Here is a 41143-nt window from a genome sequence, read left to right as displayed (position 1 = left end):
GGCTCGGCGGCGGTTTCTTTGCGGGCGTAGGCCGCTTGCAGGTCGGCCATGATGCGCGGGTCGCGCTGGGCGATGGCCCACAGGCGGGCGTCGGCGCGGCGCTGCGCGCGTGCGCGGGCCCATTCGTCGAGCAGTTCGGTCAGGCGCTGCGCGAAGCGCCGCACGGTGCCGCCCAGCAGCACGATGGCGGCAAAGCCGAGTGCCCACAGGCCCGCCCAGGCGAGCAACAAATGGCCGTCAGACCAGGTTTCGATGATCTGATCGGCGACGACCAGCATGGCGGACACGATGGCCGCGAGCAGCAGCGCAGCCAGCGCCCGAGCGGTCGTGCGGCTTGCGGGCAGCGGTTCGCGACTTTCGGGCAGGTCAGCGGTCGAGCGCAGGGTCAGCGCGGTGTCGGGAGAGGGACTCATGATCTTGATCCTTGAAAAGCCCGGTAGGGCTGGAGGCGAAGATTAGGGTTTCCACGGGTGTTTTTCTACTTTATATTGATGATGTTGAACATTCAGCATCGTGATGATGTAATGGCGTGATGAGCCCTGCCGACAGCACCGTCAACTTCCGCACTTTCGACTTGAACCTGCTGCGGGTCTTTGACGAAGTCATGGCCGAGCGCAGCCTCACGCGCGCCGCGCGCAACCTGGCGTTGACGCAGCCGGCGGTCAGCAATGCCTTGCGGCGGCTGCGCGATGCCTTGGGGGACGACCTCGTACGGCGCAGCGGGGCGGGGGTCGAGCCCACGCCGCGCGCGCTCGCCCTCTGGCCCGGCGTGCGTGAGGCGCTGCAGAGCCTGGAGCAGACGCTCGCCCCGAGCCGCTTCGACCCGGCGGCGGCGCGGGACCAATTCGTGCTGGCCATGGCCGACGCGACCGCTGCAACGCTCGCGCCCGAACTGGAGCGGCTCGCCTCGGTCGAGGCGCCGGGCGTGACCCTGCGCATCGTGCCCTTGACCACCCGCGATCCGCGGCGCTGGCTTGAGGAAGGTCAGGTCGATCTGGCGGTGGGCTATTTCCCCGCGGTACTGGCCGACCTGACGGCGCGCACCCAGGCGGCCGAGGCGGTGGCATACGCGCACCAGCGGCTCTATACCGGCAGCTATGTCTGCGTCATGCGCCGCGGGCATCCGCTGGCGAAAGGGCCGCTCACCTTGTCGCGCTATTGCGCGGCGCGCCATTTGCTCGTGAGCTTTTCGGGCCGACCCTGGGGCTTCATCGACGAGGCGCTGGCCGCGCTGGGGCGCAGTCGGCGGGTGGTGCTGACCGTGAACCAGTTCTTCACCGCTGGCCGGGTCGTGGTTCAGTCGGACCTACTCACCGTACTGCCGCGGCATTTCGTGCCCCAAACCGGCATGGCCGATGAACTCGTGATGCGCCCTCTGCCCTTCGAGGTGCCGCCGGTCCATGTCGAAGCGCTCTGGGCGCGTCGCAGGGACCGCGATGCGGCGCACCAATGGCTGCGCAGCAGCGTGCTGCGCGCGGCCGAGGCCGTACAAGAGTTCAAAAATGAGAGCGATTGAGCGCCATTTCCTGCCGGCAAGCGCCCACTTTTTTAAAAATGATCCGGATTTGGGTTGAAGCGGGCCCGCCATCCACCCAGCCCCGATGAAGATCCAGCTGCTCTCCGACCTTCACCTCGAGGCCGACCCGGGCTTTCAGCCGCAGCCCTCTCCCGGCGCCGACGTGCTGGTCCTGGCCGGCGACATCGGCTCGTACCAGCGCGCAGCGGGCGCGGTCAAGTGGAACCGGTGCCCAAAGGTGAGCGCCCGATGCTCGCCCAAATCGGTAGACTCCGTGTCAGCTCAACCCCATGTGGAGACGCGCGATGAAGATCCTGCTGGCCGTCGATGGCAGTCCGTTTACCAAGAAGATGCTGGCCTACCTGGTCACGCACGATGAAATCTTCAACGCCAGTGCGCAGTACACCGTGCTGACGGTGCAGCCGCCACTGCCGCCGCGGGCGCGGGCAGCGGTCGGCAAGGACGTGGTCAACGCCTATTACGCCGAGGGGGCGGAAAAGGTGCTCGCGCCGGTGCGCAAATTCCTCGAGCGCCACGGCGTGACGGCTCAGGCGACCTGGAAGGTTGGCCCGGCGGGCGAAACCATCGCCAAGTTCGCCGAAGACGGCCAGTTCGACCTCATCGTCATGGGCTCACACGGCCACGGCGCGCTGGCGAGCCTGGTGCTCGGGTCGGTGGCCACCCAGGTTCTCGCGCACTGCAAAGTGCCCGTGCTGCTGGTGCGCTGAGCTCGTCGCGCGCACCGCTCAGCGCGCTTCGAGCCCTTCGAAGCAGGTGCTCATCACCAGTTCGACGATCTGCGCGTCGCTGAACTGGCCCGAGGCTTTGAGGAACTCCAGCACCGGGTCGCAGGCGCGCGCATAGAGCGTGTAGAGCACGGCCAGCGGCGGCAGCGCGGGGTTGATGCTGCCTTCGCTCTGGGCCGCTTCGATCCAGCGGCCCAGGCGGTCGCTGATCTCAATGAGGCCGTTCATGTAGTCGGCGCTGTTCATCAGCGTTGCGCGCAGGCTGGAGTTTTGGCTCGGCAGCGAGGGCATCTCACCGGCGAGCTGCAGTTCCATGGTCCAGCGCGCCACCGCTTTGATCTGCTCGAGCGGCCGGCCATCTGCGGGCAAAGACGCCAAGAAAGCCTGGGCGCGGCGCATCACACGCACCATCGCGGCGCAGGCCAGATCCTCCTTGCTGGGGAAGTGCTTGTAGAGGCTGGCCTTGGCGATGCCGACCTCGGCGGCGACTTCGTCCACCGTCATGGCGTCGAAGCCTTTTTCGGCCAACAGCCGGTTCACGGCGGCGATGATGGCGTCCTCGCGCGCCTGCAGCATCTGTGCCTTGAACGAGGGTTTGGTGCGCACGGGCGCAAGAGCGGTTTCGGTCATGATGACCTCATTCTAGAACCGCGCGTATAACCTTTGTTTGATCCGGCCAAAACGCGACCCATCAGTCACCCGCTGGGGCCAGCACTCGAGAAGCGGCGTCGACGATGGCCTTCGTGAGCGCGTCCAGCACCTCGGAGGCAAGGTTCCAGCAATGCCAATACAGCTGCACCGGCAGGCTCCGGCCCGGCAGCAGATCCACCAGTTCCCCCGCGGCGAGCGCCTCACGCACCAGCAGTTCCGGCACCACGCTCGCGCCCCAGCCCGAGCGCACCGCGCGCACCTGGCCTTGCGAGCTGGGCACGAAGCTGCGTCCCACGGCCACGCGTGAGAGACCGAAGGCCTGCTGCACGAATTCGGCCGGGATGTCGTCCTTGCGGTTGAAGGCGACGAAGGGCAGGCGGCTGAAGTTGTGCGGCGTGAGCCCTTGTGGGGCGTGGGTGCGCGCGTAGTCGCGCGACGCCACGGCCACGTAATGCATGGCCCCGAGCGGCACGAGCTTGCAGCCGCGCAAGGGCTGCGCGAGCGTCGTGACGCACCCGAGCACCTGGCCCGAGCGCAGCCACTCATGGGTGAAGTCCTGGTCGTCGGTGATGATCTCCAGCGCCAGGCCCTCGCGCACGAGCGGCCCCAGGGGATCGAGCGCCCAGGTCGCGATGCTGTCGGCGTTGATGGCGATGGCCACGCGCTCGTGCTCGCGGGCGCCGGCGCGGTTGCCGGGCGCGAGTTCGCGCAGGTCGCGCTCCAGATCGGCGCGCAGCAGTCGCATCTGCTGCGCATGTTTGAGCAGCAATCGCCCCGCCGGCGTCGGCTTGAGCGGCCGGCTGCGCACGATCAGCACCGTGCCCACCTGGGCTTCGAGCGCGCGCAGTCGCTGCGACACCGCGGATTGGGTGATGTGCAACCGCTGCGCCGCGCGGTCGAAGCCGCCTTCCTCCACGATGGCGGCGAGGCATTCGAGCGCGTCGGTGTCCATGCGTCGATCATCCTAAATCCGGCAGTTGACCGCTTTTCGCTGAATGCAAGGTGTTGGCGTCTCAACTATTTTCGGTGCGCAGGCCGTTCACCGTTTGGGTGAGCGCTGCGCACCCGTTCGAGCCGCCCTCGGGCGCGGGGGCGGCGTTGCAAATCCTCGCCATGGCACCCGCCATGTCTGCGGTTTGCGCCTTGCCCACGCGCCCGATGACGACCCGCCCAGGCGCGCCCAACTGCCGGATTTAGGATTATCAGCCAATCTAATCCGCCTGCAGATACTTGAATCCCGCTTTTCAAAGGCGAGGTCGAGGCCGACACTGTGGCCCATCGCATTTCGCTTTTCTTGGGAGCAGAGTCATGAAGGTCCTCATCCTCGGCGCGGGCATCATTGGCGTGAGTACCGCCTGGCATTTGCTCGAGCGCGGGCACGAGGTCATCGTCGTCGACCGCCAGCCCGACGCGGCGCTGGAGACGAGCTTTGCCAACGCTGGCCAGATCTCGGTCAGCTACTGCGAGCCCTGGGCCAACCGCGAGGCGCCGCTCAAGGCGCTCCGATGGATGTTCAGCAAGGAGGCGCCACTGCTGTTCCGCCCCACGCTGGACCCCGCGCAATGGGCCTGGGGCCTGCGCTTCCTCGCCGAATGCAACGACGCGGCCTTCGAGCGCAATGTGCGCCAGCTCGTCGCGCTCGGCGCTTACAGCCACGCGGCGCTCAAAGATCTGGTGCGCCGCACCGGCATCGAATACCACCGGCTCGAACGTGGCATCGCGCACTACTACACCGATGCCCGCGCCTTCGAAGCCGCGGCACGCGCCGCGGAGCTGATGCAGCGCTACGGCGTCGCGCGCCGGGTGGTGGGCCGCGAGGAACTGCTCGCCATCGAGCCCGCGCTGGCGTACAGCCAGGAACCGATCGTCGGCGGCACGTACACGCCCAGCGACGAATCCGGCGACGCGCGGCTGTTCACCCAGGCGCTGGCGCGCCGCTGCGCCGAGCGTGGCGCGCAGTTCCTGTGGCAGCACGCGGTCGAGCGCCTCGAGACCGAGGGCGGCGCGCTGGCCCGCGTGCATCTGCGCGACACGCTCGGCGGCGGGCGCCGCACGCTGCAGGCCGACGCCACGGTGGTGGCTTGCGGCAGCTTCAGCGCCCCGCTGCTGCGCCAGGTGGGCGTGCGCCTGCCGATCTACCCGGGCAAGGGCTACAGCGCCACCTTCCGCTTGAAGCGGCCCGAGGCGGCACCCACCGTGAGCCTGCTCGACGACAGCGTCAAGTGCGCGATGAGCCGGCTCGGCGATACGCTGCGCATCGCCGGCACCATCGAGGTCGGTGGCTGGGATGCTTCGATCGACAGTCCCTTGTCGCAGGCGCGCTGCGCGATGCTTGCGCGCCGGGTCGAGCAGATCTTCCCCGGCGTCTGCGACCTCTCGGAACCGAACTACTGGGCCGGCCTGCGCCCGGCCACCCCGACCAACATTCCGTTCATCGGCCGCACGCGCGTGGAGCGGTTGTGGGTCAACGCCGGCCACGGCACGCTGGGCTGGACGCACGGCGCAGGCTCGGGCAAGGCCCTGGCCGAACTGATCAGCGGCGAGCGGCCGGCGCTGGATTTTGGCTTTCTGGGCGAGGCGGCTTCCACCGCTGCCGCAGTCACCCCGCGGCCCTTGACCTCCTGAGCAGTCGTCGACCGGCCTGCGCCGCTCACTTGCCGATGCAAAAGCGGCTGAAGATGACCCCCAGCAAGTCGTCGGCGCCGAAGGCGCCGGTGATTTCGTTGAGTGCGTTTTGGGCCAAGCGCAGCTCCTCGGCCAGCAGTTCGAGGCTGGGCATGGGGGCTTGCAGCAGGGCACGGGCGTGGTCGAGCTGGGCTTGGACCTGCCGCAGGGCTTGCACGTGGCGCTCGCGCGCGAGGTAGAGGCCCTCCTGGCCGCTTTGCCAGCCCGCGACTTGGAGCAACCGCTCGCGCAGGCGCTGCAGCCCCTCGCCGGTGCGCGCGGAGAGCACGAGCGCATCGCGCGCGTCGGCGGGGCCCGGCAGCGCGTGGGTGTCGGGCCAGGCGTCGCGCTTGTTCCAGACATCGATCACAGGCACGTTTGGACCGAGTTTTTGGCTCAGCGCCCGCGTGATCCGGTCTTCTTCCGCTGCATATTCAGGAGCGCCGAGGCGCGTGAGGTCGTGCAGGAACAGCACCGCGTCGGCGTTTTCGATGTGGCTCCATGCGCGCTCGATGCCGATGCGTTCGACCTCGTCCTCGCTGTCTCGCAAGCCAGCGGTGTCGAGGACATGGAGCGGTACGCCTTCGATCTGGATCGTCTGCTGCACCACGTCGCGGGTCGTCCCGGCCACGGGCGTCACGATGGCGAGCTCGGCCCCGGCCAGCGCGTTGAGCAGGGAGCTTTTGCCGGCATTGGGCTGTCCGGCAATGACGACCTTGATGCCTTCGCGCAGCAGAGCGCCCTGGCGCGCGCTGCGCAGCACCGCGTCGACACCGGCCTGCAGCGCTTCGAGCTGCCCGGCGGCATCGGCTTGTTCGAGGAAGTCGACCTCCTCTTCCGGAAAGTCGAGCGTGGCCTCGACCAGCATGCGCAGTTGCACCAGCGCTTCGCGCAAGCGCTCGATCTCGGCCGAAAACACGCCGGCGAGCGAGCGCGCCGCCGAACGCGCAGCCGCCTCGGTGCTGGCGTCGATCAGGTCTGCGACCGCCTCCGCCTGCGCGAGGTCGAGCTTGTCATTGAGAAACGCGCGTTGGGTGAATTCGCCCGGCCGCGCGAGCCGCAGCCGAGGCAAGCGCGGCGCGCCCGTGGCGGGGTCGATCTCGGCGGCGGCTTCGAGGCAACGCGCCAACAGCAACTGCAGCACCACCGGCCCCCCATGTGCTTGCAGTTCGAGCACGTCTTCGCCGGTGTAGGAGTGCGGCGCTGCGAAGTACAGCGCGAGCCCCTGGTCGATGATGCCGCCCGCGGCGTCGCGAAACGCGGTGTAGGTTGCCACGCGCGGCTCGAGGGGGCGGCCGCAGAGCCGTTCGGCCAGGCCAGCCAGCGCCGGGCCCGAAACCCGAACGATGCCGACCGCGCCGCGTCCCGGGGCGGTGGCGATCGCCACGATCGGATCGGCCGCGAGGGACCCACGCCCCTGCGAGGCCGACAGCGGCTCCACGCTCACGCCGGCTTACGTGCGACCACGATCAGCGCGTCCACCACCTGCAGCGCGCGCTCCAGACTGCCCGCCAGCGTTCCGTCCGTGTAGTAGCGCCCGCCGACGCCGAACGCGGGCACGCCTTCGACACGGTAGGCGTCGGTGAGCTGCGTGGCGCGGCGCAGCTTGCCCGCGATCGAGAACGACTTGGCGATTTCGCTGTACTTGGCTGTGTCCACGCCCTGCTTGGCGAGCCAGTCCAGGGTCGCCTTCTCGCCCGAGAGGTTGATGCGCTGCCGGTGGATCGCGTCGAACACCTTGCCATGCAGCTCACCGAGCTTGCCCATGGCTTCGAGCGTGTAATACAGGCGCTGCTTGACCTCGGCATCGCCGATGAACGGCACCGGAACGCGGCGCAGCACGGCGTCTGCCGGCAGTTTCTTGGACCAGGCCTCGAGGCTCGGCTCGAGCGCGGCGCAATGCGGGCAGTTGTAGGAGAAGAATTCCAGCACCTCGACTTTGCCTGCGGGCACGTCGGTGGGCGCGGGCGTGCGCAGGGCCAAGTAGTCCTTGCCTTCACGCAAGGCGGTGGGTGCGCTGCCCTGCGCCCAGGCTTGCCAGGTCGGTACGGTCAGCAGCGCGGTGCCCAGGCGGAGCACACAGAGTCGGCGGTTCATCAATCAATCTCCTGGCGTTGGTTGGGTTCGGGGTCGGTCGGGCCTACCCGGCGGTAGATCCTCGCGCGGGGCCTTCGGTTCCGGCTTAGGGCGACGCTGAACCAGTTCCTCGCGCGTCGCGCATCCCGGCTGCGGGCGGTCTGCTTCGTTGCAAATCCTCGCCATAGCTGCGGCTATGGCTGCGGTTTGCGCCTCGCATCCCATCCCGCAGCCCGGCGCGCAGCATCGCAGGAACTGATTCAGCGTCGCCTTAGCGTTGCACGCGCACGATGGCGGCGTCGAAGCCGCCCGCGTCCAGGCGTTGCTTCAGGCGTTCGGCGGCGTCGCGCGTGTCGAAGGGGCCCACGCGCACCCGGTAGACGGTGCGGCCAGCCTGTTCGCGTTCACTCACTTTGGCTTCGATGCCTTGCAGACCCAGTTTCGCGCGCTGGGCTTCGGCTTCCTCGGCCGAGCGGAAGGCGCCGGCCTGCACGAAATAGCTGAAAGGCTCGGCAGCAGCACCCCGCTCGCGAGCAAGCTCGCCAATCGGATCTGCGCCGGGGGCGGGCTTGGCGGCGGGCGGGCTCGCGCTCTCGCGCGGCGTCGTTTCCTTGTCTTTCCTGGCGGCTGCCTCGGCTGCGGGCGGCGCGGCGGGTGGGGGGACCGGCGCGGCAGCGGGCGCGGGCGACGCTTGGGAGGGCTCCGCAGCCGAGGCCGGTGCCGCCGGCGTGATGGCTCCGGCGCGCCCGGCCAGCGGCGCGTTGGGGTTCCAGTTGGGCGCCTTGGGCGGCTCGGGCTCGGCTTTACGGACCACGCCCCGATCGACGAACGGCACGGGCACGCGCATCACGTACACGGCGACGGCCAGCGCCAGCCCAAGGCCGACCACCACGCCGACGATGAATCCCAAAACGGTTCCGCCACGCTGCGTCACGATCATGATTTTTGCCCTCACATCCGCGTCGGGGCCGACACGCCCAGCACCGCCAGGCCATTGTGCAGGACCTGCGCCGTCGCGGCGACCAGCGCGACGCGTGCGTTGCGCACACGCGCATCGTCGACCAGGATGCGCTCGGCGTCGTAGTAGCTGTGGTAGCTCGCGGCGAGCTCGCGCAGATAAAACGCCACGTCGTGCGGCGCGTAGCCCTCGGCCGCTGCGGTGAGCACGTCGGGGTATTTGGCCAGTTGCAGCATCAAGGCCTGCGCCGCGGGCGTGTCGAGCGCGCTGAGGTCGCCCTGCGCCAGGGTGGCGGGGTCGCCGCCCTGCTCGCGCCAGGCCGCCAGCACCGAGTGGATGCGGGCGTGGGCGTATTGGACGTAATAGACGGGGTTGTCGTTGTTCTTCTGCACCGCCAGATCGACATCGAAGGTGTATTCGGTGTCGGGTTTGCGGCTGAGCAGGAAGAAGCGCACCGCGTCCTTCGAGGTCCACTCGATCAAGTCGCGCAGCGTCACATAGGAACCCGCGCGCTTGGAGATCTTCACCTCTTCCCCGCCGCGCACGACCCGCACCATGGTGTGCAGCACATAGTCGGGGTAGCCCGGCGGGATGCCGATCCCGAGCGCTTGCAGGCCAGCGCGCACGCGGGCGATGGTGCCGTGGTGGTCCGTGCCCTGGATGTTGACCACGCGGTGAAAGCCCCGCTCCCATTTCGTGACGTGGTAGGCCACGTCGGGCACGAAATAGGTGTAGCTGCCGTCGGACTTGCGCATCACGCGGTCTTTGTCGTCCCCGTATTCGGTGGTTTTCAGCCACAACGCGCCGTCGGCTTCGTAGGTCTTGCCCGACGCGATCAGGCGTTGAACCGTCTGCTCCACCCGGCCGCTGGTGTAGAGGCTGCTCTCCAAGTAGTACTGGTCGAAGCGCACGTCGAAGGCCTTCAGGTCCAGGTCCTGCTCGTGCCGCAGGTAGGCCACGGCGAACTGGCGGATGCCCTCGAGGTCCTGGACGTCGCCGCTGGCAGTGAAGCTGCGGTCGTCGGCATGGACGGTCTTGCGTGCGAGGAAGTCGGCGGCAATGTCGGCAATGTAGTCGCCGTTGTAGGCCGCCTCGGGCCACTCGGGGTCGCCGGGCTTGTAGCCCATGGCGCGCAGCTGCACCGAGCGCGCGAGCGTCTGGATCTGCACGCCGGCGTCGTTGTAATAAAACTCGCGCCACACATCCCAGCCCTGCGTCTGCAGCAGGTTGCAGATGGCGTCGCCCAGCGCGGCCTGGCGGCCGTGGCCCACGTGCAAGGGGCCGGTCGGATTCGCCGAGACGAATTCCACCAGCACCCGCTGACCCCGCGCCGGCCGCTGGCCGAAGGCGGCACCCGCGTCGAGCACTTCGCGAACCACTTGTTGCTTGGCCTCAGGCTTCAAGCGAATGTTGATGAAGCCGGGGCCGGCGATTTCCACCGCCTGCACCCAATGCGCAAATTCGGGCGTGGCGAGCAGCCGTTCGCGCAGCGCCTCACCGAGCTCACGCGGGTTGCGTTTGAGCGGTTTGGCCAGTTGCATGGCCGCCGTGCAGGCGAGGTCGCCGTGAGCGGCCACCTTGGGCAGCTCGAAAGCCGCACGCGCACCGGCGCCGGGCGCAAGCGCCTCGAGCTCGCGCGAGAGCGCCGCGAGCAGTTCTTGTTTGACGGAAAGCATCGGCGGATTTTACGAGGCGCGCCCCGCGCGGGGCCTGCGGCGTTGCTCTACAACTTCTTCTGCAGAAACTCTGCCGTGCCCAGGGCGGGGTCGAGCGCGTAGGGCGCAAAGCCCACGCGGGCGTAGAGCCGGCGCGCTGCCTGGTTGCCGCTGAGCACTTCGAGCGTGAGCTTGCAGGCGCCGCGCTCGCGCGCGATGTGCTCGACGGCTTCGAGCATGCGCTCGCCGATGCGCTGCCCGCGGTGGCTGGCAAGCACCACCACGTCGTGCACATTCACCAGCGGCCGCGCGGCGAAGGTGGAGAATCCCTCGAAGGCATTGACCAGGCCCACCGGGGCGTCACCGTCGTAGGCGAGGACGCTGAAGGCATCGGCCCGCGCGGCCAGCGCGCGTACCAGGTGTTCGCGGGCATAGGCCGACAGCGGCGTGCCGCCACCAGCCGGGTCGCGGGCGTAGGCGTCGAGCAGGCTCAGCAGGTCGCGCGCGTGGGTGGGGTTGGCATAGTCGGCGCGAAGAATGCGCAGCGCAGGGGTCGAGGACGTGGTCATGGGTGCGGAGTGTCGCTGCTTTTTGGCATGATGCGCGCCATGTCTGCGCCGCGCACCCTCGCCCCGTCGATTTCCTGCGTCATGCCCGCCTACAACGAGGCGGCGAACCTGCCGCGTGTGGTGCCGCAGGTGCTGCAGGCGCTGCGCGCGCTGAGCCCGCAGGTGGAGCTGATCGTGGTGGACGACGGCAGCCGCGACGACACGGCGGCGGTGGCGCGTGCGCTGTGCGCGCAGCATGCGGAGCTGGTGTTCGTGCAGCTCTCGCGCAACTTTGGCAAGGAAGCCGCGCTGACTGCCGGGCTGGATGCAGCGCAGGGCGAGGTGGTGGCCTTGATCGACGCCGACGGGCAGCATCCGCCGGCGCTGCTGGCCGAGATGCTCGCCAAGTGGCGCGAGGGCAGTGACGTGGTGTACGCCGTGCGGCGCACGCGCGAGGACCAGACGCGGTTGCACGCGGGCCTCACAGACGTGTTCTACCGGCTCATCAACTGGGGTAGCCGCGTGCACATTCCTCCCCATGCGGGCGACTTTCGCCTCATGGATCGAAGGGTGGTCGAGGCGCTCAAGCGCCTGCCCGAGCGCAACCGCTTCATGAAGGGGCTCTATGCCTGGGTGGGTTTTCAGAGCACGGCGATCGACTACGAGCCGCTGCCGCGCGCGGCGGGCAGCAGTCATTTCGGGCTGCGCGGCTCGTTTGCCTTGGCGCTCACGGGCATGCTCGCGTTTTCCACGGCGCCGCTGCGCGTGCTCACGCTCGCGGGGCTGGTGCTGTCGCTGCTGGCGCTGGGCTACGGCGGCTGGGTGGTGGTCGAGTATTTCGCCTGGGGCATCCGGGTGCCGGGCTATGCGACGCTCGTCGTCGCGCTGATGTTTTTCAGCGGGGTGCAACTGTTCTCGATCGGGGTGCTGGCCGAGTACGTCGGCCGGATTTACGACGAGGTCAAGCAGCGGCCCAATTACCTGGTGCGCGAGCAGACCGGCACGGGGTTGGCCGCGGAGCCGGCCGGCCGGGCCTCGGCGCAAGCACCGCTCGGGTCGTGAAGCGCAGCCTCGTCTGGTTCCTGCTGGTGGGCGTGGCCGCAGCGCTCACGCACATGGGCGTGTTCGCCTGGGCGCAGCCGCACCTGTGGCCGGAGCTTGCGAACGCGCTGGGATTTGCCGTGGCCTTCTTCGTGAGTTTTGCCGGCCACCGGCTGCTGAGCTTTTCGGATGCGGGCACCACCGTGGCGCAGAGCTTCAGGCGCTTTCTGGCCACGGCCCTGGCGGGCTTTGCGACCAACGAGCTGGTGTTCATCGCGCTGCTGCGCGGCCTGGGCTGGCCGGGGCTGGCCGCGCTGTTCGTCGCGTTAACGGTGGCAGCCGCGCAGACTTTCGTGCTCAGCCGCTACTGGGCGTTCCGGCGCTGAGCGGTACAGCGACCAGGCGCGGCCGCGCTGCACCAGCACCCAGCCGTGCTTCCAGTCGCCGTCGGGGTGGTCATGCGGCACCAGCAGCCACTGTCCGGGTCGGCGGGCAGCGTCGGGCAGCACCTCGGGGCTTTGCAGCACCTGCGCGGCCGTGGCGGGCTCGAAATCCCCGGCCTCGAACAGCTCACGCGCCCAGTTGTCGCCCGCCGTGCGGCGCAGCGCGGGCCAGTCCTGCAGCACCACGAACGGTTTGGGCGTGCGCACGTAGAACGGCAGGTCGTAGGGGTAGCCGCCCAGCACGTAGACCGTGTCCTCGGGACTCGCGGCGCAGGCCAGCGTCTGGGCCAGGTCGTCTGCGCGCTTGTCGCGGGTGAGGCGCGTCGACAGCGGCTCGAGCACCGCGGCGAGTGCGACCCCCGCGAGGCAGAGCGCGGCAAGCAGCCGGGGCGCGCCAGCGCGCGCGCCAAACATCCGCTCCCAACCCAGCGTCGCCAGCAGCGCGAGCGGCGGCAGCACGGGCAGCACATAGCCGACCAGCTTGGAGCGTGGGATGGAGAAGAAACCGACGATCAAACCGACCCAGATCAGGCACAGCAGCCAGATCTGAAACGCTTTGTTTTCCGTAGCAACAGATGACGGTTTCACGCCGGGCTTTGCCGCAAAAAACACCCAAAACAGCCAGGGAAAAAAGAGGGCAAGCAGCGCCACGCCGTAGAACCACCACGGATGCGCGTTGTTGAAGCCGCCGGCGGTGTATCGGCGGAACTGCTGGTCGCCAAACAGGTAATCGAACAAGCCCGGATAGAGGCGTTGCTCCAGCACGAACCACGGCACGGCCACCAGCGCGAACAACGCGAGGCCGCTGAACCAAGGCAAGCGCGGCATCTTGCGCCACTGCCCGGTCGCGAGCAGCCAGAAGAAAATGACGCCCCCCGGCAGCACCACGCCGATCAGCCCCTTCCCGAGCACGCCGAGCGCACAGGCGACGAAGCCCAGCCGCGCCAGTCCCGCATGCGGGCGCTCGCCGTGCAGAAACGCGAACGCGAACAACCAGATCGCCGTGGCGATCCACGCCGCCACCAGCATGTCGTGGTTCACATACTGCCCGCCGAGCAGAAAGGCCAGGCTGGTGCCGAACATCAGCGCGGCGCGGCGCGCGAACGCCTCGGCGCTGGCCTTCGGTGCCAGCGCTGGCGCGAGCGCGCGCGACGCCAGGTACACGCCCAACAGCATCAGCCCGGCGTGCAGCGCGGGCACCAGGCGCGCGGCCCAGGCGTTCTCGCCGAACACGGCCATGCTCGCTGCCTGCAGCCAATGCAGCAGTGGCGGCTTGTGGAAAAATGGCAGGCCATTGAGCCGCGGCGTGAGCCAGTCGCCGCTCTGCAGCATCCAGCGTCCCACCTCGGCATAGCGCCCCTCATCGGGCACAGCCAGCGGCCGCAGCGCCGCCAACACCAGCAACAGCCCCCAAAGCCCCGCCAGCAGCCACCCCGTTCGGCGGCGCTCCAACCTTTGATCCGTCATGGCGCGCGAGTGTACGGGCTGCCGATCAGGGCAACGCGGGACCCGCCCCTCGCGCGTCCTCACACGCCCGCCCCCGAACCAGCTGCACGCCCAGGCGCGCGAGCGTCTCCGGGAACGCGGGTCCGCTGAGCCAGGCGTATTCGGCCTCGCGCGCCCGGGCGATGCCGTCCAGTGGGTCGTGCGGGTGTTCGGGGCTGCCCGGGTGGCACATGCAGACGCTGCCATCGGGCGCGTGGGCGAGTCCGTGCGCCAAGCGCGCGCCAAATGCCGTGGCGTCCGCCGCGAAATCCGAAATGCCGATGAGCCAGGGCCGGAAGGGCAGACCGGCTTCGCGGGCACGGCGCCGCAGGCGCGCCGCGCCGAGGGCGGCAATCACGCGGCTCTTGGCGTCGCGCAGCGGCGCAGGTGCTTCGGAAATGCGCAGCCACGGTGGGCGCGCGCCGTAGCGTCGGGACAGCACCTCGACCAGTGCCTCGGCGATGCCCGCGAACTGCTGCACGTGCTGGTGACCGTCCACATGGTCGGGCGGCGCGCCCCAGTGCGCCTCGAAGGCGTCGAGTTGGCGTTCGATCACGGCACGCGCCGTCCGCGGATCGTAAGCGCCCAAAACCGCGCGCAGCATCGCCACGGGCAGCGACACGCCATGCCCGGCCGCGCGGGCGTAGGGGCTGGTCCAGTCCAGATGCAGGCCGACGTCGATGGCATGATCCGCCACGCAGGCACGCAGCCGGGCGGCGTCCTGCGGCCAGCGCGGGGCGAGCACCATCACGCTCGTCGCGCTGAGCCGCCCCTGGGCCGCGAGCGCTTCGATGCCGCGCGAGACGCTGGCGCTCAGCGCATAGTCGTCCGCGCACAGCACGACCCGGCGTGGGGAGGACTCAATGCCCATAACCACGCGCCAGGAACACCGCCGCCAGCGGAATGAGCGGCATCAGATGGGCCTGAATCATCACGAGCCGGCGCACGCGGGCGACCTCGTTCGCCGCGGGCAGTGTGCCTTCGGCATCAAGCGCGCGGCGCCAGCGGCGGAAGGCGAGCGTCGGCGGCAGGGACAGCCCCGCCATCACCACGAACAGACCGAGCTTGACGTGCAGCAGCGGGTTGGCCCAGTACCAGGCGCTGCCTTTGACGCCGAAGTAGACGCGCAGCAGCCCGGTGGCGAGCACCAGCAAAGCAGAGAGACCGTAGATCACATCCACCCGCACCAGGCGTCGCACCACCGCCGCGTTGAGCCATTCGGCGCGGCACAGCGCGGCCTCGCTGCTGAGGAACACCACGAGTGCGAAGATGGCGAGCAGATGGGCGTAAGCGAGCAGGGCTTCGAGCGTCATGGTGGCGAGCATAGGGCAACGCTGAACAAGCCCCCCGCGCGCCGCGCATCCCGGCGGCGGGCGGTCTCGTCGAAAGCAAATCCTCGCCATAGCTTCGGCTATGGCTGCGGTTTGCGCCTCGCATCCCATCCCGCGGCCGGGCGCGCACCAGCGCGGGAGCTGATTCAGCCTTGCCTCAGCGCGGGTCGGGCGGAGCGCGCGGCGCAGGGTTCGGGCCCCGCTTTTCAGCTTCTCAGGGCAGCGGCGCATCCACCGGCCCGACGATCTGCCAGCCCCAGCCCTGCGAGGTGCGCGGCAGGTCGTGCGGCCCTTGGCCCGGCGGCCAGAGCTCGAGCACCGGCGTGTCCGCCAGCTCGCCGGGCGCAACCCAGGGGCTGAGCGCGGGATTACGCTCGATCAGCACGCGCGGCCAACCCGGCAGGTGCAGCGCCAGCGCCTGCATCGGGGCGGCCGGCCCGCTGATGAGACGGACCCGCCCACCGAGCGCGGGCAGGGCCTGCGCGCGCAGTTCAGCGGCCAGCGCCTCGGCCGGGAAACGGCACCAGTGCTCGGGCCCGAAGGGGTGCAGGCCGCGAGGCGAACGGTCCCAGGTGTGGGCCATCAGCAGCGCCTGCACCAGCACGAAGGCGGCCACGGCAGCGCGGCCGACCCGTGGGCGCCGCAGCCGGTTCTCGTCGAGGCGCAGCGCCAGCAGCACTGCGGGCGTGGCGAGGAAGGCAAAGCCCGCCGCCCACTGCGTCTGTAGCTGCGCGCCCCCTACGAGGCCGAGCGCGAGCATGACCAGCGGCGGCAGCAGCGCCCAGCTGTAAAAGAACACGCGCGTCGCAACCGGCGGCGGCGCGGCGCTCCCCACGGTGCGCTCCTGCGCATGCGCTGCGGTGCCCGGGCGGCTGCGGGAGAACACCGCCAGCGCCAGCAGGAACAGCCAGGCCGGCAGCGCGCGGTTGAGGCCCCAGTCCGCCGCCCAGCGGGCGACCGCGGCAGCGCGTGCGAGGCCGCCCGTGTTGGCGGCAAAGGCCACGTCGCGCGCATAGTCCAGCGGGGTGTGCGCCGCCTGCGCCAGCCACCACAGGTGCGGCGACACCACCAGCAGCGCGACGCCAGCCGCCAGCGCCGCGCCCACGCGGTGCAGCGGCGAGCGCCACATCTCCAGCGCGAGAAACAGCCAGCCCACGCAGGCGGCGGCCAGCACATACTGGTATTTGGTGAGCAGACCCAGCCCAGCGACCAGCCCCAGCAGCGCCCAGTCGCTCAAGCGCGGCCGGTGCAGCAGCCGCCAGCTCAGCCAGGCGCTCACCGCCACCCACAGCATGAGCAAGGTGTTGTGGTTGTAGTAGTGCAGCCGCTGGCTGTAGAAGGCCATGCAGAGCGCCGCCGCCACCGCCACCTGCGCGCTGCGCGGGCCCAGCGCCTCCCGCACCATCGCGGCCAGGAAGCTCAGCGCCACCAGCGTGAGGGCTGCGCCCAGCACATAGGTCAGCGCGGCCGAGGGGCCAAAGACCTGCACCGCGGCCCAGGCGAGCCAGGTCGGCAGCGGCGGGTGCTTGTAGTAGCCCCACTCCAGTGAGCGCAGCCAGCTCAGTTGTTCGAGGTTGTCGTAGGGCGGGGTTTCCGCCACATAGGCGCGCAGCGCCAGCCAGGTCGCGGCCCAGGTGGCGAGCGCCAGCGCCCACAGCCAGGGGCGCGTTGTGTGCCCATCGGCGCGCGGCCAGGCAAGCGGCCAGGCGGCGCCCGCACGGGGTGTCATGGACGGTTCCGACACGATGCGTACACGGTTGTCACAAGATGAAACCGCGCGATGCTAGCAGCATGCGCTTACCCGCGTGTGAAAAAGTCAGGCTGCGCGTAGTGGTGGCGCAGCCAGTCGATCCACAGGCGCAGGCGCAGCGGCAGGTGCTTGCGCTGCGGGAACATGACGTAGATGCCGTTGGGCGGGGCGCTGTAGTCTTCGAGCACGGGCTCGAGCAGGCCGGCCTGGATTTCGGCGTCGACTTCCCAGGTGCTGCGCCAGGCGATGCCATAGCCGGCCAGGCACCAGTCGTGCAGCACCTGGCCGTCGGAGCAGTCGAGCGGGCCGCTGGGCTTGAAGTGCACGACTTCGCGGCTGCCGTCCTCGCGCGGCACGGTGAAGGCCCAGCCGCGGGTCTGCGAGGCGTCGCTCGAGAGCGTGAGGCAATCGAAGCGCGCCAGCTCTGCAGGATGCCGCGGCACGCCGTGCTGGCGCAGGTAGCGCGGCGCGGCCACGCAGCGGCGTCGGTTGTCGGCCAGGCGCACGCTCACCAGAGACGAGTCGGGCAGGTCGCCCACGCGCACGGCGCAGTCGTAGCCTTCGGCGGCGAGATCGACCACCCGGTCGGAGAGGTTGAGCGAGATCGTCACCTCCGGGTGCAGGTCGCGAAAACGCGGCACCAGAGGCGCCACATGCCGCCGCCCGAAGCCCGCAGGCGCCGTGATGCGCAGGTGGCCGCTGGCTTTGACGCCGCCAGCCGACACGCTCGCCTCGGCATTGGCCACGTCGGCGAGCAGGCGCTGGCAGTCTTCCAGAAACGCGCTGCCTTCGTGCGTGAGCGTGATGCGCCGCGTGGTGCGCACCAGCAGCTTCACGCCGAGGTGCGCTTCCAGCGCGTCGAGCCGCCGCCCGATGATGGCCGGCGCCACGCCCTCGGCACGCGCCGCTGCGCTCAGGCTCCCGCGCGTGGCCACGGCGACGAAGGTTTCGAACGCGCGCAGTTTGTCCATCGGGACGGATTATGGCGGCCCCGAAGCCGTCTGCCGTGCGCCCGCGCCCGCGATTGCGCCGCCGCTTGCGCGTCACCACCGGACCAGATTTCGCGTTGCCCTAGGGAAACCCCCCTCGGGGCTGACCCTTACTTTGTCGTCGAAAAGACAAAAAAACGTCAAAGGGCGGCCTAGAGTGCGGCCTCGAAGTCAACCGACACGGATCGTCCATGCCCTCGTTGAGCACCTTTCCCCGACTGCTGCTGAAGCATGCCGCCGAGCGGCCCGAGGCCACGGCCATGCGCGAGAAAGCCTACGGCATCTGGCAAACCTTCAGCTGGGCCGAGCTGCGGCGGCTCGTGACGCAGATGGCCTGCGGTTTGCACCAGGCCGGGCTGACGCGTGGCGAACATGTGGCCATCGTCGGATCGAACCGGCCGCGTCTCTACGCCGCGATGATCGCGGCCCAGTCGCTCGGTGCAATTCCGGTGCCGCTGTATCAGGATGCCGTGGCTGCCGAATTCGTCTTTCCGCTCACCAACGCCGAAATCCGCTTTGCCATCGTCGAAGACCAGGAGCAGGTCGACAAGATGCTCGAGGTCCGCGAGCGCGTGCCGGGCCTGACGCACATTTACTACGACGATCCGCGGGGCCTGCGCAACTATGTCGAGGACGGGCTCGGCTCCATCGACGAACTGCTCGCCGCTGGGCAGGTTTATGCCGCGCAGCATCCCGATTTCTTCGAAGAACAAGTCGAGCAAGGGCGGCCCGAGGACGTGGCGGCGATGTTCTTCACTTCCGGCACGACCGGGAACCCCAAGGGCGTGGTGCACACGCATGCGACCCTGATCGACCGGGCGCAGGCCGGCGCCGAGTTCGACCGCCTCACGAGCGAGGAGGACGTGCTCGCCTACCTCCCGATGGCCTGGATCGGCCAGAACATTTTTTCGTATGCGCAGTGGCTGGTGTGCGGCTACAAGGTGAACTGCCCCGAATCGGCAGCGACCGTCACGATCGACATGAAGGAGATCGGCCCAACCTACTACTTCGCGCCGCCGCGGGTGTTCGAGGGGCTGCTCACCAACGTGATGATCCGCATGGAAGATGCAGGGCGCTTCAAGCGCTGGCTGTTCCACCGTTTCATGGACGTGGCCCGACGCGTGGGGCCCGACCGCATGGACGGCAAACCGCTCGGCCTGGCAGACCGGCTGCTCTACGCGCTGGGGGACTTCGTCATCTATGGCCCCTTGCGCAACAACCTGGGCATGAGCCGTGTGCGGGTGGCCTACACCGCGGGTGAGGCGATCGGCCCGGATTTGTTTTTGTTCTACCGCAGCATCGGTATCAACCTCAAGCAGCTCTATGGCTCGACCGAGACCGCGGTGTTCGTCTGCCTGCAGCCCGACCACGAGGCGCGCGCCGACACCGTGGGCGTGCCCTGCCGCGGCGTGGAGATCAAGGTGGCCGAGAACGGCGAGATCCTGGTGAAGTCGCCGGGTCTGCTCAAGGGCTACTACAAGAACCCCGAAGCCACTGCCGAGGTGCTGACCAACGATGGCTGGTACCACACCAGCGACGCGGGCTTCATCGACGCGCACGGCCACTTGAAGATCATCGACCGCGTCAAGGACGTGGGCCGCTTGCAGGGTGGCGCCTTCGACGGCGCGATGTTCGCGCCCAAGTACGTGGAGAACAAGCTCAAGTTCTTCCCGCAGATCAAGGAGGTCGTCGCCTACGGCGACCGGCGCGAGAAGGTCTGCGTGATGGTCAACATCGACTTCGACGCCGTGGGCAACTGGGCCGAGCGCCGCAACCTGCCCTACGCCGGCTACACCGACCTCGCGCAAAAACCCGAGGTATATGAAATGGTCAAGGAGTGTGTGGAGAAGGTCAACGCCGACCTCGCGCAAGACGCCTTGCTCGCGGGCAGCCAGATCAGCCGCTTCCTCATCCTGCACAAGGAGCTCGACGCCGACGACGGCGAACTCACGCGCACCAACAAGGTCCGCCGCGGCTTCATTGCCGAGAAATACCAGCCGCTGGTCGACGCGCTCTACGGCGGCAAGACCGAGCAATACATCGAAACCGCGGTGAAGTTCGAGGACGGTCGCACGGGCAAGGTCAGTGCCACGCTCAAGATCGTCGATACGCGCACCTTTGCGCCGGTGAAGGCCGCCGCCTGAGACCCAACGACGCACGCATCATGAGCAAGAAAATCGGCGACGTCATCCTCGATGTGCAGAACATCAGCCTGCGCTTTGGCGGCGTCAAGGCGCTGACCGACATCTCCTTCAACGTCCGCGAGCACGAGATCCGCTCCATCATCGGTCCCAACGGCGCGGGCAAGAGTTCGATGCTCAACTGCATCAACGGCGTCTACACGCCGTCGGAGGGCACCATCACCTTTCGCGGCAAGACCTTCGACCACATGAACTCGCGCCAAGTCGCTGAGATGGGCATTGCGCGCACCTTCCAGAACCTCGCGCTGTTCAAGGGCATGAGCGTCATCGACAACATCATGACCGGGCGCAACCTCAAGATCAAAAGCAACCTGTTCTTGCAGGCGCTGCGCATCGGCCCGGCCGAGCGCGAGGAGATCCGCCACCGCGAGTTCGTCGAGCACATCATCGACTTTCTCGAAATCCAGGCGTACCGCAAGACGCCGGTGGGCCAGTTGCCCTACGGCCTGCAAAAGCGCGTCGACCTGGGCCGCGCGCTGGCGATGGAGCCACAGATGTTGCTGCTCGACGAGCCGATGGCGGGCATGAACGTCGAGGAAAAGCAGGACATGAGCCGCTTCATCCTCGACGTCAACGACGAGTTCGGCACCACCATCGTGCTCATCGAGCACGACATGGGCGTGGTGATGGACATCTCGGACCGGGTGGTCGTGCTCGACTACGGCAAGAAGATCGGTGACGGCACGCCCGACGAAGTGCGTCACAACGAGGAGGTCATCCGCGCCTACCTCGGCACCACCCACTGAACGCGAGGAAGATCGATGGCATTCTTTCTGGAAACCCTGCTCGGCGGCCTGATGTCGGGCATGCTGTATTCGCTGGTGGCGCTGGGCTTCGTGCTGATCTTCAAAGCCAGCGGCGTGTTCAACTTCGCCCAGGGCGCGATGGTGCTGTTTGCCGCGTTGGCGATGGCGCGCTTTGCCGAGTGGATTCCCGCCTGGACGGGCCTGCCGTACAAGGCGCTCAGCGACCTGCTGGCGTTTGGCATCGCCGCAGTCATCATGTTCGCCATGGCCTGGCTCATCGAGCGGCTGGCGCTGCGGCATCTGGTGAACCAAGAGGGCACGACGCTGCTGATGGCGACGCTCGGTATCACCTATTTCATCGAGGGGCTCGGGCAGACGCTGTTTGGCAGCGACATCTACCAGATCGACATCGGCATGCCCAAGGACCCGGTGTTCCTGCTCGAATCGGTTTACCAGGGCGGCATTCTCGTCAACAAGGAAGACCTGATTGCCGCGCTGATCGCGGCCGCACTCGTCGTGGCGCTCTCGCTGTTTTTCCAGAAGACCGCCACCGGCCGGGCGCTACGGGCCGTGGCCGACGACCACCAGGCCGCGCAGTCGATCGGCATTCCGCTCAACCGCATCTGGGTCATCGTGTGGTCGGTCGCTGGCATCGTGGCGCTGGTGGCCGGGATGATCTGGGGCTCCAAGCTCGGCGTGCAGTTCTCACTGGCGACGGTCGCGCTGCGGGCGCTGCCGGTGATCATCCTCGGCGGACTCACCTCGGTCCCGGGCGCGATCATCGGCGGGCTCATCATCGGCGTGGGCGAGAAGCTCTCGGAGGTTTATCTCGGCCCCTATGTCGGCGGCGGCATCGAGATCTGGTTTGCCTATGTGCTGGCGCTGGTGTTCCTGCTGTTCCGCCCGCAGGGCTTGTTCGGCGAAAAAATCATTGACCGCGTGTGAAACCCGCATGTCGGTGATCGTTCAGCGCCACGTGTCGTAGCCCCAAAAGTTGTTTGAGGACCCTCGATGTTCTACAGAGAAAACGGCCAGTTCAAAACCTCCTATGCGGCCGACATGCAGATCTTTCCGATCGCACAGGACCGCTGGGCCATCCTGGCGCTCGTGGCGTTTGCTTTCATCGGCGTGCCCTTCCTCGTCGATGAATATCTGTTTCGCGCGATTCTGATTCCCTTCGTCATCCTGTCGCTTGCTGCGCTCGGGGTGAACATCCTGGTGGGCTACTGCGGCCAGATTTCGCTGGGTTCGGGGGCCTTCATGGCGGTGGGGGCCTACATGGCCTACAACACCTACATCCGCATCGACGGCATGCCTTTGATCGTGGCCTTGCTGTCGGGCGGTTTCTTCGCCACCCTGGTGGGCATGTTCTTTGGCATCCCGAGCCTGCGCGTCAAGGGCTTGTATCTGGCGGTGGCGACGCTCGCTGCGCAGTTCTTCTGCGACTGGGCGTTTTTGCGCATCGGCTGGTTCACCAACAACAACTCCTCGGGCTCGGTGTCGGTGTCGAACCTGCAGGTGTTTGGCCTGCCGATCGAGACGCCGGTGCAGAAATACGTGTTCTGCCTCACGCTGCTGGTGCTGTTCGGTCTGGCGGCCAAGAACCTGGTGCGCAGCGCCATGGGCCGCGAGTGGATGGCCATTCGCGACATGGACGTGGCGGCGGCGGTCATCGGCATCCGGCCGATGTACGCCAAGCTCAGCGCGTTTGCGGTCAGCTCCTTCATCGTCGGCGTGGCCGGTGCGCTCTGGGGCTTCGTGCACCTGGGCTCCTGGGAGCCGGCGGCGTTTTCGGTCGACCGTTCGTTCCAGTTGCTGTTCATGGTCATCATCGGCGGCATGGGCTCGATCATGGGCAGCTTTTTCGGCGCGGCCTTCATCGTCGTGCTGCCGATCTTTCTGAACCAGTTCCTGCCCTGGCTGGGCTCGCTGGTGGGTTGGCAGGTCGACACGGCGCTGGTGTCGCATGTCGAACTCATGGTGTTTGGCGCGCTCATCGTCTGGTTTCTCATCGTCGAGCCGCATGGCCTCGCCAAGCTCTGGTCCACGGGCAAGCAGAAGCTGCGGCTGTGGCCCTTCCCGCATTGATTTCGGTTTCCCCCGCGCTTCAACCACTCAACAGGAGACACACCATGAAGCTTCGTCAACTCGCTCTCGCCACGGCCATCGCCGCCGCTGGATTCTCGGCGGCGCTGGGCTCGACCGCCGCCTTCGCGCAGGCGAAGGAACAGTTCTTCCCGGCGCTCGTCTACCGCACGGGCGCCTACGCGCCCAACGGGGTGCCGTTCGCCAATGGCTACATCGACTACCTCAAGCTCACCAACGCGCGCGGCGGCATCAACGGCGTGAAGGTGTCGTTTGAAGAGTGCGAAACCGGCTATGCCACCGACCGCGGCGTCGAGTGCTACGAGCGCCTCAAGGGTAAGAACGGCGGCGCCACGGTGTTCCAGCCGCTCTCGACCGGCGTCACCTTCGCGCTGACGGAAAAAGCACCTGTCGACAAGATTCCGCTGATCACCGCGGGCTACGGCCGCAGCGAGTCGCAGGATGGCGGGGTCTTCAAGTGGAACTTCCCGATTGCGGGTACCTACTGGGTCGCTGCCGATGTGCTGATCCAGCACATTGCCAAGAAAGAGGGTGGCTTCGACAAGCTCAAAGGCAAGAAGATCGCGCTGGTCTATCACGACAGCCCGTTTGGCAAAGAGCCGATCCCGCTGCTGCAGGAGCGCGCGAAGATGCACGGCTTCGAGCTCGAACTGCTGCCGGTGACCCACCCGGGCGTGGAGCAGAAGGCCACCTGGCTCAAGATCCGCCAGAGCCGTCCCGACTACGTGCTCCTCTGGGGCTGGGGCGTGATGAACTCCACCGCCCTCAAGGAGGCGCAGGCCACGGGTTACCCGCGCGAGAAGATGTACGGCGTGTGGTGGGCCGGCGCGGAGCCCGACGTGAAAGACGTGGGCATGGGCGCCAAAGGCTACAACGCCGTGATGATGCAGCACGGTGCCGAGAAGAACGCCCCAGTGGTCAAGGAAATCCTTGAAAAGCTGCATGCCAAGGGCCAAGGCACCGGACCGAAGGAGGAGGTGGGCGACGTGCTCTACATGCGTGGCCTCATGAGCGCGATGTTCGCCGTCGAAGGCGTGCGCGCCGCACAAGAGCGCTTCGGCAAAGGCAAGGTCATGACCGGTGAGCAGGCGCGCTGGGGCTACGAAAACCTCAACCTCACGCAGGCCAAGCTCGACGCACTGGGCTTCAAAGGCGTGATGCGGCCGATTTCCACGAGCTGCCAAGACCACATGGGCGCGGCCTGGGCGCGCATCCACACCTGGGATGGCACCAAGTTCGTCTGGAGTTCCGACTGGTATCAGGCGGATGAGCAGATCTTGAAGCCGATGGTGCGCGCTGCGGCCGACAAGTACGCGGCGGAAAAGAAGATTCAGCGTCGCGCTGCGTCCGACTGCGACAAGTAACCCTAACCGGCCTCGCCTCCAGCCTGCCGGGCCCGAAGCAAGGGCCGGGCGGGCGCGGGCTCCCCGCGGGAGAGCCCGCAGCTGCAAGCCCTCGGGCGCCGTGCGCGGCGCGCGGTCGAGGCCTTGCACCTGGTCCGAAAGGCAAGCCCATGCAAACACCATCCATCGTTCTCAACGTCAACGGCATCGAGGTCATCTACAACCATGTGATCCTGGTGCTCAAGGGCGTGTCGCTGCAGGTGCCCGAAGGCGGTATCGTTGCGCTGCTTGGCGGCAACGGCGCGGGCAAGACCACGACGCTGCGCGCGATCTCCAACCTGCTCAAGGGCGAGCGCGGCGAGGTCACCAAGGGCAGCATCGAGCTGCGCGGTGAGCGCATCGAAAACCTCACACCGGCGGACCTGGTCAAGCGCGGCGTGGTGCAGGTGATGGAGGGCCGGCACTGCTTCGCCCACCTCACGATCGAAGAAAACCTGCTGACCGGCGCCTACACCCGCCACGACAAGGCCGAGATCGCGCGCAACCTCGAGAAGGTCTACACCTACTTCCCGCGCCTCAAGACCCGCCGCACCAGCCAGGCCGCCTACACCTCGGGCGGCGAGCAGCAAATGTGCGCCATCGGCCGCGCGCTCATGGCCAACCCCAGCGTGGTGCTGCTCGACGAGCCCTCGATGGGCCTGGCGCCGCAGATCGTCGAAGAGGTGTTCAACATCGTCAAAGACCTCAACGACAAGGAAAAGGTCACCTTCTTGCTGGCCGAGCAGAACACCAACATGGCGCTGCGCTACGCGGACTATGGCTACATCATGGAGTCGGGCCGCGTGGTGATGGACGGCCCCGCCGTGGATCTGGCGAACAACGAGGACGTCAAGGAGTTCTACCTCGGCATGGGCGGCGGTGAGCGCAAGAGCTTCCGCGACGTCAAGAGCTACAAGCGCCGCAAGCGTTGGCTGGCCTGAATTTCGATGATTTTGGCCGTTCCCCAGCGTGAAATGGACGCTGAGCGCTATCAAAACTGTAATCTCAGGAACCCGCCGTGATGAGTGAATTTTTCGACGCGCTCGAAACCCGCGACCCCGAACGGCGCGAGGCCGCGCTCATGGCCGCGCTGCCCGCGCAAATCGCCCATGCACAGCAGCGCGCGGGGGCTTTTGCGGCGGCGCTGCGCGGGGTGGACCCGTCGGCGATCCGCTCGCGCGAGGCGCTGGCGAAGCTGCCGGTGGTGCGCAAGCATGAACTGCTCGAGGCGCAGGCTGCGGCGCGCGAGGCCGGGGGCGACGTGTTCGGCGGCTTCGCCACGATCGGCTTCGGGCCGGCGATGCCGCGGGTGTTCGCCAGCCCCGGCCCGATCTATGAGCCCGAGGGCCGCGGGGCCGACTATTGGCGCATGGCGCGCGCCATCTTCGCGGCGGGTTTTCGGCGCGGTGAACTCATCCACAACAGCTTCAGCTACCACTTCGTGCCCGCGGGTTCGATGATGGAAACCGGCGCCCACGCGCTGGGCTGCACGGTGTTTCCCGGCGGCACCGGCCAGACCGAGCAGCAGGTGCAGGCGATGGCGCAGCTCAAACCCGCGGGCTACATCGGCACGCCGAGCTTTTTGCGCATCATTCTGGAAAAGGCCGCCGAACTCGGCGTGGCGCTGCCCAGCGTGAAGAAGGCCATGTTCGGCGGCGAGGCCTTTCCGCCGAGCTTGCGCGACTGGTTCGCAGAGCGCGGCGTCACCGGCTACCAGTGCTACGCCACCGCCGACCTCGGGCTCATCGCCTATGAAACCGCCGCGCGCGAAGGGCTGGTGGTCGACGAAGGGGTGATCGTCGAGATCGTGCGCCCCGGCACCGGCGACCCCGTGCCCGAGGGCGAGGTCGGCGAGGTGGTCGTGACCACGCTCAACCCGGACTATCCGCTGATCCGCTTTGGCACCGGCGACCTCTCCGCCGTGCTGCCCGGCACCTGCCCCACCGGCCGCACCAATCTGCGCATCCGGGGCTGGATGGGCCGGGCCGACCAGACCACCAAGGTGCGCGGCATGTTCGTCCACCCCTCGCAGGTGGCCGAGATTGCGCGGCGCTTTCCCGAAATCCTGCGCGCCCGCCTCGTGGTGCGCGGTGAAATGGCCAACGACACCATGACGCTGCAGGTCGAGACCGCCTGCAGCGGCCCCGACAGCCTGGTGCCCCGCGTGGCCGAGGCCATCCGCGACGTGACCAAGCTACGCGGCGAGGTCGAAGTGCTCGCGCCCGGCAGCCTGCCCAACGACGGCAAGGTCATCGAGGACGCGCGCAGCTACCGGTAATGCCGCGCTGAATGCGCCCTGCGCGGCGCGCGAGGGACTGGTTCAGCGTTGCCTCAAAGCGGCTTGCGTACGCTCACGGCGCCGCGGATTTGGCCTTCGCTGAAGCCGGTGCCGTGGTCGTTGGGGTAGTACTTGGCCAGGGTTTCGCGCACGGCGGGGCTGAGTGACTCGACCGGGCCGTGGCACTGCAGGCAGAGCTTTTGCGTGGGCAGCGCTTTGACGTAACGGTATTCGTTGCCCACGCGTTCGCCTTTTTCGAGTTCGCCGGCCGGCGTGCCGGCTGCAGCGCGACGTTCGAACTCTTCGAGCGCCGCGCGCTCCCAGGCGTCGGGGGTGGCGCGCTGCTCGTTGCGGGTCTTGAGGCTGACGCGGCGGATCTTCCAACCGGTTTTTTCCATCGCTTCAGCGGCCATCTTGGGTGCCAAGTCGCGGCAGACCGGAATCGCCCCCTCGGGGCCGGACTGCTTGATTTCGGCCAGCAGAGCGGCGAGCAGCTTGGGCGGCAGGCTCATGGCGACTTTGCGCGCTTCATCCTGCAAGGCTTCATCGGGGTTTTGCGCTTGGGCCACGAGCGGCAGCAACGCGGCAAAGCCGAGCGCGAGCGCGCGCTGCGTCATGCGGGGTTGGAGGCGGGAGCGGGATGGTGCAGTGAGGAGCTTCATGTTTGGAAGGATGGAGGGTTTAAGAAATCAAACGCCCCAGACGACCGGGGCTTCGGCCTCGAGGCTGCGGCGCAGCAAATCGAGGAAGGGCACGATGCGCTGACGCAGCAGCACCGGGTCGGCGCGCTCGGCGCTGTCCTTGGGCGTGCCTTCGTCCGTCGCGGGCGACTCCTGAGTCGCGAGCTCGGGGTTGGCCAACGCGGCCTCGAGCGCAGCGATCGCCGCGGGCAACTGTTCGACCGTGATGATGCCTTGCGGCGACGGCGTCTTGCCGATGAGCGCGAGCACCTGCTCGGCGTTGGGCTTGAGCATGATGACGTCGCCGCTGGCGGAGGATTTGAATTTGTAGATCATCGAGCGTCCCTAAAAAAACCGCGTTGGATCAGATTGTGCGTGCAAGCTCGAACCGTGCGCAATGCTTTTCCCGGGGTTCTGGCAACGCTGAACCAGTCCCTTGCGCGTCGCGCATCCCGCCCGCCGGCGGTCTGCGTCGAGAGCAAATCCTCGCCATAGCTTCGGCTATGGCTGCGGTTTGCGCCTCGCATCCCATCCCGCGGACGGGCGCGCGCCATCGCAGGAACTCATTCAGCGTTGCCTTAAAAATCCACCAGGCTCATGCCCACCGAGAGCACGGTGCGGCGGCGGTTGAAGTCGAGCAGGCTGTCGCCGTAGCCGCTGAAGAGCTGTACATGAAAGCGCAGCCGGCTGTCTTCGGCGCCGACGCGGTGCAGCCACTCGAGCCGCGTGGAGCCGTGCGCCGTCGTGCGCAGCGAATGGCGCAGCGTGAGGCCAAAGCCGTTGCGCGCGTCGGCGTTCCAATGGACTTGCAGCTCGCCGCGGCCGATGTCGTCGGCGATGTCGGGGTTGTCGTCGGTTTCGCGCGGCTCGGGCAGGCGCTGCCAGCCCCGCAGTTGCACGCGCCAGCGGTTTTCCAGCTCGGCTCCGGCCATGAGGTAGACGCGGTTCCAGCTGCGTGACAGCGGCAGGCTCTGGCCGTTGGACTGATGCACCACGCCCACGCCGCCGTAGCGCAGCCGCCAGCCGCGCGGCAATGGCGCGTCCAGGGGGTAGACATAGATCAGCTCGGGCTCGTGATCGGTGTTGCGAAATGGGCGCGACAGCGGCCCGTTGAACAACTGCCAGTAGGACTGCTGCGTGTAGGCAAACCAGAGCGAATCCCGCCGCGTCGTCTCGCCATGCGTCAACAGGCCCTGCGCGAGCTTGGTGCGCACCGAGAGCTGGATGCGCATCTCACTGCGGCGGTAGGGCAGCGGCGTGGCGGCGTTGTTGAGCGGGTTGCCCGAAGTCGGCTGGGTGTTGACCGAATCGGACGCAATCACCGACAGGCTCACCGGCCGGTAGCCGCGCAAACCGAAGGTATCGCAGCTGCTGCCGGCTTCGAGCTCCCAGAAGCGCGACAGCTCCGAATACGCCGGGTTGCGGCAGCCTTCGCCGGGGACGAGCCGCACGACCAGCGCCGGTGGCTCGGTCTGCGAGCCGTCTGCGCCCGCCCGGGCCACGGCGGGCGCGGGGCTGGGCGCGGCGCCGGTCGAAGGAGGTGCGCTGGCCGAGGCCGGCGCGGTTGCAGGAGCGGCTTGCGCGAGGTCCTGCCGTTGCGCCTGCGCCCAGGCGTCGTAGCAGGCAAGGCGCTCGGCGTCCTGGGCCAGCGCGGCGCAGGCGGTCCAGCTCGACGCGGGCTCGGCCGCCGCCGCAAAGGACGCGACGCCGGCGGCCGCGAGCAGGCCGGCGCGCGCGAGCCCGCGGGTTGCCGAGAAGGCGGCCGGCAAGGTGGCCAAGAGGGTGGCCGAGAACGACGGGGCAGCCGGTGCAGACATGGCGGGGCCGTGGGTGCGTTGCGCGTTGACGTCTACCAGGCGCGCCGCTGACGCAGCAGGTACGGACGCTGGAGGCCGTCGGCCGCGCGGGTCCAGATGCCGCGGGCTTCGTGCGCGCAGCTGCCCTCGGTGAAGGGGCCGATCCAGGTGGCGTCGATGTGGGTTCCGTCGGCGGATTGCTCGAGCGCAAAGTCGCCGTCCTCGTCGACGTCGCCCGCGATCCAGGCGGTTTCGCCGCCGGCGTGCAGCGTGCCGCGCACGCTGTCGGGGTGCTCCGGGTTGGGCCCGAGGCGCAACTCGGCCGCGGGCGTCGCCGGGGCTTGCGCGCCGGGGGCGTCGAGCCAATAGACATCCCAGCGGCCGTAAAAATGCGCGGCGCTCAGCGCCCGGGGGTCGGCGCAGGCGGCTGCGGCGTCATCGGGGCCGGGTTGAGGCTGATTTTGGCCGTATGCCAGCGTGAAATCGAGCGATATAGCTATTAAGAACGTAGCAATTCGCAGGCGTTTGTAGAGCGCATTCATGGCGTTTGGCTCGCTTGGGCGCGGCGCGCGAACTCGGCGCGCAAGGCTTTGAGTTTCTCACGCGGGTCCTCGCGCGAGGTCTTCGCGTCGAGCGCCATTTCGGCGATGAAGCGGCTGGGCGCCACGGGTACGCTCTCGCGGCCTTTCTTGCGTCGGCGCGTGTAGCTCACGGTGAGCGTGCGTTGCGCGCGCGTGATGCCCACATACATGAGGCGGCGTTCTTCCTGCAAGCGTTGGGCGTGGTCGAGCGCGGCGGCGCTGTCGGGCTCGGCCTCGGCGGCGTCGCCGGGTTTGAAGGGCAGCAGCCCTTCGTTGACGCCGACGAGCTGCACATGCGGCCACTCCAGGCCCTTGGCCGCGTGCAGGGTCGAGAGCGTGACCACGTCGCGGTCCTGCTCGCGCTCGGAGAGCGTGGAGATGAGCGCCAGGGTCTGCGCCACCTCCAGCACCGACTTGGCTTCGCTGGCCAGGTGCACGCCGGCCTCGTCGTCGATTTCGCCGCCGCAGCGCTTGGCCATCCAGTCGCAGAAGTCGATGACGTTGCCCCAGCGCGCCGCGGCGACCGCCTCGCTGTCCTCGCTGTCGTAGAGGTAGCGCTCGTAGCCGATGGCCTGCAGCCAGTCGTCGAGGAAACGCCGCGCGGCTTCGGCCCCGACCGTGTGGCGCGCGCGGTACTGCAGCTCGTTGACGGTGCGGCCGAAGTCGTGCAGCGTGGCGACCGTGCGCGGCGACAGCACGCTGGCCAGGCTGCCCGAAAACAGCGCGCCAAACAGGCTCAGCCGGTAGCGGCTGGCGAACTCGCCCAGGGTGGCGAGCGTCTGGTGGCCGATGCCGCGCTTCGGTGTCGTGGCCGCGCGCAGAAAGGCGGGGTCGTCGTCCTCGTTGGCCCACAGGCGGAACCAGGCGCACAGGTCGCGGATTTCGGCGCGGTCGAAAAAGCTCGTGCCGCCCGACACCTTGTACGGAATATTCGCGCGGCGCAGCGCCTTTTCGAAAGGCTTGGCCATGTGGTTGGCGCGGTAGAGGATGGCGAAGTCGCGCCAGTCGCGGTGCGGCGAGGTTTCGCGCAGCGAGAGGATGCGCGCCACCGCCCGCTCGGCCTCATGCTCCTCGGTGTCGGCATCGACCACGCGCACCGGTTCGCCCTCGCCCAGCTCGGAATACAGCGTCTTCGGAAACAGCTTGGGGTTGGGGCCGATGACGTGGTTGGCCGCGCGCAGGATCGCGCTGGTCGAGCGGTAGTTCTGTTCGAGCTTGATGACCTTGAGCGCGGGAAAGTCCTGCGGCAGCTTCTTGAGGTTGTCCAGCGTTGCGCCGCGCCAGCCGTAGATGCTCTGGTCGTCGTCGCCCACGGCGGTGAAACGAGCGTCGGCCCGTTCGGGGTGGCCCACCAGCAGCTTGAGCAGCTCGTACTGGCTCGCGTTCGTGTCCTGGTATTCGTCCACCAGCACATGACCCAGCGCCGCCTGCCATTTCTGTCGCACCGTCGCGTGCTCGCGCAGCAGCTTGAGCGGCCAGCCGATCAGGTCGTCGAAATCGATGCTCTGGTAGGCGGCCAGCCGCTCCTCGTAGCGCGCCATCAAAAGCGCCAGTTGGCGCTCACTCTCGTCAGAAGCCTTTTGCAAGGCGTGCTGTGCGTTCAGTCCTTCGTTCTTCCAGCGGCTGATGCCCCAGGCCCAGCGCCGCGCGGTGGCCGTGTCGGTCGTGCCGCCGCAATCTTTGAGGATGCCCACCACATCGTCGGCGTCGAGGATGCTGAACTGTGGCTTGAGCCCCAGCGCTGCGCCGTCTTCGCGCAGGATGCGCACCCCCAGCGCGTGAAAGGTGCACACCAGCACCTTTTTCGCCTCGCGCCCGATGAGCGCGCCCGCGCGCTCGCGCATCTCGGCCGCCGCCTTATTGGTGAAGGTGATGGCTGCGATGCGCTGCGGCTCGAGCTCCGCGCGGATCAGCCGCGCGATCTTGTGCGTGATGACCCGCGTCTTGCCCGAACCCGCCCCCGCAAGCACCAGGCAAGGCCCGTGGATGTGGTCCACGGCCTGTTGTTGGGCGGGGTTGAGGCGGTCTTTCATCCGGGCGGCAGTCCAGGGGCGGGCGGTGCGGGGCTGCGGATCATACCGGCGCGCGCCGCCTTCAGCCCGGCCCCAGCGAGCGCACCAGCGCCATGGCTTCATCCACGCGCTCGACCGGGTGGATGGTGAGGCCTTCGAAGGCAGCATCCCGCCGCTTGGGCGCGTTGGCTTTGGGCACGACCGCGACCGAAAAGCCGAGCTTGGCCGCCTCGCGCAGCCGCTCCTGACCGCGCGGCGCGGGCCGCACCTCGCCCGCGAGGCCCACCTCGCCAAAGGCCAGAAAGCCTTTGGGCAGCGGCTTGCCGCGCAGGCTGGAGGTGATGGCCAGCATCACCGCCAGGTCGGCTGCGGGTTCGCTGATGCGCACGCCGCCGACCGCGTTGACGAACACATCCTGGTCGGCGCAGGCCACGCCCGCGTGCCGGTGCAGCACCGCGAGCAGCATCGCGAGCCGGTCGCGCTCGAGGCCGACTGAGAGCCGCCGCGGGCTCGGGCCGCCGCCATCGACCAGCGCCTGGATTTCCACCAACAGCGGCCGCGTGCCCTCGAGCGTCACCATCACGCAGCTGCCGGCGACCGGCTCGGCGTGCTGCGAGAGGAAGATCGCGCTCGGGTTGCTCACCCCTTTGAGCCCTTTGTCCGTCATGGCGAAAACGCCGATTTCGTTGACGGCGCCAAAGCGGTTTTTGATCGCGCGCACCAGCCGGAAGCTGCTGTGCGTGTCGCCCTCGAAATACAGCACCGTGTCCACCATGTGCTCGAGCACGCGCGGGCCGGCCAGTGCGCCTTCCTTGGTCACATGGCCGACGAGTACGATCGCGGTGCCGCCGCTGCCGTCCACGCCCGAAGCCTTGGCAAAGCGCGTGAGGTGCGCCGCGCACTCGCGCACCTGCGCCACCGAACCCGGCGCTGAACTCAGTTGCTCGGAATACACCGTCTGGATCGAGTCGATCACCGCCACCGCGGGCCGCTCGGCTTCGAGCGTGGCAAGGATGCTCTCCAGCGACGTTTCGGCCAGCACCGCCACCTGCGAGCCCTCGATGCCCAGCCGCCGCGCGCGCAGCGCCACCTGCGCGCCGCTTTCCTCGCCGGTGACGTAGAGCGTGCGCAGGCCACCGCGCTGCAGCGCATCGAGCGCCTGCAGCAGCAGCGTCGATTTGCCGATGCCCGGGTCGCCGCCGATGAGCACCACCGCGCCTTCGACCATGCCGCCGCCGAGCACGCGGTCGAGTTCCTCGTGGCCGGTGGGCGTGCGCGCCACTTCCGCCGCTTCGATCGCCGCCAAAGGCATGAGCTGCGCGCTCGGCGCGAGCGCCGCAAAGCGGTTCTTCGCCGGTGCTGCGGCTTCGGCCACCGATTCGATCAGCGTGTTCCACGCGCCACAATGCGGGCACTTGCCCAGCCACTTCGGGCTGCTGCCGCCGCATTCGCTGCAGGTGTAAATCGTCTTGTCCTTGGCCATGGGCCGAGCCTACCACTGGGCAGGACCGGTCCCGTCGTGCGGGGCGCCCGATGCGCTGAAACGTCCTCGAACACCTTTTTCCCGCCCACCCCAGCGCCAATGCCTCAGGTCAAGCGATGACAAAGAGAGCGTTCGGGAAAGATCGTCAGCCCGAGCAGGGCGGTCGCATCGGCGGTGAAGCGCCCGGCGAGCAGCCAATGCCGCAGTTCGGTCGGGCACAGGAGCGCAAAGGCAGCCACTTCGCCGTCGCGGTTCACCGGCTGGAGGCGCTCGGGCACGGTGGCGATGAGGGCGTCGAGCTGTTCGTCTCGCCAGCCGCGACCGCTTGCGTCGCGGGTCGGGCAGCGAACCTGCAGCGACGGGCCGCGGTGCAGCGGCCCGAGCTCGGCGAGTGCGAGCCCGGCCTCCTCCTTGGTCTCCCGAGCGAGCGCTTCGAGCGCGGTCTCGCCATCGGCCACCAGACCGCCGACGAGCGTATCCCACAGCCCGGGGTCTTCGGCTTTGGTGTGTGCGCGCTGCTGCACCCAGATATCCCCTGCTTGGGTGCGGCCGATCAGGTGGACAGCCTGCGTGGGCAAACCCAGCACGCGTGCCGTGCCACGCTCGATGCGACCCAGGCGCTGTCCCCTCGCATCGCGCACGGCCAGAAATTCCTGGCGCCAGGGTCCGCACAGCCCTTGCGCGCGCAGCGTGTCCGCCAGGGTGGCGAGGTCCGTGTCGTCGCCGTCGAGGTTCCACGCGGCCTTCATGCGCCAGAGCGGAAAGTCGGCCGGTAGCACCCCGATGAGTTGCTCGAACAGCCCGACCTCGACCGAGCCCACGGGCTTTCCGCGCAACAGCAGCGCCTCACGCGGGCGCAGAGGTGCGGCGTTCAGACGATCGAGCACCGCAGCGAGAGGGATCGGGTCGGTGTCCGATGAGGGGCGGACAGCTGCGCCTCTGCCTGGGCGCATACGGCCGATGCCGGGCGCATGCGGTGCGAGGGCCACCATCACCGCACGGCCCCCGCGCGCGGCCGCCCGCCCTGTGCCAGCCGCGCATCGATCTCGCGTAGCACAGGCAGCAGATCGGCCACGGTGTCGATGCAGAAGTCCGGCTCGGCGGCCGCAAGATTCCGCTGCGCCTGCGCACGGTGTGCCGCGCGCTCGGGCTCCGACAGTGCCACCCATTGCTCCGCCTGCAGCCCGCAGGCATTGCCGCTGGCGAGCACGGCCACGGTCCAGCTCCCGGCGTTCGAGCCCTCGAGCAGGCCCGGGACGGTGTCGTCCACCTTCACGACCGCGTGGGCCGGCCACACGCCAAGCGCCACCATGTTCGCATAAAGACCCAATGGACTGGGGCGACTGTCGAGCAGGTCGCCCGCGCAAACCACATGCTCGGGCGCGAAACCTTGGCTGGCAGCCAGTGGCTGCAGCACGTCCATGATGGGGCGGGTGTAGCCAGTGGTCGAGCCCACGCGCAAGCCGGCCGCGCGGATGGCCGCAACCGTCTCGGCCGCTCCGGGCACCAGGGCTGAGTGCGTGGCGATCGAGGCGAGGTTCATCGGCTCGAAGCGCGCGAGCAAGCGGTCGACGTCAGCCGCCGTGGCGGCGCGGCCATGGTGTTGCGCCCATGCAGTCGCCACGTGCGGCAGCGACAGCAGCGCCTCGATGTGTGACCACTTTGGCAGGCCCATGGGGCCTCGGGCCTCAGCCACCGTCAGCGGCAAGCCTTCGCTTTCAAAGAGAGCGACGAAGGCGTCCATAGGCGCAACGCTGCCGAAATCGACAACCGTGCCGGCCCAGTCGAACACCACGGCCTTGAGGAATCGAAAGCTCATGTTCAGATCTCTTTGATGATGGATGTGGAGCGATACCAGCAGCTGCGGCGGACTTCACCATGCGGCGAACACATCCTGAGCGATGCCAAAAGCCGTGCTGGCGCCGGTGCCGCTGGACACCACCACGACCCGCAGGCCCGGCTCGGGCGCGAGGATCAAGCAATCGGCTTGCGTCCCGCTCGGGTAGTGGCCGATCCAGCGCTCCACGACCTCCAGGCGCTGCAGCCGTAGGCTCGATCGCAGCTGCGCGAGGATCAAGCCATCGACCGCCTCGCTGGCAAACGGGCATTCGCTGGTTTCAGCGTGGTGCGAGTCACCCACCACGAGCGTGCCATCGGCACTTTGCACCGCGATCAGGTGCACGCCGTGCGCGAGGCAGTCGGCGGCGCTCTGTTGCAGCGCCTCGCGCAAGGCAGCTGCTTGGGGCAGTTCGCAATAGCCGCGGTAGCGCACCAAGCTCAGCTCATTCATCACCGCACTGCCGAGGCGAAAGCCGGTCTCTGCGCGCACCCGAAGCATCTGCAGCCGGACGAGGGACAGTCCGCGTGCGCGCAGCCACGGGGCGGCGACCCCGCCAAGCTCCGTCCCGGGGCACAGCACCACGCGTTCGGCATGAAGCAGGCGTGCACTGGTGCGCACCTGCGGCGGCGCCACTTCCAGCGCCTCCTCCTCCCAGTAGAAGTGCACGCCGTGTGCTCCCCGAAGCCAAGCCGTCAGCATCGGGATCGCTTGACGGGATTCGACGCGCAGCTCGTGCGGGCTCCAGAGCGCCGCGAGCGCCTGTTCGGTACGCAGCCAGGGCGCCTCAGCCGCGGCTTCGGCCGGCCGACAGAGACGGCAGTCCTCGCCCATTTCTGTGTTCAGGAAAGCCTCGAGCACCGGCAAGGCTTCGGGCTCGCGCGCGAGCAGCCACAAGCCGCGGTGCTCGATCCGAATGCCTGCTTGCGGCGCGACCTCGGCCCAGACTTCGCGGCTAGCGCGAGCCCGGCGGTAGGTGTCGCCTGCGCCCTGTCCGGTGACGGTCACGAAGCCAAAGTTGCGCACCGAGGCACCGACGCACTGGGCGTGCCGGTCGACCACGGCCACGCGCAGCCCCCGCCGAGCCCCCTCGAGTGCATGGGCGAGGCCGACGATGCCGGCGCCAACGACGATCAGATCGTAGTGCAAAGAAGTCATGACTGTGCAGAGGGCGCAGGAATGTCAGCGGGCGCCGCCGCGCGGGTTGCCGCGGTGTTTGGCGCACGCCAGCGCTGGGTGTAGGCCACGGCACCGCGATGCAGCAGCCAGAACATGGCCCGCACCGCCGCCGCAGTGGCGAAGATCAGCACCGCCATCGCCGCAGCACTGGCAATGTCGCCCGCGTCGTCCATGTTGAGCATCGCCACCGACGCCAATTGGGTGGCCGGGGCATAGAGGAACACCACCGCCGAGACCGTCGTCATCGAGTTGACGAAAAAGTACCCTGCAACCTCGATCAAGGCCGGAATGCACACCGGTCCATGCACGCGCCACAAGGTGCGCCAAAAAGGGACACCCATCGACGCCGCGACGGCATCGAACTCGCGATCCAACTGCCGCAGGGCCGAGAGCAAGGTCAAATGGGGCACGGAAAAGTAGTGGGCGACCGTGCTCAGCACCAAGATGGTCAAACTGCCGTAGATGCCGCCGAGTGGGTTTCCAGGCGCGTTAAAGAACAACACGTAGCCCAGTCCGAGTGCCAGGCCTGGAACCGCCAATGGAACCGTCGCCAGCAAATTGACGCCTTCGCGCAGCAGTCGCGCACTTTGGGCTTTCTCGACCGTCCAGGCGGTCAAGAAGGCCGCTGCACTACCCCAAATGGCGACGGCAAGCGCCATGCGCAGCGAGTTGCCATAGCTGACCCAGCCGCCACCATCCATGTTGTCGAAGTCGTAGTGCTTGAAGCTCGGACGCAGGTCATAGGGCCAGTACGTCGCGAGCGACGCGAAGACGGCCACGGCGATCATGCCAAGCAGAGCCAGCCCGACGAGGCTGCAATAGGCGAGGAACAGGCGGTCGCGCAGCGGAGCGGGCTGCGCCCGGTACGCGACCGAGCGCGCGCCCAGCGCAGCGCTTTGCCGCGCACGCAAGTGGCGTTCCACCCAGTAGGCGCCGAGCGCCGGCAGCAACAACATCACGCTGACCACGGCCCCCAGGGCGAAGTTCTGCTGCCCAACCACTTGCTTGTAGAGCTCGGTCGCGAGCACGCCATCCTGCCCGCCGATCACCTTGGGCACGCCGAAGTCGGTGATCACCAGCACGAACACCACGACAAAGGCCATCAGCAGCCCGTACCGAGAGGCCGGCAATACCACCGTCGTAAAGATGCGCCAGGGTGTAGCCCCCAGCGTGCGTGCGGCGTCGATCAGCCGTGCGTCCAGCATGGCCAAGGTCGTCGTCAGTAGCAGCAGAGCATGCGGGAAGGTCCAAAGCACCGAGCCGAGCACGATGCCGCGCTCGCCGTAGATGGGCCCACCCACCCAGCTCTTGAGCAGCCCCTGGTTGCCAAACAGGTAGACCAAACTAATCGCCATCAGCAGGGAAGGTGCGAGCAGCGGCACCAGCGCCAGCGCCCGAAACAGTGGCTGAGCCGGCATCCGCGTCATCGTGAGTGCATAGGCATAGCCATAAGCCAGCAGGACCGTGAGCGCCGCACTCACCGCAGCGACGCGCAAGCTCCGCCAAGTCGCATCGATGAGGTTGGGTGTTTGCAACCAAAGCCGAAAGTTGTCCAAGCCCACCCATAGTCCGTGCGCGTCGAAGAGACTGCGCATGAGCAAGCTCGCAACCGGCAGCGCGATACAGGCCAAGCCGGCGATCAGCAGCACCAGGGCGAGGCCGGTTTGCAGCATCGGCTCGACTCGGGCGGCAGGCGGCACGAGAAAGGCCGAAGGCGTGCGTATGTCCGAGGCGTCCACGATGCACATCTCAGGCGGGCAGCACGCGCAGCGCCGCCGCGGGCAGATGCACGGTGCAGAGCGCGCCGTTCTGCCAGGAGCAACGTCCGTCGGCAGGCGTCGGGCATTCGACATCGAGCTGCAAGCCCAATTCGGCCACACCGACCCGAACGGCAAGATGGGGCCCGCAAAAGGTGACGCTTTCAATTCGCCCGGTCCAGTGGTTCGGCGGCAGCGGCTCCGGCGAGGGGCATCGCGCACGCGCAGGGTCCCAGGGCAACAGTTCCACGTGCTCGGGGCGTATGCCCAGCAGGGCGCGGCTGCCAGCAGGCCGTTCACCGCCGTCGGCCAGCTGCAGCCGGGCTTCGCCACACTGTGCCTGCGTGGCTGTGAGCAGCGTCACCGGCCAGAGGTTGATGCGGCCGATGAAGCGTGCGGCAAAGCTGTTGGCAGGCCGGACATACAGGTCTGCGGGCGTGGCTTGTTGATTGACCCGGCCCGCTTCCATCAGCACGATACGGTCGGCCATGGAAAGCGCCTCATCCTGGTCGTGCGTGACCATGACCACCGGGATGCGCAGGGTGCGCTGGATGCGTCGGATCTCCGCGCGCAGGGTCTGCCGGACTTGGGCATCGAGCGCGGATAGCGGCTCGTCGAGCAGCAGCAGTCCTGGGTTGGGTGCGAGTGCACGGGCCAGCGCGACGCGCTGCTGCTGCCCGCCGGAGAGTTGCGCCGGAAATCGCTCGGCGTACCCAGCCAGGCCGACGAGCTCGAGCATCTCCTCGGCGCGTGCGCGCCGGTGCGCCCGGTCGAGGCCGCGCAAGCCATAGGCGACATTCTCGAGCGCGGTCAGGTTGGGGAACAGGGCATAGCTTTGGAACACCACACCAAATCCGCGCGCTGCTGGCGGCACGTGCGTGATGTCGCGGCCATGCAGCAGCACCTGCCCTGTGCTGACGGGCTCGATGCCGCAGAGCATGCGCAGCAAGGTCGTCTTGCCGCAGCCCGAGGGTCCGAGCAGGCAGACGAACTCGCGCTCCCCAATGTCGAGATCGACCGCGTCGACGACCAGACTGCGGCCGTAGCGCTTGCTCAGGCCGCGAATTTGAAGCAGCGCAGGCGCGTTGCCGGCAGCGGCCGCGGCGGCGCTGGCGCCCGCCATCGCATGAGCATCCATGCGCATGATGGTGGAGAGCAATGCCGCGAGACTCAGCGCTTCTCGGCCTTTCCTTCGTAACGGCGCGACCACTCGGTGAGGATGCGCTCGCGGTTCGCAGCAGCCCATGCAAAGTCGTTGCGGGCCAGCTGCTTCTCGACATCGCCCTCGATGAATTCGAGTTTGCCTTGCACTCCTGGCCTGGCTACCACGGCGAAGTTCTTGGCATAGAGCTCGTTGGCCGTGCGTGAGGCGGCCCAATCGGCCAGCACTTTGGCCGCTTCGGGCTTTTTCGTTGCCGCCAGGATCGCCGTGGCTTCCATATCCCAACCGAGGCCTTCGCGCGGCAGCACGATGTCGATCGGGGCGCCCTCTTTTTTGGTCTTGTTCGCGCGGTATTCGAAGCTCAGGCCGAGTGCATATTCACCGGCGCCGGCCTGTTTGCAGGGCTTGCTGCCCGAGTGGGTGTAGACGCCGATGTTCTGGTGCAGTGCATCCATGTACTCCCAGCCCTTTTGCTCGCCCATCATCTGCAGCCATGCCGACACCATCAGGTAGCCCGTACCCGAACTGGCCGGGTGCGGCATGGTGATTTGCCCTTTGTAAACTGGGTTGGTCAGGTCAGCCCAGCTGGTGGGCTTGGGCAGGTTTTTCTTGCCAGCTTCCACGGTGTTGAAACACATGGCCGAGGACCACAGATCCATGCCGACCCAGTGCGGTGGCCGATTGGAGTCGTACATGTGTGGCTTGAGCGCCTCGACTCCCTTGGGCGCGTAGGGCATGAGCATCTTTTCCTTGTCGAGCAGCATCAAGGAGGTGGCGGCGAGTCCCCAGACCACGTCGGCACGCGGTTGGGCCTTTTCGGCGAGCAGCTTGGCGGTCACGATCCCGGTGGAGTCGCGCACGAACTTGAGTTCGATTTCAGGATGGTCTTTCTGAAAGGCCTCTTGGTAGGCTTTGATCTGGTCGGCTTCGAGTGCGGTGTAGACCAGAAGCTCTGTCTTCGCCTGCGCGAAGCCGAAGCCGGGCAAGAGGGCTGCGGCCGCGAGCATCCCCGCGGCGGCATGGCGAAGAAAAGTGCGCGTTTTCATGACTGGAGGCTCCTTCGAAGTCGGTGGAAGTGGGTTCATCAACCGGTCATTCTTCGATGGCACAGTGACAGCGTCATGACACCCACAGACGCCCAAACCTGGATTCCCATGCAGCTCGAGGAACTGCGCCTGCTGCTCCTTGCCCGCGGACATGCCCAGTACACGGGCGAGCCGGTGAATCATCTGGAACATGCGCTGCAATGCGCGGCACTCGCGCAGCGCGCGGGCGCGCCTGCGGCGCTCATGACCGCAGCGCTGCTGCACGACATCGGGCATCTGCTCGATGGGATACGCGGAACCCCCTCGCTGGAGGGCATCGACGACCGGCACGAGGTGCGTGCGGCCGAGTTGCTGTCGCGCTGGTTTGGGTCGGACGTGACGGAGCCGGTCCGGCTCCATGTGGCGGCGAAGCGTGCCCTGGCCGCAGATTCGCGGTATTGGCGCGCATTGTCAGAGGATTCGCGCCGCAGCCTCGCGTTGCAGGGCGGCGCTTTCGACGCAGCGGCAATCGCCGCCTTCGCCCTTCAACCCCATGCGGCAGAGGCGCTGGCTTTGCGCCGCTGGGATGATGCGGCCAAGCGACCGGGTCGAGTCACGCCAACCTTGGACGCGTTTTGGCCGACGGTCCGGGTATGTGCTCGACCGGACGCTTGAGCGCGAAAAATGAATCCACGCCCTCTCGCAGGGCGGATTCGAGCCTGGATCAGCTCTTTTTCGCGGGTTTCTGCGCTTCGGCCGGCGCTGCGCTCGCCGGCTCTGTAGCGGCTTCTGCGGGCGTGTCTTTGCCCATGCCGTGGGCCAGCATCGACACCTCGAACAAGCGGGCTTTGCCGAGGTAGTAGCGGTCGAGCCGCCACTCTTCGAGGATGCGCAGCGCCAGCCGGAACTGGTCGTGGTCGAGTGCGCTGTAGAGGTCGGTGAGGGGGAAGTCGGCCTCTTTTTCGAGCGCCAGCACCAGTTGCGCCAGCGTTTTGGCCGCGGGCTCGGTCGGGTTGCGTTCGATGAACTTTCGGGCTTCTTTGATGGCTCGCATGATGTTGGGGC

The 41143-nt window shown here is 67.9% G+C and carries 38 protein-coding genes and 2 pseudogenes; 14 read left to right on the top strand and 26 right to left on the bottom strand.

Translation table 11 applies throughout. The features are described 5' to 3' along the window. A pseudogene (locus tag JHC36_RS09805) lies at positions 1–413 on the bottom strand (hypothetical protein); the annotation flags it as partial. 119 nt (positions 414–532) lie between these two features. Here JHC36_RS09805 and JHC36_RS09800 point away from each other — a divergent pair. The 3 genes and pseudogenes from JHC36_RS09800 (at position 533) to JHC36_RS09790 (ending at position 2244) form a co-directional block, all read left to right on the top strand. Then, positions 533–1516 (top strand): LysR family transcriptional regulator, encoded by a 984-nt coding sequence (locus tag JHC36_RS09800; RefSeq protein WP_124222946.1) that lies wholly within the window; start codon positions 533–535, stop codon positions 1514–1516. Between the two features lie 85 nt (positions 1517–1601). Continuing rightward, positions 1602–1718 (top strand): annotated as a pseudogene (locus JHC36_RS09795) (metallophosphoesterase); the annotation flags it as partial. Positions 1719–1821: 103 nt separating this feature from the next. Then, complete coding sequence (locus JHC36_RS09790; protein ID WP_287918608.1) at positions 1822–2244, top strand: universal stress protein; 423 nt, start codon at positions 1822–1824, stop codon at positions 2242–2244. An 18-nt stretch (positions 2245–2262) separates the two neighbouring features. On the opposite strand, the gene JHC36_RS09785 is transcribed toward JHC36_RS09790, so the two are convergent. Both JHC36_RS09785 and JHC36_RS09780 read right to left on the bottom strand, forming a co-directional pair. Then, positions 2263–2892, bottom strand: a complete 630-nt coding sequence (locus tag JHC36_RS09785) for a TetR/AcrR family transcriptional regulator (protein WP_287918606.1) — start codon at positions 2890–2892, stop codon at positions 2263–2265. 61 nt (positions 2893–2953) lie between these two features. Then, positions 2954–3865 carry a LysR family transcriptional regulator ArgP gene (locus tag JHC36_RS09780; RefSeq protein WP_124222938.1) on the bottom strand — a complete coding sequence of 304 codons (912 nt, stop codon included), beginning with the start codon at positions 3863–3865 and terminating at the stop codon, positions 2954–2956. A gap of 356 nt (positions 3866–4221) precedes the next feature. Here JHC36_RS09780 and JHC36_RS09775 point away from each other — a divergent pair, with 356 nt between their 5' ends. Then, positions 4222–5538 carry a D-amino acid dehydrogenase gene (locus tag JHC36_RS09775; protein ID WP_287918604.1) on the top strand — a complete coding sequence of 439 codons (1317 nt, stop codon included), beginning with the start codon at positions 4222–4224 and terminating at the stop codon, positions 5536–5538. Between the two features lie 25 nt (positions 5539–5563). Here the strand turns inward: JHC36_RS09775 and mnmE are convergent, their stop codons facing one another. The 5 genes from mnmE to JHC36_RS09750 all read right to left on the bottom strand — a co-directional run bounded on the left by mnmE (position 5564) and on the right by JHC36_RS09750 (position 10835). After that, entirely contained in the window at positions 5564–6964 is a 1401-nt protein-coding gene (gene mnmE / locus JHC36_RS09770) for a tRNA uridine-5-carboxymethylaminomethyl(34) synthesis GTPase MnmE (protein ID WP_287918602.1), read from the bottom strand. A gap of 56 nt (positions 6965–7020) precedes the next feature. Further along, positions 7021–7674 (bottom strand): thiol:disulfide interchange protein DsbA/DsbL, encoded by a 654-nt coding sequence (locus JHC36_RS09765; RefSeq protein ID WP_287918600.1) that lies wholly within the window; start codon positions 7672–7674, stop codon positions 7021–7023. A 250-nt stretch (positions 7675–7924) separates the two neighbouring features. Then, on the bottom strand, positions 7925–8593 hold the full coding sequence (locus tag JHC36_RS09760) for an SPOR domain-containing protein (RefSeq protein WP_287918599.1): 669 nt from the start codon (positions 8591–8593) through the stop codon (positions 7925–7927). 11 nt (positions 8594–8604) lie between these two features. Beyond that, positions 8605–10287 carry an arginine--tRNA ligase gene (argS, locus tag JHC36_RS09755; protein WP_287918598.1) on the bottom strand — a complete coding sequence of 561 codons (1683 nt, stop codon included), beginning with the start codon at positions 10285–10287 and terminating at the stop codon, positions 8605–8607. 47 nt (positions 10288–10334) lie between these two features. Next, positions 10335–10835 (bottom strand): GNAT family N-acetyltransferase, encoded by a 501-nt coding sequence (locus JHC36_RS09750; RefSeq protein ID WP_287918596.1) that lies wholly within the window; start codon positions 10833–10835, stop codon positions 10335–10337. A 39-nt stretch (positions 10836–10874) separates the two neighbouring features. Here JHC36_RS09750 and JHC36_RS09745 point away from each other — a divergent pair, with 39 nt between their 5' ends. Together JHC36_RS09745 and JHC36_RS09740 are read left to right on the top strand one after the other, a co-directional pair. Then, on the top strand, positions 10875–11876 hold the full coding sequence (locus tag JHC36_RS09745; protein ID WP_287918594.1) for a glycosyltransferase family 2 protein: 1002 nt from the start codon (positions 10875–10877) through the stop codon (positions 11874–11876). Continuing rightward, entirely contained in the window at positions 11873–12241 is a 369-nt protein-coding gene (locus JHC36_RS09740; RefSeq protein ID WP_124222918.1) for a GtrA family protein, read from the top strand. Before JHC36_RS09745 ends, JHC36_RS09740 begins: the two co-directional genes overlap by 4 nt. Here the strand turns inward: JHC36_RS09740 and JHC36_RS09735 are convergent. The 5 genes from JHC36_RS09735 to JHC36_RS09715 form a co-directional block, all read right to left on the bottom strand. After that, entirely contained in the window at positions 12182–13765 is a 1584-nt protein-coding gene (locus tag JHC36_RS09735; RefSeq protein ID WP_287918592.1) for an ArnT family glycosyltransferase, read from the bottom strand. The two genes, JHC36_RS09740 and JHC36_RS09735, sit on opposite strands and share 60 nt — an antisense overlap. Positions 13766–13790: 25 nt before the next feature. Continuing rightward, on the bottom strand, positions 13791–14654 hold the full coding sequence (locus JHC36_RS09730) for a ChbG/HpnK family deacetylase (protein ID WP_287918591.1): 864 nt from the start codon (positions 14652–14654) through the stop codon (positions 13791–13793). Beyond that, on the bottom strand, positions 14644–15096 hold the full coding sequence (locus tag JHC36_RS09725; RefSeq protein ID WP_287918590.1) for a DUF2214 family protein: 453 nt from the start codon (positions 15094–15096) through the stop codon (positions 14644–14646). Before JHC36_RS09725 ends, JHC36_RS09730 begins: the two co-directional genes overlap by 11 nt. Before the next feature lie 232 nt (positions 15097–15328). Next, positions 15329–16843, bottom strand: a complete 1515-nt coding sequence (locus JHC36_RS09720) for a glycosyltransferase family 39 protein (protein ID WP_287918589.1) — start codon at positions 16841–16843, stop codon at positions 15329–15331. A gap of 68 nt (positions 16844–16911) precedes the next feature. Beyond that, positions 16912–17835: a LysR family transcriptional regulator gene (locus JHC36_RS09715; protein WP_287918588.1), complete on the bottom strand. Its 924-nt coding sequence runs from the start codon at positions 17833–17835 to the stop codon at positions 16912–16914. A gap of 209 nt (positions 17836–18044) precedes the next feature. Here JHC36_RS09715 and JHC36_RS09710 point away from each other — a divergent pair, with 209 nt between their 5' ends. The 7 genes from JHC36_RS09710 (at position 18045) to JHC36_RS09680 (ending at position 26566) form a co-directional block, all read left to right on the top strand. Next, positions 18045–19997: an AMP-dependent synthetase/ligase gene (locus JHC36_RS09710; RefSeq protein WP_287918586.1), complete on the top strand. Its 1953-nt coding sequence runs from the start codon at positions 18045–18047 to the stop codon at positions 19995–19997. 17 nt (positions 19998–20014) lie between these two features. Next, positions 20015–20800, top strand: a complete 786-nt coding sequence (locus tag JHC36_RS09705; protein WP_124223257.1) for an ABC transporter ATP-binding protein — start codon at positions 20015–20017, stop codon at positions 20798–20800. Between the two features lie 15 nt (positions 20801–20815). Then, entirely contained in the window at positions 20816–21745 is a 930-nt protein-coding gene (locus JHC36_RS09700; protein ID WP_124222904.1) for a branched-chain amino acid ABC transporter permease, read from the top strand. A gap of 66 nt (positions 21746–21811) precedes the next feature. Next, a complete protein-coding gene (locus JHC36_RS09695) occupies positions 21812–22888 on the top strand; it encodes a branched-chain amino acid ABC transporter permease (protein WP_287918585.1) in 1077 nt (358 codons plus the stop codon). Positions 22889–22932: 44 nt separating this feature from the next. After that, the gene (locus JHC36_RS09690) at positions 22933–24270 is read left to right on the top strand and encodes an ABC transporter substrate-binding protein (RefSeq protein ID WP_287918583.1); all 1338 of its coding nucleotides are present in this window, start codon (positions 22933–22935) and stop codon (positions 24268–24270) included. Between the two features lie 149 nt (positions 24271–24419). Beyond that, positions 24420–25229 carry an ABC transporter ATP-binding protein gene (locus JHC36_RS09685; RefSeq protein WP_287918581.1) on the top strand — a complete coding sequence of 270 codons (810 nt, stop codon included), beginning with the start codon at positions 24420–24422 and terminating at the stop codon, positions 25227–25229. A gap of 80 nt (positions 25230–25309) precedes the next feature. Beyond that, complete coding sequence (locus JHC36_RS09680; protein WP_287918580.1) at positions 25310–26566, top strand: phenylacetate--CoA ligase family protein; 1257 nt, start codon at positions 25310–25312, stop codon at positions 26564–26566. 53 nt (positions 26567–26619) lie between these two features. On the opposite strand, the gene JHC36_RS09675 is transcribed toward JHC36_RS09680, so the two are convergent. The 12 genes from JHC36_RS09675 to JHC36_RS09620 form a co-directional block, all read right to left on the bottom strand. After that, the gene (locus JHC36_RS09675; protein WP_287918578.1) at positions 26620–27228 is read right to left on the bottom strand and encodes a Tll0287-like domain-containing protein; all 609 of its coding nucleotides are present in this window, start codon (positions 27226–27228) and stop codon (positions 26620–26622) included. A 27-nt stretch (positions 27229–27255) separates the two neighbouring features. After that, positions 27256–27582, bottom strand: coding sequence for a DUF1840 domain-containing protein (locus tag JHC36_RS09670; RefSeq protein ID WP_287918576.1), 327 nt, complete (start codon positions 27580–27582; stop codon positions 27256–27258). A gap of 242 nt (positions 27583–27824) precedes the next feature. Further along, entirely contained in the window at positions 27825–29063 is a 1239-nt protein-coding gene (locus JHC36_RS09665) for a phospholipase A (protein WP_287918574.1), read from the bottom strand. Positions 29064–29095: 32 nt separating this feature from the next. Then, on the bottom strand, positions 29096–29584 hold the full coding sequence (locus JHC36_RS09660) for a hypothetical protein (protein WP_287918573.1): 489 nt from the start codon (positions 29582–29584) through the stop codon (positions 29096–29098). Beyond that, positions 29581–31656, bottom strand: coding sequence for an ATP-dependent helicase (locus tag JHC36_RS09655; RefSeq protein ID WP_287918571.1), 2076 nt, complete (start codon positions 31654–31656; stop codon positions 29581–29583). Before JHC36_RS09655 ends, JHC36_RS09660 begins: the two co-directional genes overlap by 4 nt. A 61-nt stretch (positions 31657–31717) precedes the next feature. After that, complete coding sequence (gene radA, locus JHC36_RS09650) at positions 31718–33118, bottom strand: DNA repair protein RadA (protein WP_287918569.1); 1401 nt, start codon at positions 33116–33118, stop codon at positions 31718–31720. Positions 33119–33222: 104 nt separating this feature from the next. Next, positions 33223–34005: an NUDIX domain-containing protein gene (locus JHC36_RS09645; RefSeq protein WP_287918567.1), complete on the bottom strand. Its 783-nt coding sequence runs from the start codon at positions 34003–34005 to the stop codon at positions 33223–33225. 104 nt (positions 34006–34109) lie between these two features. Next, entirely contained in the window at positions 34110–34937 is an 828-nt protein-coding gene (gene phnX / locus JHC36_RS09640; RefSeq protein WP_287918566.1) for a phosphonoacetaldehyde hydrolase, read from the bottom strand. 54 nt (positions 34938–34991) lie between these two features. Then, positions 34992–36113 (bottom strand): TIGR03364 family FAD-dependent oxidoreductase, encoded by a 1122-nt coding sequence (locus JHC36_RS09635; RefSeq protein WP_287918565.1) that lies wholly within the window; start codon positions 36111–36113, stop codon positions 34992–34994. Continuing rightward, on the bottom strand, positions 36110–37882 hold the full coding sequence (locus JHC36_RS09630; RefSeq protein WP_503007033.1) for a putative 2-aminoethylphosphonate ABC transporter permease subunit: 1773 nt from the start codon (positions 37880–37882) through the stop codon (positions 36110–36112). The genes JHC36_RS09635 and JHC36_RS09630 overlap by 4 nt, the downstream gene beginning before the upstream one ends. 1 nt (position 37883) lies before the next feature. Continuing rightward, on the bottom strand, positions 37884–39029 hold the full coding sequence (locus JHC36_RS09625) for an ABC transporter ATP-binding protein (RefSeq protein ID WP_503007032.1): 1146 nt from the start codon (positions 39027–39029) through the stop codon (positions 37884–37886). A 32-nt stretch (positions 39030–39061) separates the two neighbouring features. Beyond that, positions 39062–40060 carry a putative 2-aminoethylphosphonate ABC transporter substrate-binding protein gene (locus tag JHC36_RS09620; RefSeq protein WP_287918611.1) on the bottom strand — a complete coding sequence of 333 codons (999 nt, stop codon included), beginning with the start codon at positions 40058–40060 and terminating at the stop codon, positions 39062–39064. Positions 40061–40174: 114 nt separating this feature from the next. Here JHC36_RS09620 and JHC36_RS09615 point away from each other — a divergent pair, with 114 nt between their 5' ends. After that, positions 40175–40753, top strand: a complete 579-nt coding sequence (locus JHC36_RS09615; RefSeq protein ID WP_287918563.1) for an HD domain-containing protein — start codon at positions 40175–40177, stop codon at positions 40751–40753. 49 nt (positions 40754–40802) lie between these two features. Here JHC36_RS09615 and JHC36_RS09610 read toward each other — a convergent pair. Continuing rightward, positions 40803–41143, bottom strand: a 341-nt coding sequence (locus JHC36_RS09610; RefSeq protein ID WP_287918561.1) for a hypothetical protein, incomplete at its 5' end; no start/stop codon positions are given.

This window comes from Tibeticola sp. (genome assembly GCF_022759015.1).
Lineage (GTDB): Bacteria > Pseudomonadota > Gammaproteobacteria > Burkholderiales > Burkholderiaceae_C > Tibeticola > Tibeticola sediminis.
The sequence above is the reverse complement of the archived record's forward strand: the minus strand, read 5'-3'. Positions and strand labels throughout refer to the sequence as shown.

Bases quoted from the DNA above. Each gene is read 5' to 3' on its own strand.
- JHC36_RS09745 (WP_287918594.1), top strand. From the start codon at position 10,875: ATGTCTGCGCCGCGCACCCTCGCCCCGTCGATTTCCTGCGTCATGCCC.
- JHC36_RS09715 (WP_287918588.1), bottom strand. From the start codon at position 17,835: ATGGACAAACTGCGCGCGTTCGAAACCTTCGTCGCCGTGGCCACGCGC.
- JHC36_RS09765 (WP_287918600.1), bottom strand. From the start codon at position 7,674: ATGAACCGCCGACTCTGTGTGCTCCGCCTGGGCACCGCGCTGCTGACC.
- JHC36_RS09680 (WP_287918580.1), top strand. From the start codon at position 25,310: ATGAGTGAATTTTTCGACGCGCTCGAAACCCGCGACCCCGAACGGCGC.
- radA (WP_287918569.1), bottom strand. From the start codon at position 33,118: ATGGCCAAGGACAAGACGATTTACACCTGCAGCGAATGCGGCGGCAGC.
- JHC36_RS09660 (WP_287918573.1), bottom strand. From the start codon at position 29,584: ATGAATGCGCTCTACAAACGCCTGCGAATTGCTACGTTCTTAATAGCT.
- JHC36_RS09730 (WP_287918591.1), bottom strand. From the start codon at position 14,654: ATGGGCATTGAGTCCTCCCCACGCCGGGTCGTGCTGTGCGCGGACGAC.
- JHC36_RS09720 (WP_287918589.1), bottom strand. From the start codon at position 16,843: ATGACACCCCGTGCGGGCGCCGCCTGGCCGCTTGCCTGGCCGCGCGCC.
- JHC36_RS09675 (WP_287918578.1), bottom strand. From the start codon at position 27,228: ATGAAGCTCCTCACTGCACCATCCCGCTCCCGCCTCCAACCCCGCATG.
- JHC36_RS09655 (WP_287918571.1), bottom strand. From the start codon at position 31,656: ATGAAAGACCGCCTCAACCCCGCCCAACAACAGGCCGTGGACCACATC.
- JHC36_RS09690 (WP_287918583.1), top strand. From the start codon at position 22,933: ATGAAGCTTCGTCAACTCGCTCTCGCCACGGCCATCGCCGCCGCTGGA.
- argS (WP_287918598.1), bottom strand. From the start codon at position 10,287: ATGCTTTCCGTCAAACAAGAACTGCTCGCGGCGCTCTCGCGCGAGCTC.
- phnX (WP_287918566.1), bottom strand. From the start codon at position 34,937: ATGAGCTTTCGATTCCTCAAGGCCGTGGTGTTCGACTGGGCCGGCACG.
- JHC36_RS09615 (WP_287918563.1), top strand. From the start codon at position 40,175: ATGACACCCACAGACGCCCAAACCTGGATTCCCATGCAGCTCGAGGAA.
- JHC36_RS09735 (WP_287918592.1), bottom strand. From the start codon at position 13,765: ATGACGGATCAAAGGTTGGAGCGCCGCCGAACGGGGTGGCTGCTGGCG.
- JHC36_RS09635 (WP_287918565.1), bottom strand. From the start codon at position 36,113: ATGACTTCTTTGCACTACGATCTGATCGTCGTTGGCGCCGGCATCGTC.
- JHC36_RS09800 (WP_124222946.1), top strand. From the start codon at position 533: ATGAGCCCTGCCGACAGCACCGTCAACTTCCGCACTTTCGACTTGAAC.
- JHC36_RS09710 (WP_287918586.1), top strand. From the start codon at position 18,045: ATGCCCTCGTTGAGCACCTTTCCCCGACTGCTGCTGAAGCATGCCGCC.
- JHC36_RS09780 (WP_124222938.1), bottom strand. From the start codon at position 3,865: ATGGACACCGACGCGCTCGAATGCCTCGCCGCCATCGTGGAGGAAGGC.
- JHC36_RS09760 (WP_287918599.1), bottom strand. From the start codon at position 8,593: ATGATCGTGACGCAGCGTGGCGGAACCGTTTTGGGATTCATCGTCGGC.
- JHC36_RS09665 (WP_287918574.1), bottom strand. From the start codon at position 29,063: ATGTCTGCACCGGCTGCCCCGTCGTTCTCGGCCACCCTCTTGGCCACC.
- JHC36_RS09750 (WP_287918596.1), bottom strand. From the start codon at position 10,835: ATGACCACGTCCTCGACCCCTGCGCTGCGCATTCTTCGCGCCGACTAT.
- JHC36_RS09670 (WP_287918576.1), bottom strand. From the start codon at position 27,582: ATGATCTACAAATTCAAATCCTCCGCCAGCGGCGACGTCATCATGCTC.
- JHC36_RS09725 (WP_287918590.1), bottom strand. From the start codon at position 15,096: ATGACGCTCGAAGCCCTGCTCGCTTACGCCCATCTGCTCGCCATCTTC.
- JHC36_RS09700 (WP_124222904.1), top strand. From the start codon at position 20,816: ATGGCATTCTTTCTGGAAACCCTGCTCGGCGGCCTGATGTCGGGCATG.
- JHC36_RS09685 (WP_287918581.1), top strand. From the start codon at position 24,420: ATGCAAACACCATCCATCGTTCTCAACGTCAACGGCATCGAGGTCATC.
- JHC36_RS09630 (WP_503007033.1), bottom strand. From the start codon at position 37,882: ATGTGCATCGTGGACGCCTCGGACATACGCACGCCTTCGGCCTTTCTC.
- JHC36_RS09790 (WP_287918608.1), top strand. From the start codon at position 1,822: ATGAAGATCCTGCTGGCCGTCGATGGCAGTCCGTTTACCAAGAAGATG.
- JHC36_RS09620 (WP_287918611.1), bottom strand. From the start codon at position 40,060: ATGCTCGCGGCCGCAGCCCTCTTGCCCGGCTTCGGCTTCGCGCAGGCG.
- JHC36_RS09625 (WP_503007032.1), bottom strand. From the start codon at position 39,029: ATGGATGCTCATGCGATGGCGGGCGCCAGCGCCGCCGCGGCCGCTGCC.
- JHC36_RS09775 (WP_287918604.1), top strand. From the start codon at position 4,222: ATGAAGGTCCTCATCCTCGGCGCGGGCATCATTGGCGTGAGTACCGCC.
- JHC36_RS09695 (WP_287918585.1), top strand. From the start codon at position 21,812: ATGTTCTACAGAGAAAACGGCCAGTTCAAAACCTCCTATGCGGCCGAC.
- JHC36_RS09785 (WP_287918606.1), bottom strand. From the start codon at position 2,892: ATGACCGAAACCGCTCTTGCGCCCGTGCGCACCAAACCCTCGTTCAAG.